Source organism: Hanstruepera flava, from assembly GCF_023634025.1.
Classification (GTDB): Bacteria; Bacteroidota; Bacteroidia; order Flavobacteriales; family Flavobacteriaceae; genus Hanstruepera; species Hanstruepera flava.
In genome coordinates, this window is sequence record NZ_JALJCW010000004.1 from 1 (window position 1) to 57,671 (window position 57,671).

General features: G+C 34.4%; 56 protein-coding genes (1 of these 56 running past the window's edge). 25 read left to right on the plus strand and 31 right to left on the minus strand.

What is annotated here, in order from left to right; all coding sequences use genetic code 11:
* Positions 1–218: 218 nt before the first annotated feature.
* The 4 genes from MTX13_RS12105 to MTX13_RS12120 form a co-directional block, all read right to left on the minus strand.
* Positions 219–767, minus strand: a complete 549-nt coding sequence (locus MTX13_RS12105; protein WP_250435752.1) for a hypothetical protein — start codon at positions 765–767, stop codon at positions 219–221.
* Between the two features lie 132 nt (positions 768–899).
* Positions 900–1,418: a GNAT family N-acetyltransferase gene (locus MTX13_RS12110; RefSeq protein WP_250435754.1), complete on the minus strand. Its 519-nt coding sequence runs from the start codon at positions 1,416–1,418 to the stop codon at positions 900–902.
* A gap of 160 nt (positions 1,419–1,578) precedes the next feature.
* Positions 1,579–2,172, minus strand: a complete 594-nt coding sequence (locus MTX13_RS12115) for a hypothetical protein (RefSeq protein WP_250435755.1) — start codon at positions 2,170–2,172, stop codon at positions 1,579–1,581.
* Between the two features lie 337 nt (positions 2,173–2,509).
* Positions 2,510–3,691: a tyrosine-type recombinase/integrase gene (locus tag MTX13_RS12120; RefSeq protein ID WP_250435757.1), complete on the minus strand. Its 1,182-nt coding sequence runs from the start codon at positions 3,689–3,691 to the stop codon at positions 2,510–2,512.
* A gap of 472 nt (positions 3,692–4,163) precedes the next feature.
* Here MTX13_RS12120 and MTX13_RS12125 point away from each other — a divergent pair, with 472 nt between their 5' ends.
* From MTX13_RS12125 to MTX13_RS12140, 4 genes are all read left to right on the plus strand, one after another.
* On the plus strand, positions 4,164–4,838 hold the full coding sequence (locus tag MTX13_RS12125) for a dioxygenase family protein (RefSeq protein ID WP_250435759.1): 675 nt from the start codon (positions 4,164–4,166) through the stop codon (positions 4,836–4,838).
* Positions 4,839–4,943: 105 nt separating this feature from the next.
* Positions 4,944–5,837, plus strand: coding sequence for a YitT family protein (locus MTX13_RS12130; RefSeq protein WP_250435761.1), 894 nt, complete (start codon positions 4,944–4,946; stop codon positions 5,835–5,837).
* A gap of 2 nt (positions 5,838–5,839) precedes the next feature.
* Positions 5,840–6,415 (plus strand): HD domain-containing protein, encoded by a 576-nt coding sequence (locus tag MTX13_RS12135; RefSeq protein WP_250435770.1) that lies wholly within the window; start codon positions 5,840–5,842, stop codon positions 6,413–6,415.
* Between the two features lie 11 nt (positions 6,416–6,426).
* A complete protein-coding gene (locus MTX13_RS12140; RefSeq protein ID WP_250435778.1) occupies positions 6,427–7,578 on the plus strand; it encodes an adenylate/guanylate cyclase domain-containing protein in 1,152 nt (383 codons plus the stop codon).
* Between the two features lie 59 nt (positions 7,579–7,637).
* Here the strand turns inward: MTX13_RS12140 and MTX13_RS12145 are convergent, their stop codons facing one another.
* The gene (locus MTX13_RS12145; protein WP_250435780.1) at positions 7,638–8,339 is read right to left on the minus strand and encodes a hypothetical protein; all 702 of its coding nucleotides are present in this window, start codon (positions 8,337–8,339) and stop codon (positions 7,638–7,640) included.
* 251 nt (positions 8,340–8,590) lie between these two features.
* Between MTX13_RS12145 and MTX13_RS12150 the strand changes: the two genes are divergently transcribed.
* Positions 8,591–9,655, plus strand: a complete 1,065-nt coding sequence (locus tag MTX13_RS12150; RefSeq protein WP_250435783.1) for a DUF3667 domain-containing protein — start codon at positions 8,591–8,593, stop codon at positions 9,653–9,655.
* Here MTX13_RS12150 and uvrA read toward each other — a convergent pair.
* Positions 9,652–12,438 (minus strand): excinuclease ABC subunit UvrA, encoded by a 2,787-nt coding sequence (gene uvrA, locus MTX13_RS12155; RefSeq protein WP_250435793.1) that lies wholly within the window; start codon positions 12,436–12,438, stop codon positions 9,652–9,654. The two genes, MTX13_RS12150 and uvrA, sit on opposite strands and share 4 nt — an antisense overlap.
* Before the next feature lie 233 nt (positions 12,439–12,671).
* Here uvrA and MTX13_RS12160 point away from each other — a divergent pair, with 233 nt between their 5' ends.
* Both MTX13_RS12160 and MTX13_RS12165 read left to right on the plus strand, forming a co-directional pair.
* Positions 12,672–13,256 (plus strand): RNA polymerase sigma factor, encoded by a 585-nt coding sequence (locus MTX13_RS12160; protein ID WP_250435795.1) that lies wholly within the window; start codon positions 12,672–12,674, stop codon positions 13,254–13,256.
* A 59-nt stretch (positions 13,257–13,315) separates the two neighbouring features.
* Positions 13,316–13,462 (plus strand): hypothetical protein, encoded by a 147-nt coding sequence (locus MTX13_RS12165; protein ID WP_223034315.1) that lies wholly within the window; start codon positions 13,316–13,318, stop codon positions 13,460–13,462.
* Between the two features lie 37 nt (positions 13,463–13,499).
* On the opposite strand, the gene MTX13_RS12170 is transcribed toward MTX13_RS12165, so the two are convergent.
* A complete protein-coding gene (locus MTX13_RS12170; protein ID WP_250435797.1) occupies positions 13,500–14,156 on the minus strand; it encodes an endonuclease III domain-containing protein in 657 nt (218 codons plus the stop codon).
* A gap of 36 nt (positions 14,157–14,192) precedes the next feature.
* Between MTX13_RS12170 and bcp the strand changes: the two genes are divergently transcribed.
* Both bcp and MTX13_RS12180 read left to right on the plus strand, forming a co-directional pair.
* A complete protein-coding gene (gene bcp, locus MTX13_RS12175; protein ID WP_250435807.1) occupies positions 14,193–14,648 on the plus strand; it encodes a thioredoxin-dependent thiol peroxidase in 456 nt (151 codons plus the stop codon).
* Positions 14,649–14,788: 140 nt separating this feature from the next.
* A complete protein-coding gene (locus tag MTX13_RS12180) occupies positions 14,789–15,205 on the plus strand; it encodes a hypothetical protein (protein WP_250435809.1) in 417 nt (138 codons plus the stop codon).
* Between the two features lie 63 nt (positions 15,206–15,268).
* Here MTX13_RS12180 and MTX13_RS12185 read toward each other — a convergent pair whose 3' ends face one another.
* Positions 15,269–16,717: a TonB-dependent receptor gene (locus MTX13_RS12185; RefSeq protein WP_250435811.1), complete on the minus strand. Its 1,449-nt coding sequence runs from the start codon at positions 16,715–16,717 to the stop codon at positions 15,269–15,271.
* A gap of 91 nt (positions 16,718–16,808) precedes the next feature.
* Between MTX13_RS12185 and MTX13_RS12190 the strand changes: the two genes are divergently transcribed.
* Complete coding sequence (locus tag MTX13_RS12190; protein ID WP_250435813.1) at positions 16,809–17,570, plus strand: MBL fold metallo-hydrolase; 762 nt, start codon at positions 16,809–16,811, stop codon at positions 17,568–17,570.
* Positions 17,570–18,073 (plus strand): hydrolase, encoded by a 504-nt coding sequence (locus MTX13_RS12195; protein WP_250435815.1) that lies wholly within the window; start codon positions 17,570–17,572, stop codon positions 18,071–18,073. Before MTX13_RS12190 ends, MTX13_RS12195 begins: the two co-directional genes overlap by 1 nt.
* Here the strand turns inward: MTX13_RS12195 and MTX13_RS12200 are convergent.
* The 5 genes from MTX13_RS12200 to MTX13_RS12220 form a co-directional block, all read right to left on the minus strand.
* The gene (locus MTX13_RS12200) at positions 18,070–18,711 is read right to left on the minus strand and encodes an alpha/beta hydrolase (RefSeq protein WP_250435816.1); all 642 of its coding nucleotides are present in this window, start codon (positions 18,709–18,711) and stop codon (positions 18,070–18,072) included. The two genes, MTX13_RS12195 and MTX13_RS12200, sit on opposite strands and share 4 nt — an antisense overlap.
* Before the next feature lie 5 nt (positions 18,712–18,716).
* The gene (locus tag MTX13_RS12205) at positions 18,717–19,046 is read right to left on the minus strand and encodes a DUF4870 domain-containing protein (RefSeq protein WP_250435818.1); all 330 of its coding nucleotides are present in this window, start codon (positions 19,044–19,046) and stop codon (positions 18,717–18,719) included.
* Positions 19,046–20,299, minus strand: a complete 1,254-nt coding sequence (locus tag MTX13_RS12210) for a dihydroorotase (protein WP_250435820.1) — start codon at positions 20,297–20,299, stop codon at positions 19,046–19,048. The genes MTX13_RS12205 and MTX13_RS12210 overlap by 1 nt, the downstream gene beginning before the upstream one ends.
* Complete coding sequence (locus tag MTX13_RS12215; RefSeq protein ID WP_250435823.1) at positions 20,296–22,221, minus strand: BatA domain-containing protein; 1,926 nt, start codon at positions 22,219–22,221, stop codon at positions 20,296–20,298. The genes MTX13_RS12210 and MTX13_RS12215 overlap by 4 nt, the downstream gene beginning before the upstream one ends.
* 68 nt (positions 22,222–22,289) lie before the next feature.
* The gene (locus MTX13_RS12220) at positions 22,290–23,321 is read right to left on the minus strand and encodes a glycosyltransferase family 2 protein (protein ID WP_250435825.1); all 1,032 of its coding nucleotides are present in this window, start codon (positions 23,319–23,321) and stop codon (positions 22,290–22,292) included.
* Between the two features lie 78 nt (positions 23,322–23,399).
* Between MTX13_RS12220 and MTX13_RS12225 the strand changes: the two genes are divergently transcribed.
* Positions 23,400–25,295, plus strand: coding sequence for a M61 family metallopeptidase (locus tag MTX13_RS12225; RefSeq protein ID WP_250435827.1), 1,896 nt, complete (start codon positions 23,400–23,402; stop codon positions 25,293–25,295).
* Between the two features lie 56 nt (positions 25,296–25,351).
* On the opposite strand, the gene MTX13_RS12230 is transcribed toward MTX13_RS12225, so the two are convergent.
* Positions 25,352–26,839 carry a S10 family peptidase gene (locus MTX13_RS12230; protein WP_250435829.1) on the minus strand — a complete coding sequence of 496 codons (1,488 nt, stop codon included), beginning with the start codon at positions 26,837–26,839 and terminating at the stop codon, positions 25,352–25,354.
* A 178-nt stretch (positions 26,840–27,017) separates the two neighbouring features.
* Between MTX13_RS12230 and MTX13_RS12235 the strand changes: the two genes are divergently transcribed.
* Positions 27,018–27,350 (plus strand): DUF3291 domain-containing protein, encoded by a 333-nt coding sequence (locus MTX13_RS12235; RefSeq protein ID WP_250435830.1) that lies wholly within the window; start codon positions 27,018–27,020, stop codon positions 27,348–27,350.
* 156 nt (positions 27,351–27,506) lie between these two features.
* Here the strand turns inward: MTX13_RS12235 and MTX13_RS12240 are convergent, their stop codons facing one another.
* The 5 genes from MTX13_RS12240 to MTX13_RS12260 all read right to left on the minus strand — a co-directional run bounded on the left by MTX13_RS12240 (position 27,507) and on the right by MTX13_RS12260 (position 33,600).
* Positions 27,507–28,271, minus strand: coding sequence for a TIGR02757 family protein (locus MTX13_RS12240; RefSeq protein ID WP_250435838.1), 765 nt, complete (start codon positions 28,269–28,271; stop codon positions 27,507–27,509).
* 10 nt (positions 28,272–28,281) lie between these two features.
* Entirely contained in the window at positions 28,282–28,671 is a 390-nt protein-coding gene (locus MTX13_RS12245; protein ID WP_250435840.1) for a hypothetical protein, read from the minus strand.
* Positions 28,672–28,733: 62 nt separating this feature from the next.
* Positions 28,734–30,434 (minus strand): LIC_10190 family membrane protein, encoded by a 1,701-nt coding sequence (locus MTX13_RS12250; RefSeq protein ID WP_250435841.1) that lies wholly within the window; start codon positions 30,432–30,434, stop codon positions 28,734–28,736.
* Between the two features lie 16 nt (positions 30,435–30,450).
* Positions 30,451–31,113 (minus strand): ABC transporter ATP-binding protein, encoded by a 663-nt coding sequence (locus MTX13_RS12255; RefSeq protein ID WP_250435843.1) that lies wholly within the window; start codon positions 31,111–31,113, stop codon positions 30,451–30,453.
* Between the two features lie 48 nt (positions 31,114–31,161).
* Complete coding sequence (locus MTX13_RS12260) at positions 31,162–33,600, minus strand: DUF5916 domain-containing protein (protein ID WP_250435845.1); 2,439 nt, start codon at positions 33,598–33,600, stop codon at positions 31,162–31,164.
* A gap of 220 nt (positions 33,601–33,820) precedes the next feature.
* Between MTX13_RS12260 and folE the strand changes: the two genes are divergently transcribed.
* The gene (gene folE, locus MTX13_RS12265; RefSeq protein ID WP_250435847.1) at positions 33,821–34,417 is read left to right on the plus strand and encodes a GTP cyclohydrolase I FolE; all 597 of its coding nucleotides are present in this window, start codon (positions 33,821–33,823) and stop codon (positions 34,415–34,417) included.
* Between the two features lie 54 nt (positions 34,418–34,471).
* Complete coding sequence (locus MTX13_RS12270; RefSeq protein ID WP_250435850.1) at positions 34,472–34,780, plus strand: hypothetical protein; 309 nt, start codon at positions 34,472–34,474, stop codon at positions 34,778–34,780.
* 33 nt (positions 34,781–34,813) lie between these two features.
* Here MTX13_RS12270 and MTX13_RS12275 read toward each other — a convergent pair whose 3' ends face one another.
* The 8 genes from MTX13_RS12275 to MTX13_RS12310 all read right to left on the minus strand — a co-directional run bounded on the left by MTX13_RS12275 (position 34,814) and on the right by MTX13_RS12310 (position 43,277).
* Entirely contained in the window at positions 34,814–35,398 is a 585-nt protein-coding gene (locus tag MTX13_RS12275) for a type 1 periplasmic binding fold superfamily protein (protein WP_250435860.1), read from the minus strand.
* Between the two features lie 20 nt (positions 35,399–35,418).
* Entirely contained in the window at positions 35,419–37,821 is a 2,403-nt protein-coding gene (locus MTX13_RS12280) for a TonB-dependent receptor (protein ID WP_250435862.1), read from the minus strand.
* A gap of 420 nt (positions 37,822–38,241) precedes the next feature.
* Entirely contained in the window at positions 38,242–38,736 is a 495-nt protein-coding gene (locus MTX13_RS12285; protein ID WP_250435864.1) for a DUF6787 family protein, read from the minus strand.
* A gap of 47 nt (positions 38,737–38,783) precedes the next feature.
* Positions 38,784–39,215, minus strand: a complete 432-nt coding sequence (locus tag MTX13_RS12290) for a DUF6146 family protein (RefSeq protein WP_250435866.1) — start codon at positions 39,213–39,215, stop codon at positions 38,784–38,786.
* 121 nt (positions 39,216–39,336) lie between these two features.
* Positions 39,337–39,972 (minus strand): DUF937 domain-containing protein, encoded by a 636-nt coding sequence (locus MTX13_RS12295; RefSeq protein ID WP_250435868.1) that lies wholly within the window; start codon positions 39,970–39,972, stop codon positions 39,337–39,339.
* A gap of 52 nt (positions 39,973–40,024) precedes the next feature.
* Positions 40,025–40,987 carry a D-2-hydroxyacid dehydrogenase gene (locus MTX13_RS12300; RefSeq protein WP_250435871.1) on the minus strand — a complete coding sequence of 321 codons (963 nt, stop codon included), beginning with the start codon at positions 40,985–40,987 and terminating at the stop codon, positions 40,025–40,027.
* Positions 40,988–41,083: 96 nt separating this feature from the next.
* Entirely contained in the window at positions 41,084–42,145 is a 1,062-nt protein-coding gene (serC, locus tag MTX13_RS12305; protein ID WP_250435873.1) for a 3-phosphoserine/phosphohydroxythreonine transaminase, read from the minus strand.
* Between the two features lie 73 nt (positions 42,146–42,218).
* Positions 42,219–43,277: an acyl-CoA reductase gene (locus tag MTX13_RS12310; RefSeq protein WP_250435875.1), complete on the minus strand. Its 1,059-nt coding sequence runs from the start codon at positions 43,275–43,277 to the stop codon at positions 42,219–42,221.
* Between the two features lie 205 nt (positions 43,278–43,482).
* On the opposite strand from MTX13_RS12310, the gene MTX13_RS12315 reads away from it, so the two are divergent.
* The 4 genes from MTX13_RS12315 to MTX13_RS12330 all read left to right on the plus strand — a co-directional run bounded on the left by MTX13_RS12315 (position 43,483) and on the right by MTX13_RS12330 (position 46,558).
* A complete protein-coding gene (locus MTX13_RS12315) occupies positions 43,483–43,836 on the plus strand; it encodes a 4Fe-4S dicluster domain-containing protein (protein WP_250435884.1) in 354 nt (117 codons plus the stop codon).
* Between the two features lie 148 nt (positions 43,837–43,984).
* Positions 43,985–44,710, plus strand: a complete 726-nt coding sequence (locus tag MTX13_RS12320) for a DUF6090 family protein (protein WP_250435886.1) — start codon at positions 43,985–43,987, stop codon at positions 44,708–44,710.
* A 7-nt stretch (positions 44,711–44,717) separates the two neighbouring features.
* Positions 44,718–45,812, plus strand: coding sequence for a DUF6090 family protein (locus MTX13_RS12325; protein WP_250435888.1), 1,095 nt, complete (start codon positions 44,718–44,720; stop codon positions 45,810–45,812).
* Positions 45,813–45,838: 26 nt separating this feature from the next.
* Positions 45,839–46,558 carry a DUF6090 family protein gene (locus MTX13_RS12330; protein ID WP_250435890.1) on the plus strand — a complete coding sequence of 240 codons (720 nt, stop codon included), beginning with the start codon at positions 45,839–45,841 and terminating at the stop codon, positions 46,556–46,558.
* A 150-nt stretch (positions 46,559–46,708) separates the two neighbouring features.
* Here the strand turns inward: MTX13_RS12330 and MTX13_RS12335 are convergent, their stop codons facing one another.
* The 3 genes from MTX13_RS12335 to MTX13_RS12345 all read right to left on the minus strand — a co-directional run bounded on the left by MTX13_RS12335 (position 46,709) and on the right by MTX13_RS12345 (position 48,016).
* The gene (locus tag MTX13_RS12335) at positions 46,709–47,197 is read right to left on the minus strand and encodes a hypothetical protein (RefSeq protein ID WP_250435893.1); all 489 of its coding nucleotides are present in this window, start codon (positions 47,195–47,197) and stop codon (positions 46,709–46,711) included.
* Between the two features lie 16 nt (positions 47,198–47,213).
* Positions 47,214–47,444 carry a hypothetical protein gene (locus MTX13_RS12340; RefSeq protein ID WP_250435894.1) on the minus strand — a complete coding sequence of 77 codons (231 nt, stop codon included), beginning with the start codon at positions 47,442–47,444 and terminating at the stop codon, positions 47,214–47,216.
* Between the two features lie 95 nt (positions 47,445–47,539).
* On the minus strand, positions 47,540–48,016 hold the full coding sequence (locus MTX13_RS12345) for an Hsp20/alpha crystallin family protein (protein WP_250435896.1): 477 nt from the start codon (positions 48,014–48,016) through the stop codon (positions 47,540–47,542).
* Positions 48,017–48,417: 401 nt separating this feature from the next.
* On the opposite strand from MTX13_RS12345, the gene MTX13_RS12350 reads away from it, so the two are divergent.
* The 5 genes from MTX13_RS12350 (at position 48,418) to MTX13_RS12370 (ending at position 55,776) form a co-directional block, all read left to right on the plus strand.
* On the plus strand, positions 48,418–48,909 hold the full coding sequence (locus MTX13_RS12350; RefSeq protein WP_250435898.1) for a Cif family virulence factor: 492 nt from the start codon (positions 48,418–48,420) through the stop codon (positions 48,907–48,909).
* Between the two features lie 616 nt (positions 48,910–49,525).
* On the plus strand, positions 49,526–50,620 hold the full coding sequence (ychF, locus tag MTX13_RS12355; protein WP_250435908.1) for a redox-regulated ATPase YchF: 1,095 nt from the start codon (positions 49,526–49,528) through the stop codon (positions 50,618–50,620).
* 139 nt (positions 50,621–50,759) lie between these two features.
* Entirely contained in the window at positions 50,760–52,616 is a 1,857-nt protein-coding gene (locus MTX13_RS12360) for a DNA topoisomerase IV subunit B (RefSeq protein WP_250435910.1), read from the plus strand.
* Complete coding sequence (locus MTX13_RS12365; protein WP_250435912.1) at positions 52,616–53,104, plus strand: hypothetical protein; 489 nt, start codon at positions 52,616–52,618, stop codon at positions 53,102–53,104. The genes MTX13_RS12360 and MTX13_RS12365 overlap by 1 nt, the downstream gene beginning before the upstream one ends.
* Positions 53,101–55,776, plus strand: a complete 2,676-nt coding sequence (locus MTX13_RS12370; RefSeq protein WP_250435914.1) for a DNA gyrase/topoisomerase IV subunit A — start codon at positions 53,101–53,103, stop codon at positions 55,774–55,776. Before MTX13_RS12365 ends, MTX13_RS12370 begins: the two co-directional genes overlap by 4 nt.
* Here MTX13_RS12370 and MTX13_RS12375 read toward each other — a convergent pair whose 3' ends face one another.
* Positions 55,777–57,273 carry a YfcC family protein gene (locus tag MTX13_RS12375; RefSeq protein WP_250435916.1) on the minus strand — a complete coding sequence of 499 codons (1,497 nt, stop codon included), beginning with the start codon at positions 57,271–57,273 and terminating at the stop codon, positions 55,777–55,779.
* A gap of 65 nt (positions 57,274–57,338) precedes the next feature.
* On the opposite strand from MTX13_RS12375, the gene MTX13_RS12380 reads away from it, so the two are divergent.
* Positions 57,339–57,671: the 5' end (the start) of a uracil-DNA glycosylase gene (locus MTX13_RS12380; RefSeq protein ID WP_250435918.1), read on the plus strand. It continues 333 nt past the right edge of the window; 333 of the gene's 666 nt are visible here — the first part of the coding sequence; the start codon lies at positions 57,339–57,341; the stop codon falls past the right edge of the window.

The window sequence follows — 57,671 nt, forward strand, 5'->3', positions numbered from 1 at the left end:
TCAATTCGTATTCCAAATTTATCTTCAACTGACATAAGTAATTCGACTGAATCTAATCCCATTTTCGGTTTGCGTTAAATGTTTTACAACGTTCTCGGCTATGAGTAGTTGCGTGGGTTAGCACTTAACTTCGCAAGTACAAACCAAACTGAAAATCCGCGAGGATTTTCAGAAGTAGACGAGAACAAGCAATTACTTATAGCCATTGTTGTACAACGTTATTTTATTTTCTCCAAAGCTTTTAAAATCCGCTTTTCCATTTTGTTGGTTTCGAGTGGACTATTGTTATATTGATATCTTTCAATCATTTTCCATTTTTTATTTTGATTGTCGATAATATATAGAATCATTACACCTCGATTTATATCTCCAAAATAACCATTAATAGAAATAAATATTGAATTCTTATTTTTATCAGAAACCAATTCATTCGGAACATTTTTTTCATTTAAAGATGCTCGTCCTTCAATTTTCGAGTTTATTGTTCTGTAATCGCCAAATAGAAATGGAATTTCAACATATTCAGCATTAGGGTATTGAGATTTCAAAAGGTCAACTGTGAATTTGGTCAATGCTTTTCGCTTGTCAGGATGATTAATAAATGACAAGTTCGACTTTTCTTTAATTTCTATGTATGGAGTGATAATACTGACATCATCTTTATCAATTTTGTAATTTCCAGTATCACTTATAGATTCAACTGTCGATTTTGATGACGAACAAGAAATCAAAATTAAAAATGTAAATATTGAGAGTGCTTTTTTCATAATGTTGTACAACGTGTTCGTGTATGGTTTGTTGCGTTATCACTAAGATAGCAAAAAGAGACAGATCCACTGTTCAGAAGCGAAGAAATTCCGATTAGGAATTTCCGAGCAATGAACTATACACGTTGTTGGCTAACGTTTTTTACTATATACTACATGATCCCATTTGATATTATGTGGCATTAGCAGTTTTTCGTATATATATAATTTTTTCATTCCAATTTTTTCTGCAACCCTTTGAGAAGGAATATTTTTAACATAAGTATGGATAAAGATTTCATTTAATTTTAAATTTTTAAAACCATACTCAAGACTTGCTTTAGCAGATTCAGTTGCATAACCTCTGTTCCAAAACTTTTTACTTATGTGATATCCTATTTCTGGGATTATTTTTCCATTGATGTTTTGCAAACTAATTCCACATTGTCCAATAAATTCACAATTTTCTTTAAGTAAAACAGCCCAAAGACCAAAACTATTTTCTGTATAACTTTTTATACTTTTTTTAATCCACCTTCTAACACCTGTCATATCATAAGTAGATGGATAATAGCTCATTGTTTCCTTGTCACTCAATATTTGAAATAATGAAGAAACATCTTCAGTATTTAATTCTCTAAGTGCTAATCGATTTGTTTCAATTATTTTCATTTAGTTCTGGAGAAATGTTTGCCAACGTGTTTGTGTATGATTAGTGGCGTGTTTTAAGCACGGAATTTAGCAAATAAAAACCGAATAGAAAATCCGTGAGGATTTTCGTAAGTAGGCGAGAACCAGCCATTAATTATACACGGTGTTGGCAAATCGTTTTTTATTTCCACTTGAAAGTTTTGTACAATTTTTCCGCATATTCAATTAAATTATTATCAGTTTCAAATTCATAAGACTTGTCAATATATTGAAATGAAACAGTAAACATATATGCTGTTTTATGTGATTCAGAATATGTAATTAAGTCATATCGGCTTTGATTAAGTCCTTTTGATGTTCGGTAAAATCGGGTGTTTAATAATATTGATTCGTTATTGTCTGATAATTCAAAAGTCTTTTCCGAATATTTATTTTCCTTTTCAAAAATTCTGTCAGGATTTTCAAAATATCCACTTATCGTACTTTCTTTAGCTTCTTTTAGGTTTTTAGCTTTATCAAGTTTAACAAGAAAAATAGATATTTTAATTGGTCCGCTATTGAAACTTATCGGAAGTCCTTTTCCGCTTGCTTCAAAAAACTGTTCGGGACCATTTTTCCCATTCATCATTTTTCCATAATTTCTCCAAGATGTAGGAACTTGAAATTCATATATTTCTGATGAAATAGTGTCTGTTTCTATCCACATTTCACTCAAAGTTTGAGAAAATCCGTTTAGACAAATTAAAATTCCAATTATTGTAATTATTCCTTTCATTTCGTTTTTTTCAAATGTTTGCCAACGACAGCGTTATGCGTAGTTACGTTTTGGATTTTAAAAATAGCGAATTTATTCGCTAATTTTTATAAATACAGAGTAAACGTAAACAAATTGCGTATAATGGCAGTTGGTTCACGTTTTCCCTCGATGGGCAGCGGAAGCTGTAATTAGTACAATCCCCAAGATTCCCGCGTCGTGCGCCATTTGGCATAACGCTGTCGTTGAATCACATATCCAAAGGGACGGGAGTGCGCAGCACGTAGTAACTTTGGTCAGCTTTAGCTGAATGTGATTCAACTCGTTATATGTGGATAAATATACTCTTTTTTGGGAATTACTCTCCGGATAATAGGAACTTTTGTTCCGCTTTATCAGTTTTTGATAATTGGTTTACTGCCATATCCAATGGGCTCGCTATATCCATTAAATCCTTTCGTGCTACATGTGTGTAAATCATGGTGGTTTCAGGCTTGGCATGGCCTAAAAGTTCCTGTATATGGCGCAGTCCAACACCATGTTCTAATAAGTGGGTTGCATAGCTGTGCCGTAAGGTATGGGGTGTTACGGTTTTACTTATGCCGGCAGCTTTACAAGATCGCGACAAAACTTTTCTAATACTACTTGCAGAATAAGGTTTGCCTTTTGCGCCTTCTACAAAATAGTAAACAGGTTCATAGGTGGTTATGTAATTTTGAAGTAAGGGTAAAAAACTTTCGGCTAGGGTAACATACCTGTCTTTTCGACCCTTGGCACGCTTTACATGTATTTGCTTTCTGGTTAAGTTAATGTCACTCAATTTTAAAGCTAATACTTCACCAATTCGTAATCCTGCAGAATAGAGTAGTGTTATAATGGCTCTATGTTTTAGGTTTCTTGTACATTGAATAATGGCAATAATCTCTTCAGGAGATAAAACCGTAGGAAGCTTTTTCGATTTTTTGGGCCGAGTAAGGGCTAGGTTGCTAATATGGGTATTAGGGTAAAAAATTATAAACTGCTTTACGGCACTAATAAATTGGCGTTGCGTACTTATTGAATAGTTACGTTTAATAAAAACAGATTCAACAAATAATTCTACATCTCTATTGGTAAGTGTATTTAATGTTTTATTGGTGTTAAACTCAATAAAATCGGCCATAAAAAAACTATAGGTTTCAACGGTACTTTTACTGTATCTTTTTCCTAGTAAATATTTGTAAAACCCATTAAGCAATTGTCGTTGCTCTGTATTTAAATGGCGCTCGCGTTTGGTAGGGAATACATGAACCTTGGTTGCAGGTTTATGGTTTAGTTGGCTACTATCTACAATAGCATGACCTTTAAAAACAGAAAATATGAGTTTTAGGTTTTCTGGACAATTTAAAATATACCAGCTTTTTAAAGTCTTGCTCCATTTGGCCTTGGGTAAATGTTTAACAACATCAATCAACACCCAGTCGTGTTTAAACCCAATTAATATTTGGTTAGCCTGTCTATGGTAGGCACGCGAGAGCGTTATTATAGGTAACGAGCTCATTTTTTTAATGAAATATAAGGAAAATACTAACCATAGGCAATAGCTAAACCGTTATTAAAATCTAAAACTAATTAAGATTGTCTTGCAATGCTTCGAGAATGGTTTTAAAAAATCCAAATTTTAAAACCTGGGAAGAACGATCCTCGATCAATACACAAACAAAACCCTTTTAAATCGCAAATTGGTGTCATTTTAGGATTAAGAAAAAGAGTTGTATAATGATATCAAGATTTATTTATTAACCTGTATAGCTATTTTAGGACGGGTCATGTGCAAATCTTAAGTATAGCTTAAGTATGGCTTAAGTATGGCTTAAGTATGGATAGTGTATGGATGACATCGATTTTTCCTACAAATTATAGAATCATAAAAAGCAGGTTTCTTCAACTCTTAAAAGACGTTAATTAACAATATTTTATTACGACTCAAAATGGCTTCTTTGTAACTTAATAACCAACTAAATTTCAAGGCTATGCGTTTTTCAACCATCCATTCAACTATCATGCTTGGCTTAAGCCTGTTGGTACTATCCTGCCAAGGGCAAACCAAACAACCAACAAATACCAAAACCTCATCACAAACAACCAAGGCCCTTGTCGGCGGCCCGTTTGAAAACCGTGACTTTATGTTTATCGGTATGCCCAAAAACCTAAAGCCAACAGACACCTGCCCGGCATGGCAACAAAAAGGACAGATGCTCCTTATTTCGGGAACCATCTACAAAAACGATGGCAAAACACCAGCTCCCAATGTTATTCTCTATTATTACCATACCGATATTTATGGTAACTATCCCAATGACGAAACTCTAGATAGCCGCGTGGCAAGGCATGGCTATATGCGTGGTTGGGTAAAAACCGATGCACAAGGGCAGTATGCTATTTATACTGTAAGGCCTGCCAGTTATCCCAATACACAAATAATGGCACATATTCATCCTGCGGTTAAAGAACCGCATATAGACGTACCCTATTATCTAGACGAATGGGTGTTTGATGATGACCCCTTTCTAACCGACAGACAACGAAACAATATGCGTAATAGAGGCGGAAGTGGCATTCTAAAAACGACTCAAGAAGGAGATTTACAGGTTGCCAAGCACGATATTATTCTGGGGTTGAACATTCCCAATTACCCTAATAAGTAAAAAAAGAAGAAAATTCCTTAAAATATTTTTATATTTTAGTGAGGTAGTTAATCCTGCCTCCAAGCTCTGCCGTTTGCTTTATTACGTCAATATTTTCTTGAAAGTATGAGTTCAAACACGTCCAGCAATGCCTTTCGTCCTAAAACAATAATTTCCCTCAAATCACTTTTTTTAACTGTAATTGGTGTCGTTTGTGCCGTTGTGGCTATTAAGGGTTTTATGATTCCCAATCATTTCCTCGATGGTGGTTTGCTAGGTATTTCAATCCTCATTCATGAGTTTTATAATATAGATGTCAGTATTCCACTGGTAGTGCTTAATATGCCCTTTGTATACATTGGCTATAAAAAAATTGGTAAAAACTTTGCCACGCATGCCTTTTTAGCTGTAATTCTTTTGGGCATTGTTATGAATCTGTTGCCAGTTCCAGCAATAACAAAAGACCATTTTCTTACGGCTGTTTTCGGTGGCGTCTTTGTAGGTTTGGGTATTGGTTTCGTAATTCGTGGTGGTGGTGTAATAGATGGTTTAGAGGTTATTGCCGAGTATTCCAATAAAAAATTTGGCCTCTCTACCAACGAAATCATTATGGCCATAAACACGACTATTTTTTTAATTATTGCCTTTTATTTAGGGCTCGAAAAAGCTATGTATTCCATTGTAACCTATTACACGGCTTTAAAAGTTTCAGATTATGTGGTCGATGGCTTTGAGAAATTGATATCGCTTACCATAATATCTCCCAATGCCGATTTAGTTAAGCAGCTCATAGTAAACAATTTCAATAAAGCCATAACCGTTTATAAAGGTGAACGTGGTAACTTGCCAGGTTCATTTCATGTAAAACACGATTGCGATATCATAGTAACCGTGGTATCCAGATTGGAAGTCCATAAAATTAAAAAAGCCATTCAGGAAGCAGACCCAGAAGCCTTTACCTATGTACAGAATATAGGTGAAATTACTGGCGGAATTGTAAGTAAACGAAAATCACATTAGTAATGACCCCATCCCAATTTCAGGAAATTTATAACGAAGCAATAGACCTATTGGCAGAAAACCTGCCCGAGCATTTGTATTACCATAGTCTTGAGCACACGCTTTACGTATTTGATAGAACCATACATATTGCCAAAAAAGAAGGGGTTTCTAAAGATAATCTCTTACTCTTAAAAATTGCAGCTTTGTATCATGACATGGGTTTTATTAACACCCAAGCTGAACATGAACGGGAGAGTTGTAAAATAGCCAAGGCAAATCTTAAAAAACACAAACTATCTAGTGCTGAAATAGACACCATTTGCGGTATGATTATGGCCACAAAAATACCCCAAAATCCGCAAAATCATTTAGAAGCTATTCTAGCCGATGCCGATTTGGAATATTTGGGCACAACACGTTTTAAAGAGGCAAGCAATAGACTTTATAAAGAATTGAAGCATACTAACCCAGCATTGTCCAAAAAAGAATGGAATGCTATACAGAAGACATTTTTAACCAACCACCATTACCATACAGATTTTTGTAAGCGCTATAAAACACACCGCAAACTTAAAAATATGGAAATGTTACAGTAAACCATAGCATCATGGAAAACCTTGAGCAAGACATCCTCAATACCTTTAACGAGTTTTGGCATATGTGGGCCAAACGTGCCAAAGGAGAGGCTACCATTCATGACTTAAAACAGTATTTTGATCCCGAAGTGAGTAGTATTGGAACTGGTGAGCATGAAATAGGAAAGGATTTAGAAACGGTCATTGAAAACTTTTCTTATGATTTAAAGGAATTACAAAAGCCTTTTAAATTGGATGTGTTTTATGAAAAAGCCAAAGTATTGTCACCAACTTCAGGTGTTGTAGAGGCTGAAGCAAATGTTGAAATAGATTTGGATGCAGACGAACCCCTAAAGCTACATATTAGGTTTTCAACGGTTTTTATATTGAAGGATGGTAACTGGCTAATAAAGCATAACCACGTGTCATTTCCATCTAAAGACCAAGGCGTAGGAGAGTCTTATCCGCTAGACGCCCTAACGGCCCAAAACAACAGACTTCAAGCATTGGTGGAACAACGCACGTACGAGTTGGAAGAAAAAACGACATTGTTGGAAAAAGAAAAGGATAAAACCGAAAAATTATTGTTTAATATTTTACCCAGGAAAATAGCCAGGGAATTGTTGGATAATGGCTATAGTGTTCCAGTACGTCATGAAAACGTAAGCGTTATTTTTACCGATTTTGTAGAATTTACCAAAATAGCCTCACAAATTACAGCACGCGAATTGGTTGAAGAATTGAATGATATCTTCTTCCATTTCGATAGCTTAATAAAAGAACAGGAACTAGAAAAAATAAAAACCATAGGAGATTCCTATATGGCAGTTTGTGGCTTACCCGAACCGCATAACGAGCACGCATTCCGTTGTATAGTAGTAGCTAGAAAAATGTTGAGCTTTATTGAAGACCGTAACAATAAGAGACCTATTAAATGGCAAATGCGTATTGGTATCCATTCGGGGCCAGTAGTTGCTGGTATTGTGGGTAATGATAAGTTTGCCTACGACCTGTGGGGCCGAACCGTTAATCTGGCAAGTAGGTTGGAAAGTGCAGGTATAGAAGGAAAAATTAATATTTCTGAAGACACCTATCATCTCATCAAAGAGTCAATTCCTTGTGAATATCGAGGTAAGCAACTAATTAAAGGAAACAAGGAAGTCGATATGTACTTTGTAAATTAAACGCCCAAATTACCAATTGATAATTTGAGCGTTTTAAGAAATAACTAAATAGGGTTAAGTTACTTTATCTTCTTTTGCTTTTTTACGGTACCGTTTTGTTTGTAATAGTAAAAGTCTTCATCGGTATTCCAATCGTGGTCCCAATCATCATCATAAGTATCATGATGGCCATTATGATTGGTTGTACAATTAAATACACCACAAACGCCACACATAGTACTAAACGGATTTACAAAACCAAATGTGCTAATTATTTCTCCAAAACGATTATACCTAACCGTCAAGCCACCAACACGTTTTAATAAACCGGTTCTATGGTTGTACTGCATGTACACAGATCCAGCACGTTTTATTTTACCAAATCGGTCATAATTAATAAATACGTTTCCAATACGTCTTACTTTACCATCACGGTCATGTTGAATAAGTACACCTCGATCTCTTGGTGTTGAAAAATGAACACGGCTTACGGTTCCTGGTGCACCAAAAGTTACATTTACCGATCCACGTCTTGTTACACTTGTGGAGCTTCTATAATAATTGTCATGGTACGGTACAGTATTAACCACATTGGTGTTAAAATCAAAACTACCATCTGGGAAAATCATAAATTCCACACCACGCTCTACAAACATTATAGGTTGTGCATAACGATAGCGTGTAATTAAATCTTCACCTTGAACTGTAGCATGTTTTGCTGTTGCTGTTACGGTTGTTAATCCTATTAACAACACTGTAATAAAAAGTACTTGTTTTTTCATAATACTAGGATTTTAGATTTTGCCTACTCATGAGCTTTTCGGCTTACGCTATTTGTTTAGCTAGTTTCAATTGTCATGCCAAAATTTCAAATCACTGATTTACAGAAATATATATAGTTTTGTGATATACTGAAATTAATGGTTGTAACATGTTTAGTAAGAAATCTTCTTATAAATAGAACTTATATAAGCTATTTAAAATACTATTGAATTAAAATTTTAGTAAATTTAAATCCTACTAACCATCAATTATGGAAACTAAACAGACCACGTGTAAAAATTGTGAAAAAGAGTTTCAGCAAGGTTTTGAGTTTTGTCCGCATTGTGGTCAAAAAGCAAAAGATGAATTAACGCTGGGTGTATTGTTCTATAACACCATAAGCAATTACTTTTCGTTTGACGCGCGCTTTTTTAAGAGTTTTATTCCGTTGATGGTCAGACCAGGTTATTTGGCAAAAAAATTTCTGGAAGGTAAACGACTGCTATATCTACATCCAGCGCAGATGTACTTATTTATTTCAGTTATTTTTTTCTTTTTGTTTTCGTTTGTTGCCAGGGAACAGGAAGAAAGTATTGATAGAGCATTAAAGCGTGATTTTGAAAAGGCCAAAAAAGTTGTGGATACGCTTTCTGAAAAGGGTTTAGATTCTGCACAAGTAGCCAAGCTAATGAAACCTTATGAAGACAACAAGGGTAAGTTAGGCTTAAATGAAGATGAACTCAAAGAATTAGATTCAGTTATTAAGGTGGGTGGAAACACTAAGCCTAACATGAATTTTGGGTTTGATGAAAACAAAATAGACTCCCTTATTGATAGTGGTGCTTCAGATAAGGTTATCTATAAGGAAATGGGAATGGATGATGATGCGGGCTATTTTACAAAACGATTTTATGCACAGATGCTTAAGTTTTATAAAACCAAAAGTGGTGGCTCGGTACTTAAGGCGTTTTATGATACCATACCAATTGCCATGTTCTTTTTGTTACCAATTTTTGCATTGATTCTCAAACTATTTTACTTTAGAAAAGGTCCTTACGCTTACCATCTGGTGTTCAGTTTTTACTTCTTTTCCTTTTTGTTTACGGTATTCAGTATCCTATTATTATTGAATTTTGCTTGGAAAGCTTTTCCAGGTTGGTTAATCACGCTGATAATTCTATCAACGTTCATTTATTTGTTTTTAGCCTTGAAACGGTTTTATGACCAAGGTTGGGTTTTAAGCTTTTTAAAAGGTGGTATGGTTACCTTTACCTTTTTTGTGTTTTTATTTCCAGCTTCTTTGGCAGTACTTTTTGTGGCGTTTTTGTCGTATTAGAGCTTGTCCTTTAAATACTTGCCAGTAATGGATTGTTTGTTTACTACTAATTCTTCAGGTGTGCCTTGGGCTACAAGATTTCCACCGTGTTTTCCACCTTCAGGACCTAAATCAACAATATAATCGGCACATTTAATCAATTCTAAATTGTGCTCAATAACAATAATAGAATGCCCTTTTCCAATTAAAGCCTGAAACGAAGTTAGTAGTTTTTGTATATCGTGAAAGTGTAGTCCGGTAGTGGGTTCATCAAAAATGAAAAGTGTATTTGTTCCTTTTGATCCTTTACCTAAAAACGAAGCTAGTTTAATACGTTGCGCCTCACCACCAGAAAGGGTAGAGGAGCTCTGCCCTAAAGTTACATAACCTAAACCAACATCTTGAAGAGGTTGTAGTTTACTCTGAATTTTAGTCTGATTATGGGCTGTAAAAAATGCAATGGCATCATCTATAGTAAGATTTAAAATGTCGTCAATTGTTTTATCTTCAAAAGTAACTTCCAAAACTTCTTTTTTAAAGCGTTTACCATTGCATGTCTCGCAAGTTAAATGCACATCGGCCATAAATTGCATTTCAATAGTCACTTCGCCTTCACCTTTACAGGTTTCACAGCGTCCACCATCTACATTAAACGAAAAATGCTTGGCTTGGTAATTACGAATCTTACTTAATTTTTGGTTGGCAAACAGCGCTCTAATATCATCATAAGCCTTAATGTAGGTCACAGGGTTGGAACGCGATGAGCGACCAATAGGGTTTTGATCAACAAATTCAATATGGCCAATATTGCTAAAATTGCCTTTTAACTCCGAAAACTGTCCAGCCTTATCACTAAAATCAGTTAGTTTCTTTTGAATAGCTGGATATACAATCTTCTTGATTAGAGTACTTTTACCACTTCCTGAAACACCGGTTATAACTGTTAGCATACCCAATGGCAAGGTAACATCAATATTTTTAAGGTTATTTTCTTTAGCACCAATAATTTCTATGGCATATTTAGACGTACGACGTTTTTTAGGAACTTCAATTTTAAGGGTTTCGTTCAAATATTGTGCAGTGAGCGAATCAGAACTTAAAATGGCATTGTAAGTACCGGTAGCCACAACCTGACCACCAAAAGTACCGGCTTCAGGACCTATATCTATAATTTCGTCTGCAGCTTGCATAATGTCTTCATCATGCTCCACAACTATAACGGTATTGCCTAAATCACGTAGGGCTTTTAAAACACCAATTAAGCGTTCGGTATCTTTAGGATGTAAACCAATACTTGGTTCATCTAAAATATACATGGAACCCACCAAACTACTGCCTAATGATGTTGCCAAATTTATACGCTGACTCTCACCGCCAGATAAGGTATTGGATTTTCGGTTTAAGGTTAAATAGTTTAAACCTACATTAGTAAGGTAGGAGAGGCGGTTATTAATTTCCTTTAGTAATCTGTTGGCTATATTTAAATCAGTATCAGACAGTTCCAATTGGTTAAAAAATAGACTCAATTCGTCTATGGGCATATCAACCAAATCGGTAATGGTTTTTCCTCCTACTTTCACGTAGTTGGCTTCTGGACGCAAACGCTTACCGTTACAAGTCTTACATTTGGTTTTACCACGATAACGCGATAACATCACACGATTCTGAATCTTATAAGCTTTAGATTCCAGTTCGGCAAAAAAGCCATTCAAGCCCTCAAAATAGGCATTACCTTCCCAAATAAGTTGTTTATGTTCCTCACTTAATTCAAAATAGGGTTTGTGAATAGGGAAATCAAATTTATGGGAGTTGTTTACCAATTGATCACGGTACCAACTCATACTTTCACCTCGCCAAGGAAAGATAGCATTTTCATAAATTGATAAGCCTGTGTTGGGTATTACCAAATCGTCATCTATACCTATAACATCGCCATAGCCTTCACATGTTGGACAAGCACCATATGGGTTGTTAAAACTGAATAGATGCACATTGGGCTCTAAAAATGTCATGCCATCCAGTTCAAAGGAATTACTAAATGCCTTTTGTGATGTGTTGGAAAGCTGTTCAATAATGCAATTGCCTTTGCCTTCAAAAAAAGCGGTTTGAATGGCGTCGGCCAAACGATTGTAAAAATCGTCGTCGTCTTTCTTAATAATGCGATCAACAACCAGGAACAAATTAGTTTCATCAATGGTATCTATTTCGACTTCATCAATGCGTATAACGCTTTCATTTACCTTTATTCTAGCATAACCTTGTTGGTTTAAAACCTTTAGTTTGTCTGAAAGATCGCGCCCTTCTTCCAAATGTATAGGCGAGAGCAAAAGAAGTTTTTCATTCTCTTCAAGTGTTTTAATAAAATTTAAGACATCGGTTACGGTATCTTTTTTTACTTCATCTCCAGACTTTGGTGAATAGGTTTTGCCAATTCGTGCATATAACAGCTTTAAATAATCATAAATTTCTGTTGTGGTTCCTACTGTTGAACGAGGATTAGTAGAATTTACTTTTTGCTCAATCGCTATGGCAGGTGCAATACCTTTTATAAAATCGACTTTGGGTTTGTTTAATCGTCCCAAAAACTGACGTGCATAACTCGAAAGGCTTTCTACATATCGCCTTTGGCCCTCTGCATATAAAGTGTCAAAAGCTAAACTAGACTTACCAGAACCTGATAAACCTGTGATGACCACTAATTTATTACGCGGAATAACAACATCAATATTTTTAAGGTTATGCAATTTTGCACCTTTAATAATAATATTGTGTTTGGGGTTTGCTTCCGAAATATGAGTAATCATAGGCTGTTTAATGGAATAATTTAGCAAAGATACTACAAGAAAATTGGCTTAAAAAATGGATTTTAATTCAATTTTTTATAAAAAAATTAAAAATATTTTTGCTTTTTAGGAATGATTGTTGTTATATTTGAGTTCTATTAACCTAAAAATCACATAAGTAGCCTATAAGCAGAACATTACTTTTTTAAAATTTAACCCCAACCCAGAATTATTTCTGGCAAAAAGTAATGACTATGCAACACGAACTTATCACAGATGCTACTTTAGTTTCAAATTATATAAAAGGAGACGAACGGGCTATCGAAATTCTAATTACTAGGCATAAACAACGCGTTTATAGCTTTATCTATTCAAAGGTATTTGATAGAGATGTAGCAGAAGACATTTTTCAAGACACCTTTATTAAGGTTATTCGAACACTTAAACATGGCAAATACAACGAAGAGGGTAAATTTTTACCTTGGGTTATGCGTATATCACATAACTTGGTAATTGATTACTTTAGAAAGAATAACCGTATGCCTAAATTTAGCAATACGGGCGATTTTAATATTTTTTCTGTTTTAAGCGATTCCTCGCTGGATGCAGAAAAAAGTATTATAAAAAGCCAAGTGGAAAAAGACGTACGTCGTGTAATTGAAGAACTACCAGAAGACCAAAAAGAAGTATTGGTTATGCGTGTTTACAATGAAATGAGTTTTAAGGAAATATCAGAAAAAACAGGTGTTAGCATCAATACGGCCTTGGGTCGAATGCGTTATGCTTTAATTAATATGCGAAAGATAATAGATAAACATAATATAGTTTTAACAAATTAATACAATAAACAAAAAAAATAGACGTTATAGTAGAGTAGAAAACCATAAAAACAATTTAAATGGCAAAACTTTACTCTCAAAAAAATCCTCAAAAACAACTTAATCTAAACCCAAAAGAAGAAACTGTAAAATTTCTTCTTGATTATTCGAAGGCTTTAAGTGTTATAAATTGTAATAAGATGAAGTTTGAAGCACTTCTCAACTAAACTTTGAAAAAGTCCTGATTAGTCTCGGGACTTTTTTTTATTTCTTTTTTGAATAATAATCTTTCAATACCGATTTTCTACCAATAGTTTTGGTTATCACATCTTTTTCCAAATCCCAACCTCTTGCAGGCGAATATTCACGACCATACCATATAATCTGTAAGTGTAAATTATTCCACAATTCTTTTGGGAACAAGCGTTTGGCATCTTTTTCGGTTTGAACCACATTCTTGCCATTTGTAAAACCCCAACGATACATCAATCTGTGAATATGGGTATCTACTGGAAAAGCAGGAATACCAAAAGCTTGAGATAAAACTACGGCAGCTGTTTTATGACCAACAGCAGGTAGGGCTTCCAATTCCTCATAGGTTTTGGGGACTTGCCCATTATGCTTATCAATTAATATGTGCGATAAACCATGAATACCTTTGCTTTTCATAGGTGAAAGGCCTACAGGTTTTATGATCTCTCTGATTTCTTCAACGGAAAGCTTAACCATATCATACGGATTGTCGGCTTTAGCAAATAAAAGTGGTGTTATTTGATTAACCCTAACATCGGTACTTTGGGCAGACATAAGAACAGCAATTAATAAGGTATACGGATCTTTATGGTTTAAGGGGATAGGTATGGTGGGATATAATGTGTTTAACGTTTTTATAACGAAATCTACCTTTTCTTGCTTGGTCATAAATTGTATTTTTGAAAAAAATCAAAGTTAAGAATTATGACACAATTAAAGCCAGGAGATAAGGCTCCAGATTTTACTGCAAAAGACGAACAAGGAAACGATATTTCATTATCTGATTACAGAGGAAAGAAACTGGTATTGTTTTTTTATCCAAAGGCGAGTACACCTGGCTGTACGGTAGAGGCTTGTAATTTAAGCGATAATTATGAGCAGTTTAAAACCAAAGGATATGATATTTTAGGTGTAAGTGCTGATAGCCAAAGAAGACAAACTAACTTTAAGAAAAAATACAACTTTCCTTATCCTTTATTGGCAGATGAAGATAAGGCCGTTATCCAAGCCTACGGTGTTTGGGGACCAAAAAAGTTTATGGGTAGAGAGTTTGATGGCATTCACCGAACAACTTTTGTAATTGATGAAAGAGGTATTATTGAAGATGTTATTTTAAAAGTAAAAACAAAAGAGCACACGAGTCAAATTCTAAAAAATTAGTACCCCCAAAAGTAGGAAATTCATTAATTGTTTTTGTATTACATCGGATTAAAATGACAGTTTATCGACATTAAATTTGTTAAGTCAATGATTTTCAACTATATTGTCGATTGAAATATTCATTTAAAACCCCAATCAAAATGAAAAACCTACTTAAAACCGCTACGGTTATGGCTTTGGCACTTATTGTGTATAGCTGTGATTCTGAATCTATTACTGAAAATAGTTTTGAAGAAAATGTAAATAACGAGTTTTCAGATCAAAACTTGTTTAATTGTGATGATGTTTCTTCCGTTATTAAATTTGTTAATCAGAGTAATATTCCAACAGATTTTGCTTTGTATAATGATGATGGAGAAATGATAACATTTGAATCGAGCATACAGCCTATGAATTCATCTGATCTAAAGTTATTTAATTCTGAATTATCTTTAGAAATTAATATTAGAAATGAAGAATTTTATGTTACAAGAAATGCTAAATTTGAAAGTTGTAGATTAATAACTATTGTTATTGACCAACAAAATCAGGTAGAGATTATAGAAGCACAATTTTAGAATAATCTTATAATAAAAAAGGTCTTTCGTTTTGAAAGACCTTTTTTATTAAAAATATAGGCATTAATTTCTTAAGACTTCTTCGGCTTCATAGCCAAACAAACATTTATCTTTAATTATTTTCGCAACACCTTCTGGTAGCATAGGTTCCCAACCATCTTCACCTTCGCTAATCATTTTTAAAACTGTTCTAGAGAAGATAGATAATGTGGATTCATCATAATCTGTAATATCAACAACTTTTCCGTTGTACTTAAAGAATTTATATAATTCTTTCATACGTGGATGGACTTTTAAATTTTCACTAGTAGTAAGCGTACCATCATCATTTTGCATAGGATATAAGTATACACGTAAATCTTTAAAGAATAACTTACCAAATGCTTCTAAAATACCACCACTTAAGTGTCGGTAATACTTTTCATCAAAAATGTCTACTAAATTGTTAACACCCATAGCTAATCCCATACGGCTCTTGGTGTATTGAGAAAAATACTCAACCAGTTTATAATATTCTTGGAAATTTGAAATTAAAACGGTTTGTCCCAAGGAACAGAGTAAACGCGCACGATCCATAAAATCTTGTTCATCTATTTCACCTTCAGCTCTTAAGTTAGAAAGAGTAATTTCAAAAACAACCTGTGTTTTGTCTTCATCTACCTTATTCTCTTTTATAAACATGTCGTATGATTTTTGGAACATATCCATGTTTACTTTGGTTACAGGTCTAAAACTACCACGTAAGGCTAAAATGTTTCTTTTATATAATACACGAGCAGGTAGTACATTATTACCGTCTGGAGAAAACATTACAGCATCTGTCATACCATTTTTAACTAACTGCAAACTCATTAAACGGTTATCAACGTCTTCAAAAACAGGTCCAGAGAAATTAATGGTATCTATTTCTAATTGATCCTTGTCTAAATGGTCATATAAATAGCGTAACAATTTTTTGGGCTCATTATACTTGTAAAATGCACCGTAAATTAGGTTTGTACCAAGAATACCTAATGTTTCTTGCTGTAAACGCGCATCGTTTTCCTTAAAACGAAGGTGCAGAATAATTTCGTTGTAGTCTTGATCAGCCTCAACCTGATAACGGATACCTACCCAACCATGGCCTTTGAATTTTTTTGCAAAGTCAATAGTAGTAACGGTATTGGCATATGAAAAGAATAATTTGTGTGGATGTTTTTCACGAATTAAACGTCTCTCAATTAAATCAATTTCGTGATCTAGCATTTTAAGAAGGCGCGCTTCTGTTACATAACGACCATCATCTTCAATTCCATAAATAGCATCACTAAAATCTTTGTCATAAGCAGACATCGCTTTTGCAATGGTACCCGATGCACCACCAGCACGAAAAAATTGGCGAACAGTTTCTTGACCTGCACCAATCTCGGCGAAGGTTCCATAAATGTTCTCATTAAGATTAATGCGTAATGCTTTGGTTTTCAGCGAGGGAATATCATCAAACTCTCTATCTCCTTTTAAGCTAATTTCCATTGTAAATTGGGATTGTTTCTTAAAGACAAAGGTATTAAATTACCATGTCAAACAAAAAAATAAGCTTATTTTTGTTTCAAACTTTGTAGTATTGAAAGTAACATTTTTAGGCACTGGCACATCGCAAGGAATTCCTGTAATTGGAAGCATGCACCCTGTTTGTTTAAGTTCTAATCCTAAAGATAAACGCTTACGGGTTTCTGTTTTAATTGAATGGGATAATTATGCTTATGTAATTGATTGTGGACCAGATTTCAGGCAGCAAATGTTACGTGCTGAATGCCATAAAATTGATGGTATAATTTTTACTCATGAGCATGCCGATCACACAGCTGGTATAGATGACATTAGACCCTACTTTTTTAGGCAAGGGGATATTCCCATCTATGCACACAAACGTGTTTTGGGCGAATTAGAACGACGCTTTGACTATATTTTTGAAACCGAGAATAAATATCCAGGAGCACCAGGAGTTATTAAAAATGAAGTAAAGAATGAATCTTTCAAGTTAGGAAACCTATCTGTGATGCCCATTAGTGGTATGCACTATAAGCTTCAGGTTTTTGGTTATAGATTTGGCGACTTTGCCTATTTAACCGACATGAAGACAATTGAAGAGCATGAACTTAACAAATTACAGAACCTACAAGTTTTAGTTTTAAATGCGCTTCGTGAAGGAGAGCATATTTCACATTTTAACCTTAATGAGGCTTTAGAGATAATAGACTGGCTACAGCCAAAGAGAGCATATTTAACCCATATTAGTCATTTATTGGGATTTCATGATGAGGTGCAACAAAAGCTTCCGGATAACGTTTATTTAGCCTACGATAACTTACAAATTACATTATAATGAAGAGTAGAATTTTTATGTACCTATTTATTTTTTCAGTGTTATTAGTCATATTTCAATATGTAAACTCGAAAAATATATTAGATAGTTACGAAACTAAAATTGAAAAAAAAGAAGCTAAAATGCAAAAATATGCCGATACCATAAGTAATTTGCGCGATCAGGTATTAACGCTATCAGAATTTTCAATTAGTGAAAGCGAATCTGCTATGAGTTATTTTGAAGCTCGTGGTTATCGTGTTGCTGAATTAATTCCATTTATTACCGACGAGTTATACGAGCTCAATATGTTGAAAGGCGAGGAACACCCTTTAATTCCGTATGCATCTATGACAGGAGGGAAGATGCTTATTAATTCGGTTCGGGTTTTAAACCACAAATGGATTATTGCTAACTTCTCTGATGGTAAATATTGGGGTGAAATATTTTTAAAGTATGAATTAACCGATGACGAACAGCTAAAGTTTAATTTAGTAGAGTCGTTTTTGTACCCAATTAATTAAATTTTATCAATTAACCATTCTCTAAACTCATAAAAATTTTGAGGTGCAACACCGTGCCCAACAGGGAATTCTGAATAGACATAATTTATTTTTAAAGCCTTTAGGAATTGAGTAGCTTTCCTAGCCCAATCTACAGGTAGAACTTGATCTACACTACCATGAGAGCAATAAAAATGCAGTTTAGAATAATCGTATTCAGTAGGATTATCTGGTATAATACTTGGATTGATATAGCCGCTTAAAGCAACAACATTATTTACTTTTCCTGGATAGGTTAGTGCTACGGCATAACTTAATATGGTACCTTGGCTAAAGCCCAAAAGGTTAACATTGTTTTTATCTACAGGATAGGTTTTACAGGCATAATCAATAAATTCAGCTATTTTATCACGAGATTCAATAGCTTGATTATCATCACTCCATTTCCCTTGATTGGCATCAAAATTTATAGCATACCATGCATTTCCAAAGGGTTGCATGGGATATGGTGCCCTTACCGAAATAATGTATAGTTCTTCTGGCAATTCTGAAGCAAACGAAAACAAGTCGTTTTCGTCACTGCCATAGCCGTGTAACATGATTAGTAGCGGTGCGTTTTCTTCTAAAGTAGAAGGTCTTGTTATATAGTGTAAATCCAATAGTGTTAATTAATGTTTTTAAACCATTCTTGAAATTTTTCTCCTAAAACGGGAATGGGTTTGGCTTCAGAATTTATAGCATGATATATGCCAAATAACCAAGAAACAAAGGTTATAACCCAAAAAACGGTTCCAAGCCAAGAATTGACATACTTTTCAACTAGATTAGAAAAAATAAGCATGATTATCAATCCAAGCATTTGCCTAATGTGAAATGCAGTAAAAGGATTCTTTTTTTCAAGATTCATGATAATGGCAATTATTGCGCCTACAAATGTTATATAGGCCACAATGGCCATGGTTTTTCCTTCTTGTATGGTTTGCTCTGTCATCATTATGCTAACACGACTTTATTATTTGCAATAATCCCATGGGCTTTTCCTTTTAAGTTAAAGCCTTTAAAAATGGAATTTTTAGATGTTGATATTATATTTTGGTTTGAAAATGCATAGCTGCTATTTGGATTGAATAGCGTTAGATTAGCTTTGTTTCCAATAGAAATAGATGATGCTTCAATTCCAAAACGTTCTTTACCTTTTGTAAGTAAATCAACAGTTTTTTTAGTAGAAAATATGGTGTTAAGGGCTCCAAAAGCCGACTCTAGACCAATGGTGCCATATTTAGCAAAATCAAATTCTATTTTTTTATGCTCAATATCAATAGGATTATGGTCAGAAGTTACCATGTCTATAGTGCCATCTTTTAAACCAGATATTAGTGATTCTATATCTTCAGAAGTACGGAGTGGTGGATTAACTTTATAACGTGTGTCAAACCCATCTAAAACAGCATCAGAGAAAATTAAATTATGTATAGCTACACTACACGTAACATCAAGCTTTTTCTTTTTGGCCTCTCGAATTAGCGCTACAGATTTTGCTGTAGAAATTGTTGGAATATGAAGTTTTCCTCCTGTATATTCTAATAAGTATAAATCTCTAGTTACCTGTAATTCTTCGGCTAGTGCAGGATTTCCTTTTAAACCAAGTGAAGTACTCATAACGTTTTCATTCATCACACCAGAACCTGCAATTTTTGGTTCCTGTGGAAACGAACATATTAAACCATCAAAATTGGCAGCATACTGCAGTGCAATCTTCATCAGGTTTGGGTTTTCAATTGGGTTTTTATAATCGTAGAAACCAATGGCTCCTGCAATGTGCATGTCATATAATTCAGCTAAATGTTCGCCTTTGGATTGCTCTGTTACTGCACCATAAGGATGAGCAGAAACAGCATGATTTTGAGATTTAGAATGTATGAACAAAATATCTGCCTGCGAATCGATTACTGGGTTGGTATTGGTATTAATACAAACGTTTGTAAAACCAGAGCATGCAGCTGTTTTTAAACCGTTTTTAAGTGTTTCACGTTCTTCGTAGCCAGGCTCCCCAAAACTTACACTACTGTCAAACCAACCTTGTGAAACGTGAAGATTATCGCTTGAAATTTCTTTGTAATTATTGGTGTTACTTAAACGTTTTGAAATCTTGGTGATAACGCCCTTTTCAATTAAAATATCTACGGTCTGATTATGAAAATCGCTTTTAGAATCAATTATTGTGGCAGATTTTATAAGTACGTTCATTTAAAATATTTTAAGATGAGCAGTTCAATAATTAAAAAAGCTAGTGCAAAAATAATAAACCATTTCCATAGCTCATTAATTTTCGACTCACTTTTTATAGTTGTAAATGTTTCGGCAACCGAATCACTTATTGAAGCCTGATTAAAGTTTGAAATATCCTGATATACCAAATGGCTTTCCTCTCGGTTGTAATTATAGCTCACATTTTCAATTACCACAGCTTTATCGGCAATATTATAAACCCCAGCTTCAGCAGGTACCTCTTGGGTAAAAACAGACACTTTATTGTTAAAATATTGTTGCTGCGGTATAAGGTTTAAATCACCTTTTCTCAAGGTCAACACCTCATCTTGCTGTAGGATGGTAGCTATGTCAAACCTGTTGGGATTTCCAATTGTATAATATAGTTTAGGCATTTGTAAGCTCTGCTGAGCTATATTATAAAAAGTCGGAACTATAAGAGGTGATTGCTTAAAGTTTGAATTTTCTGAATTTAAAGCAGCAGAAAACACAAATACACGTTGTGCTTGTAATAAAAAGGCTCTGTTATCTTCAAATGAAAGTGGTTGGTTGCTTGAGGTAGCGTTAATTATATAATAACTATTAACCTTTGGATATTGAAAATTAGAGACTTGTTTATCAAAAACATTATCAAAAATAGGATGTGAAAAGTTTATTTTGGTAACATGTTTTTCAGAATTTAATACAGGCATAAAATTAATGCCATAATGATTTAAAAATGAAGCATAAGATTCCACATCTGCATCTTGAGGAGGAATAACAATAACAATTCCGCCTTTTTCCTCAAATACTTTTAACGCGTTAGATAATGAATTGGGAATATTATCTAACTCGTTTAGTAATATAAGATTTTGCTTGTCAATATCACTATAATTCAATTGATTTAAAGTTGTTTCGGTATATTCAAATTCTTGCTTGTTATAAATTCTATTTAAAAATGAAGCATCTTCTTGAGATATAACAAGTGTATTGATTTTTGACGGTTTGTTGATATTAAAATAAAACGCGTTGTCAAATTGCAGGCCATTGTCTTCAATACTAATCAATCCGTTAGGCAGCACAGGATTGGTTATAGTGAATTCCGCAATTGCAGTACCATCAATAATGTCTACAGAAGTTTTTGCCAATAGGTTCTCGCCATCATAAAGCGAAACCGGAATGTTGTTGCTGTTGGAATTATTACTGCTTATAATGGCTTTTAAAACAGTGTTTTCATTTGTATAATTCGCCATAAAAATACTGTCAATACTAATGTTGGCCGTGTTAACAGGTTTTAAAAGCGTTAGTTTCATGCTAAATAAACTATCATTATCGATAGGGAAATCATTGTTTTTTTGTTGAAAATCTGAAATAAAAACAAAGTTTTTCAGTCTACTGTCATCTTTACTAAATAGTTTGCTGCCTTTTAATATGGCGGCTTCATAAGGCAATTGATTAGATGAATAGGATAATTGCAACAAGGTATTTTGTACAGCCTTAAGATTTGTATTTTTAAATGTTTTATCGTTGGTAAATAAAGTAAATTCTTCAGCTTCGTCGAGATTTTCTATTATTTCCTGGATGGCACGATTCAATAAAGCGCCTTGTTCACCTTTAGCTTGCATACTAAAGGAATTGTCCAAATAAATTACAGTTTCAGGTTTGGTATTCTGTACATTTTTTTTCGAAAAATACGGTTGAGCAAACGCTATAACAATACAGGTCAATAACAATAACCTGGCAAGTAGTGTTAACCATTTTTTTATTTGCGAACTTTTTCGGGTTTGTAGTGTAACCTTTTTTAAAAAAGCAACATTAGTAAAGGCTTGTTTTCTAAATCGTCTTAACTGAAATAAATGAATTATAATAGGAATAACTAGGATGAAAAGGGCATAAAGAATTTCGGGATGTTTATATTGCATTCCTAGTTTATTTAATACAAAAATAGTGTTTACTCTGAAATAGAAAATCTTTTAACAACAAATTAAAATTAGCAAAAGAAAAAATAATCTTGCATAGGCAACATGCTTTGAGTATCAAAGTATGCTTTTATTTCATTTTGTGCTTTAGAATTGGCTACAGTTACAATACTTTGAGGTCTCTTTAATTCATTTAAAAATTCAAAGGATTTAAGGGTTTGGTCATATATGTCTTTGCCTATTTTTTTAGGATTGTCGCAAATCCAATGAAAGGGAATGTTACTTTCAACCAATTTTTTTGCAATGGTTTTCCCTTTAAATCCGGCTCCCCAAACTGTAAGCGGCCTACTGTCATCAAAATCTAACTTTAAAAAATAATGTAGCTTAATATCTAAAAAGTAATTCTGGGCATAGTGCTCATGTGTTCTGGACGTTCGTGAGCTGTAATCGCGCCAATGGTGCAATACTGCATCACAGGGTATACATTTTAAGTTATGTTGATAAAACCTAAAAGTTAAATCGTAATCTTCAGGATATCGATTAGGGTTAAAGGCATCACAGGCTATTAAGTCTGTTCTGTGAACCATCCAACACGGTGAAGGAATAACACACTCTTTATATATTTCGGAGTAATTTTTGCCTTGGCTAGTTAATGTATTGAGCCACTTTTCATACTTAAAATAGCCATTACTAATGCCTTGCTCGCTAAAATATTTTACTAACCCTACCGCAACATGTTTTTTACCATGACTAACTAAACTATTAATGAGTGTTTCCAATTTATTGGGAGTCATAATATCATCACTATCCATACGTGTAATATAGTTGCCATTACTCTTGCTAAAAGCGAATTGTAATGCATCAATTATACCATGTCCAGAATTTCTGTAGAGCTTTATTCTATTATCTAATTTCGAATACGTGTTAACAATGTCAAAACTATTGTCTGTTGAGCCATCATCAATTATAAGTAATTCCCAATTTTTATAGGATTGGTTTTGAATAGATTCAATACATGCTGGCAAAAAATCTGCTGTGTTTTTAAAAGGGGTTAGTATGGTAATAAGATGGCTTTGCACACGGCGAATATAGCAAATACTCATTTTAACAAAAAGTTAAGGTTTTAAATTGTAACACATTGTACATTTGGGCGTCAACTTAAAAGACATAAATTAATTAACATGAAAAAAATATTTACCATTTTTGGTTTGAGCCTGCTTTTAGTGGCTTGTGGTTCTTCCAACAAATCGGCTACATCTAATGATTTAGCTACTAGTACTGCCATTGAAACATCAATAGATTTAACTAAAGTTACTGACGACAAAGCACCAGTAACAATTAATCCTGGTCGTTTTACTGTTGAAACTGTTACCTATAGGTTGCCCAAAGTTGTGCAAGGTACTTACTCGGTGAGTGACTTTGGAAAGTATGTAGATGATTTTAAGGCGTTTGATTACAGTGGAAACGAATTATCTGTTACAAAAGAAGATACGAACACTTGGACTATAAGCAATGCTAAAGAATTAGACTATATTACGTATTACGTTAATGATACTTTTGATATTGAATCTACAGGTGGCATAGGAGGTGAGCAACCTTTCTCTCCTGCAGGAACTAATATTGAGCCAGATAATTACGTGTTGAACCTACATGGGTTTATTGGTTATTTCGATTCATTAAAGAACAGCCAATACAAATTAGATGTGACTGCCGATGCTACTTTTAAGCGTACTTCGGCTTTAGAAACGGTTAAGTCTACTACGAGTGCAGATGGTAAGTCTATCACTACAAGTTACTTTGCGCCACGCTATTTTGACATTACCGATAATCCGATGATGTATGGAAATTTAGACGTCGAGGAATTTCAAGTTGGTGATATTAAAATTGTGTTGAGTGTATATTCTCCCAACGGAACACATTCAGCTACATCTATGCGAAATGCCATGGAAACTATGATGCAGGCGCAAAAAACATATTTAGGGGACATTAACAGTACACCTCGTTACGATATATACGTGTATTTATCTGAAGGTACTGCGGAATCACCAAAAGGATTTGGAGCTTTAGAGCACCATACCTCAACAGTGGTTGTAATGCCAGAGGCCATACCTGCAGCAGCATTGGATAAAAGCATGGTCGATGTGGTTTCTCATGAGTTTTTCCATATTGTAACACCATTAAGTGTCCATTCTGAAGATGTTCATTATTTCGATTATAATGCGCCAACATTTTCAAAACATTTATGGATGTACGAAGGTGTAACCGAATATTTCGCTACCTTATTCCAAGTGGACCAGGGTTTGGTAACAGAAGAAGAGTTTTATAACACCATTATGGGTAAAATAGGAACTGCAAATGGCATGAATGACTCCATGAGTTTTACTGAAATGAGTGAAAATGTTTTAGATGAGCCATACGCTAGTCAATATTACAATGTTTACCAAAAAGGTGCATTAATTGGAATGTGCATTGATATTTTAATTAGAGAGGGTAGTAATGGAAATCGCGGTATTCTATCATTAATGAAAGAATTATCTATGAAATATGGTAAGAATAAGCCGTTTGATGATGATAAGATAATTGACGAAATAGTAGCCATGACCTATCCGTCTTTAAGAGGTTTTTTTGATACCCATGTTATAGGTGATACACCAATTGATTATAATGAATTTTTTAATAAAGTAGGTCTTGAAATTTCAGAAGGAAGAGTTACAACAAATTATATTCAAGCTGGTGGAGGTTTAATTGTTGCTCCAGATCAAGGTAGAGGTGTTATTTATTTTAATAATGCGGTAACCGATAATAGTTTTTGGAATGAGCAAGGTGTAAAACCTAACGATGTTATCAAATCTATTGATGGCACAAAAGTAACGATGCAAACTGCAAACGAGATATTTCAAAAAGTTTTCATGTGGAAACCAGGAACCGATGTTGAAGTGGTTTTAGATAGAGATGGTGAAGAAATTGTAATTAAAACAACACTTACACAAGCTTATACTACAGGAAAAGGCTTAATGCCAAAAGCTGATGCGACTCCAGAACAAAAAGCTTTACGTGAAGCTTGGCTAAAAGGATAAATCCATCCGTTTACTATATTAAGTTTAAAGCCTGACGTTTTTGTCAGGCTTTTTTATTAATACTTTGCAGAATTTCCGTTAGGTAAAGACTTTTTAATAAATTCTCTTAAGTCCTCATTGGCTTGAATTAAATCTGCTTTACGCAAGTACATCATATGTCCACTTCTATAGCCTTTAAAAGACATGCGTCCTTTCATTTTGCCGCTTGGGTCTATTTGTGATAAAGAATATTTAGCCGCAAAATAGGTTGTAGCACCATCATAATATCCAGATTGGGTCATAATATGCAAATACGGGTTTTCAGCCATGGCTTGACGTAGATCCTCTCGTACCGTATTGTTTTGCCTGTTCCACGGATGAACATCTCCAAACATATTGTATTTAATATCGGTTTTAAAATTAAGATGTTCACGTATATAATAGTTGATGGCTGGTGTAAATGAATGAAGCCAAGAACTTAATTCGGCATTATAATCCGTACTCGATCCAGCTTCAATTTTGTCAATTCCTAGGTAGCGTGAGTCCAATCTACCAATAGTTTGACCCGTTTTGTCGCGTAATAGTTCTTTCCAAAAATATGATGTAGGGACATTTAAGTTATGTTGTAGAATAACTTTTTTTGATATACCAGAATACGTAGCCATCTGCTCGGCTACTTGTTCTCGTTCACTTTGAGTAATTGAGCTTCCTTTTGCAAGAGCTGGCATTAACGTATTGATGGCAAAGTTTTCAGCACTTGGTAAAATATCATTTAAATCTTGGCTCTGTAAGTTGGCATCCAACATATGGTGATACCAAGCTGCCGCAGTAAAATAAGGCAGGTTTAGGGCTGAATAGATAGGTTGCCCTGTACTATAAATATTATAATCAGCAGGTGAAACCATAATAACACCATTTAAGTACATCCATTGGTTGCCTTGTAACGCTTTTGCAAGTCCCATTACACGAGTTCCTCCATAGCTTTCACCAATAATATACTTTGGTGATTCCCAACGGTTATGCCGACTAACAAAAGTATTCATCCAATCAGCCAAATAGCGGATGTCTTCGTTAATTCCAAAAAACTGTTTTCTATCGGGATATTCGCCATCTTTATTTTTTACCATTCTAGAATATCCTGTATTTACTGGATTAATAAAAACAATGTCGGATACATCAATAATGGAGTGGTCATTCTGTTTAACACCATACGGTTGAACTGGGTAACCTTCATCATCAATATTCAATACCTGTGGTCCTGTATAGGCTATATGCATCCATACCGATGCCGAACCTGGACCGCCATTAAATGAAAAAATAATGGGTCTGTTTTTTCTGTCTTTTACATTATCACGGGTGTAATAAGTATAAAATAGGGTTGCCATAGGATTGCCATCTACATCCCAAACAGGTTGTGTGCCTGTTTCAGCAGTATACGAAAAACTGACACCTTTAACTGTGGTGTTATGTTTAGTAATGACTGTGGTGTCTAACGGGATTTGTATGTTTTGCCCAAAGAAGGAAATTGATATTAAGGAAACTGAAAGAAATAGAAATCGTTTCATATAGTAAGTTGTTTAGATTTTAAAATTACAGAACTTTTTTAGAACTTTTCGAATACGCTTAAACCAAATAATATAAAATCATACTTTTAAAATAAAATCTGTTAGATTTGCAGCAGTATATATTTAATGAAAATAGTATCACAATTGATGTTATCCATACTTTGGCAACTATTAGAAAATGAAAGCAACAATAACCTCTATAGAATTAAAAGGGCCTTTAAAATTTTTTGCCTTGTCCATACAGGCACTCAAAATTTCAAGACAGTTAAAGTCCACAAATTGCCAAAAATTTAAGAAAAGAGGAATTTGGACTAAACACTATACGATGACACTATGGAGAAATGAAACGGAACTTAAAGATTTTGCACATAGTGGTGCACATTTAGAGGCCATGAAAATTAGTAGCAAAATTGCCAGAGAAATTAGAACAATAACCATAGATACTGATTCGCTTCCTAATTGGACAGAAGCAAAGAAACTGTTAAAAAAAGGAAACGTCTATAAATATTAAAACAGTTGCCAACAAACCTATACGCAACACCCTCCAATTTACACCGACTAACATTGGAGAGTATGAATTAAAATTTAAATCACGTCCATCTGAATTTATTACGGTTAACATAACGGTTAACTAAAAGATGAGTTACTTGTAAAAAGTATGTAGATTCTAAAACCTTTCAAAAACGCCTAGTCCGAAAAGCGCAAAATCATATTTTACAGGATCATTTGAATCCATAGATCTTAAACTATCGTCTAGTTCTTGTAGGGCTTTGGCATCATTTTGTTTCCGATTTAGTAAACCTAGTTTTCTGGCCACATTACCAGAATGGACATCTAAAGGGCAGGAGAGTTGAGAGGGTTTAATATTTTTCCATATACCAAAGTCAACACCTGTGGTGTTGGGTCTTGCCATCCATCGCAAAAACATATTGATGCGTTTGGCTGCAGAATTTTTTAAGGGGTCTGAAATATGTTTTTGGGTTCTGGGCAGGTGCTCTATTTCAAAGAACACCTTTTTATATTCGTGAATAGCATTCTGAAGACTGGTTTCTTCAGCATGTTTTTCAAAAACAGACTCTAATCCTCTATGGTTCTTATAAACATGTTGCAAACCTGATATAAACGTTATAAGGTCAGTGCCATTAAAGGTACGGTGTACAAAGCTTTCTATTTTTTGCAAGTCGGTTTCCTTATGGCTTATAACAAAGTCATAAGGAGCATTATCCAGCAAATCCATCATTTTTTTGGAGTTGTTGATAATACTCTTACGGTTTCCCCACGCAATAGTAGCTGTAAGAAAACCAGATATTTCAATATCTTCTTTTTTAGAGAATTGATGCGGAATTTGAATGGGATCTGATTCTATAAATTTCGGGTTGTTGTACTGAATAACTTTAGAGTCGAGAAATTCTTTGAGTTCAGATTTTGTCATTTAACGTAAATTATAAATACTTTTCTTTGATTATTGTTTTAATAATTACGGTTGTACTGTTAAAATGAAACACAGCTATACTTAAACCAAGAAATGCAATGCGTATGGCTAGCATAACGTAATCAAGAGTTTCGTCTGCTACAAACCATTTAATAAAAGATCCAATAAGTGCTATTGACGATCCTACTATGGTGATAATAGCAAAAGCATAAATAGCTAATTTAGCGTGTTTACTTTTATTGATTATGAGTAGTAACACGAAGAATTGACAAATAGCTCTAACAATAGCAGGAACTGAATCTGAGAATATAAATGTGTAAATATTCCAAAGTACAAGTAGACTTAAAAATACAATTAAACATATTTTAAATAATGGGTTTTTAAAAAACGTTTCTTTCATTTTGTACTAGTTTTGACTGTCAATAGTAATTAAATCTATGGTACTTTCCAAACTTCACTTCTTTAATCAGAATTGATATGTTTTGAATAAAAACCATCTTTCAGATTTTCAGAAAATTGTTGCGGAATAACATTAAAATTGGTTTTAAAATATTCAAGTTGTTCTTTATTAATTGCTGGTAAAGGAATATCGCCAGTTCCCCAAAAGAAATCCATTTGCGTTGGTGAGTTGAATTTTAAGTTGCCTTCTTCTATAACATTATAACCGGAAAGGTATTTACTCAAACCAAAAGGTTGGACTAAATAGTCTGTGGAAAACTGACTGGGGGCACCATGATATTTATTCTTTATAAACTGTTTATTAATAGAAAATAGGATTGGCACTGTAGCTAATATGGTGCAAACAACTAATATCACACGAATAGTATTTTTATGAAAAACAAGGAGGGCTGATGCTAATAAGCTAAATAGCATGATAAAAGGAAAAAAGAAACGGTACTGTGGCGAAATGGCTAACAACATTAGCATGCTAAATACTGTGAGACCATAAATAAGCCAATACGCTTTTTTATTATAAAACCGCTTTAAAACAAAAGGGGCAACAACTAAAATAACAACTATGGCTTTATTAAACAGACCATGCAAACCAGAAGCCAGTATCCAGTGTTTAAAACGACTTGCCCACGAGGCTTGTTCAAAATTTTCTGGCAACATATTATAAGCGCTAGCTTTGCCGTATAATGAAAAGTAGGATTGTATACTTTCAGGAAGACTCCAAGTCACTTGAAACACATCAAGACTTTTTATCGGGAATAACGGATTTCCAGTTATAATTATATTTTTTATCAGTATTAAAACTATAGTCAACGTTGTTAGGCCTAAAGTTTGAAGTCTTATACCTCTGGTGAATACATAATACCGTTTAAAAAGTATTATAGGTAGCAAACAAAACGGTAACGCTGTAAGTTTAATAAAAACCATAAACAACACTAAAGACAAAATAATCATAAATGTAGAGCGATTATATTCATTAAAACACAAAATGAATTGGTGAAACACTATAAGCGATAATACATAAATGGCTATATCTGGTGAAGGTGTACTAATAAATTGAAATAAAAATATATTGAAAGCAGGAAATAAACCTACAGCTAAATTAATTTTTGAATTATCTGTTTTCTCTGTGTATAGATTTAATTGATTAATCGCATAAAAATTTCCTAAAAGTAAGGCTAGACCACTTATATCGTTAAATCTGTCATATAAAAAACTAAAATTAAAAGCACTTTGTAGTATATGCCAGCCAGATGTTTGTCCTAAAAACAAATGTAAATTTACTAGTCCCTTTACATAGCCATATTCATTAAGCCATTTTATGGTTTGAATGTAGTACGATTCATTATCAATTATAAAAGGAGGTGAAGCACATTGTGCCAAAATTATAACAGAAATACTGGCAAAAAGTATTTTATTAAAAGTATTTAATGATTGAACTTTTTGTTTTAATAAATATACATAACTTACTATTAATGATTTATTTATAAAAAATAAAATTAGAGTTAAAGCTGCTAGTGCAACTTGAAAAGTAGCGTCAATAGGAAACCAAATAGCATAACAACCAGTTAGAAGTGAGATACTAAAAAAACCTAGAAAAATGGTTATTGCAGGATGTTGTTTATGGATTTTAAATAGGCGATTAAAACTTACGCCAATTACACTTGAAATGGTTAGAATATATATCCATGATAGCAAAATAAATAGCATGTACTAAAAGTACTATTTAATTTATAATCTTGCCATCAACCATAGTTAATTTTCTGTCAGCCATATTAGCTAGTTCCTCATTGTGGGTAACAATAACAAATGTTTGTCCAAATTCATCACGTAGCTGAAAGAATAGTTTATGAAGATTTTCAGCAGATTCTGCATCTAGATTACCAGATGGCTCATCGGCAAAAATAATTTTCGGATTGTTTATTAGGGCTCTTGCAACCGCAACACGTTGTTGTTCGCCTCCAGATAATTCATTTGGTTTATGGTCGTAGCGATGCGATAATCCAAGAAAGTCTAATAATTCTTTAGCACGTTTTTCAGCCTCCTGTTTATTGGTCTTTTTTATAAAAGCAGGTATGCAAACGTTTTCAAGTGCTGTAAACTCTGGTAATAGCTGATGAAACTGAAAGATAAAACCTATTTGCTCATTACGGAACTTCGCTAGTGCTTTTTCGTTAAGCACATTAATGTTGGTATTGTTTAATTGGAATTCTGTATCTGAAGTAATTTCAGGCTTGTCCAGTGTACCTAATATTTGAAGTAAAGTTGTTTTGCCAGCACCAGAGGCGCCTACAATTGAAACTATTTCACCATGTTTAATATCTAAATCTACACCTTTTAAAACATGTAAATTACCGTAGTACTTATGTATATCTTTAGCTGTTATCATCTTGAGTTATTGCTGTAGCAAGGTAATACAATAAAAGCTGCTGTACAATTAGGCATCTGTTTTCTTACGGAAGATTTTTTTAACATTGTTATAATCAATAAAATATTGAATACGCAACGAAAACGTATTTTGAATGGGTTGCTTAAACAATGTATTTAAGCTTTCTGAATACCCAACATCAGATTCGCTATCGTAATTGAACAATTGATTTCTATACAAAGCTGTTAAGAAACTCCCTGGGGCAAATTGCCAAGAGTAACTTAAATCTAAATTCCAAGTACTAAAGTTAATATTCGGATTTGGTAAGCCTACATCTTCAAACGAACTGTCAACTTTGTTCAAACTGCCATCATCTTGTAGGACATATATATTATCTTCATAATCAACGGTACTCCAGTAATTTCTGAATGTCAACCCAATGGTGTGAAAAGGATTAAAACTATAACTTCCAGACAAACTGTTAACAATGGTGCGTCTATCGCGTTGTCCAAAAATAACAGAATCTCCCAGAGTGTTGGCATAACCACGATCTTTATATGTTGTATCTGAACTTAAATTATAAACAATCAGTAATTTGTCATTGAAACGGACTCTAGGGCTAAACCCAAACCAAATGGATGTGGTTTCACGACCACTTTCAAAAAATGTTGCACCACCAATATTGGCATCTAAAGCAAATTTCCTATTGTAATTAGAGGATAACCAAATATTACCGTTCAATCTATTTTCATAAACAAAATAGCTGCCCTCTTGTCGTGGTTCAAAATAGTCATATTGTTTACCAGGCTGAAAATTAATGTTGCCCCCAAATCCATCAAGACTTTTTAATTGACCAAAAAAACCAACACCAAAATTACTACCCGTATATGTGCTTGGGTTTGCTAATCGATTGTAATTATACCATGCATTAACTCTATAGCTGTTAAATTTTCCTTTTGGCTCAAAAATTCTATAGCTGGCATCAGCTCCAAATCTGTTAAAGTTGTTCCTAAACTGTAGGCCTAAATCGTTAATGTCGTAAACATCATCTGCGTAAGTATGGTCAATACTATACTGCCAGTTGCCAAATACTTTACCCAAACCAAGTCCATAGCTATAGCCCGTTTGCATGTCACCATTTTCCCTTACATTACTCATTTTAACTTCAGCCTCTAAATTATAAGTGTTAGCTTTCGTTGTTAAATCAGCAAGAAGTCCTGTAACATTGGCATCCCTAAAGCTACCCTCTCGCATTACATTTGTATTTATAATGCTTACAGAAGAGTTTTGATTAAATTGTTGGTCAACCACCAAAATGTTATAGTTTGCAAAGGGTTCAACTAATTCTTTTCGTCGTTCCCCTGTTTGGGTGTTTTCTATAGTTGCATAAGTTTTTTCAGTAATAGAATTAAAAATACCTGCTCCTAGGCCTTTTTTGGTTCGCCCAGAAACTTTGATGGCATTTAAAACTTTTACGGCGTCTGGATAGTCAACCAATTCTTCATTTGTATTTAAGTTAACATCACCCGTCGGACTATTTCCAACACGTCTAGAGAAAAATAAATTACCTTTGGTAAACAAATCGACACCTTCGGTAAAAAATTGGCGTTGTTCCGAAAAAGTCTGTTCAAAAGGACCTAAATTCAATACTACATTATCAAAACCAGCTTGGCTAAAATCTGGGATTAAGGTAGCATCCAATGTAAAGTTTTCAGTTATTCCATATTTAACATCCATACCAGCATTGAACTGGGTTTCAGTTTCACCATCATACGAATCTACAATTCCTGAAACAAAAGGGTAAAATGTTAGCCGAGTAGGAGGGTCTATATTCGCAATACCTTTTATTTCACCATTATAAATACCAATATTACCTTTGGTGACATCTACAGGGTTCCAAGTGTACTGTGAGCGGTCACGCCTAAAATGTCTATGGATTTGCATGCCCCATGTTTGTACTTCCTGATTAGAAAAACGCAATGTTCTATAGGGTAACTTCATTTCTACAATCCAACCGTCATCAACAATTTTTACCGCACTATCCCAAACCGCATTCCAGCCAAAATCCTCACCAATACTTGGGGATTCTAAAGCATCGGCTTGAGTGCCAGAGCTAAAAACAAAAAATTCAGTGTTGTTTTGTCCATCATTGTTTGGGTTTAGTATAAAGCCAAAAAAATCAGACTGACCAAAATTATCACGGCTAGTAAACTGTCGCATTATTTTCGATGGGTCATCGTATAAGTAAGCGCCAACATAAATAGCGTCATCATCATAAGTTATTTTAACTACTGTTCGCGTTTCTGGAGTTTCTTTTATGCCCATTTCTGGCCTAAACTGAACAAAATCTGTAGCGGCTTCTTCAGTATTAATCCAAACGGCATCATCTAAAATACCATCTATTTTTGGTGGAGTAGAAGTCTTGGAGATATTTAAGACTTTTTTTTCTTGAGCTAATGTTGATAAGATAGACAGCAAGAATAATACAATAAATAAGTAACGGTTCATTTAAGTTAGGTTGATTCCTATATTTTTGATTGATGTTATATAAGGACAATTAAAAAAATAGAATGTTACAGTATAGGCAACAAATCTAATAGGCTACAAGTTTTGAAATTCATAACTAAAAGTTAAATACATGTGGATTATGTTAATCTTTTGGTAAGGTTTTATTAAAATTTAAGACCTAATAGTTTTTCACTACATTTATAATTAATTATTTACAACTATGCCCTACAAGAATTTTGAAGAATACAATATTCAGGTTACAGATGATGTGAAAGCCCGTTATAAAAAAATCATTGAAGATTTAGGTGAAGACACAAACAGAGATGGTTTGCAAAAAACACCCGAACGCGCTTCAAAGGCTATGCAATTTTTGACTCAAGGTTATAATCAAGATGCTGCAGCAATCCTTAAAAGTGCCATGTTCAAGGAATCGTATAACGAAATGGTAATTGTAAAGGATATTGAATTGTATTCTTTGTGTGAGCATCATATTTTGCCCTTTTTCGGAAAGGCTCACATAGCTTACATTCCAAATGGTCATATTGTTGGTTTAAGTAAAATACCTAGAATTGTTGATGTTTTCGCAAGACGCTTGCAAGTTCAAGAACGGTTAACCGAACAGATATTGGATTGCATAAATGATACCTTAAAACCTCAAGGTGTTGCTGTAGTTATTGAAGCTTCCCATATGTGTATGATGATGCGCGGCGTGCAAAAGCAAAACTCGGTGACCACCACATCTGGTTTTCGTGGGCAGTTTGAAAAAATTGAGACCCGAAATGAGTTTTTAAAATTAATTAGTGAGAAATTGTCATAATCAACATTTTGGAACGTTATTTGTTTGTTAATGAATAGTTTATAATAGTTTTATATGTCATTACAAAATAGTTCAAAATCAAAAAAACTCGTTCTGGGGATTATTTTTGATTTGTTAGGTTATGTTTCCATTATATTTCCACCTTTTGATATTGTTTGGGCACCGCTATCGGCTTATCTTATGATAAAGATGTACGAGGGCACACCTGGTAAAGTGGCTGGTGTTATTTCCTTTGTGGAGGAGGCTTTGCCGTTTGTTGATTTTATCCCGTCATTTTCGCTCATGTGGTTATACACATTTGTTTTTACACGAAAAGAAACCAATTCTGAAAATTTAATTGAAAAAAAAGACGACCCGCAATAGGTCGTCTTTTTTTATTGACTTACTTTTATTTAATTACTCTACTGTAACAGGTGTAAACGTTTCTTCTATATCTGTTTCACCACCTGCGTTGGTAATATCACCATCACTAACACCTGCTGCATCTTTGTTAGGCTCATGTCTCAAGGTTACTGTTATGTCACCATCAACCGCAGTTCCAGTGTCTATGGTTTGAAATGTAATGTCTAAACCAATTGGGTTGCCATCAGTATCCATATCATTATAAGTTACAGTACCCAAGCTATTTGTTACAGTAAAAAATACTTGGTGTTCTAAACCTTCTGCCTGTACCTCTTCAGTAATGTCTTCAGCAGGATCTTCCAATTCATTTAAAAACTCAACTGCACCTGTGTATGTTGTATTACTTGCAAAAGGTCCAGAAATGGTTACTACTGGTGGATTTGGCCCATCACCATCTAAATCTTGTGTTTTTAATTCTACCGCTGTACCTCCTCCTGCAGGAGTAAAAGTAATTGTCATAGTTGTAATAACTTCTTCTTCATTTACAGGAGGAGGTGGCGTATTATCATCATCGTTTGAACACGATACAATAAGATTTGTGATTAATAATAATGTCAATAATTTTAAAAATGATTTCATAATTTCTTTTTGTTTTTTATTTAATAATTAAGTTGTAATTGTATAGTTATATTCCTTCCGGTATCATCAGCAAAATACCTTAACCTGTTTAAATACTCTCTATACGATGTATTAAAAATATTATCTACTCGCGCTAAAACATTAAGTTTACTTTTCTTAAATACATTAAACGTCATGTCTGCCTGAAAATTAAATAGGTTGTAAGCAGGAGGAGGTGTGCTTATATCGACTAATTCATACGAATCTGTAGTGGGAATATAGGTTTCGAAATTATAATCGGGATACCTATTTTGTTCCGCAACAAAAACATAATTTAAGCTTGCATTAAATGCGTTCCACTCCTTTTTACTGTAAGACACTGCAGTATCTAACCTAAATGAAGGCATATCTATTAGCGGTAAATCTTCATCAAGATTTTGCCCATAGATGTAAGATGTTTTAACGTTAAATGAAATAGCTTTGTTGAGATAATAATCTATGTTAGCATCCAACCCAATGAGATTGGCGTCTGTTTTCGTGTATTCCCATACTGGGAAGGCACCTCTGTTGGTTTCTTCTGTTCCAATAGGCTTTAAAAAAATAAAATCATTAACCCTATTGAAATATGAATCTAAAGTTATGTTGAATTTGTTGTTGTTAAAAAGATAACTCAACCCAAATCTGTTAGACGTTTCCTTACCTAATCTTAAATCACCAAGTTCTATTCTTGCAGCAGAGTGGTGTAAGCCGTCACTGAATAATTCAGATGGGTTTGGAGGTCTTGAAGACAGACTGTAATTAAATTTAATGTCGTGGTTTTCATTAATGTCAAAAAGCAAACCTGTTGAAACGGCAAAATTATTATATGTGAAAACGGGATTGGTTAAATACTGAATTCCAACTTCATCTATAATTATATCTGAAAAATCGTCATCATAACCACGTTCTTCCCATCTGCTTATATAATAGTATTTGTAGGCATCAATATGGTTTAAGTCGTAACGTACTCCAAAATCACCAATAAACTGTTCTGAAATATTGGCCTTTAAAATAAAATAGGCACCCAAATCATATTTGGTATAATCGGGAATAAGGCGTCTAACACCAGTATCTGGGTTGGCAAAATTATCTTGAAAACGTCCTGATAATCCAAAGTTTATTAGGTATCTACCTAGTTTGTCAACTTTTACATCGCCTTTAACGCTATGGGTTTGTAACCTTAAGTCAACTGCAGCTTTATCTCTGTCATTACCCACACGCTTGTCAAACTCATACCTATGGTTGTTTTGGTAATCATATTGAAAAGTTACCTTACCAAACGATTTAAAACGCATGTAACCTCTAGCTTTAGCTAATAAATGACTAACATCTTGTTTTGGTGCATTTATGTCATAACTGAACGGTTCGTTAATTAAAGGTTCATCACTGTTTATGGCATTTACCAAGTCGGCTGTGTTGCCTATATGAGAACTACTTAAAATACCTAACTCGCTATCAATATAACTAAAATAGACTTCAAAGCCTTTCTCAAAACTTTTATAGCCACTTTGAAAACTACCTGATAGATTTTGGGCACCTGTATTATTCAAGTAATAATCAGGAGCCTTTAAATCACCATTTTGCTTGTATCCTAAATTTCCGTTTAAATACCAGCCCGAATCAAAGTTTTTAGCCAACGAACTATTAACATTAAACCCTCTACCGTTACTTTGATATCCCATAATTGTTTTGCCAAAAAGGGTGTCAATAATGGCTATATTCTTGGGTTCTAATATAATTGTGCCACCTATGGCATCACTACTATAGGCCAGCGCGCTAGATCCTTTGATTACTGAAATAGAATTTGCCGAATTGATGTCAATATTGGGTGCATGCTCTATTCCCCATTCTTGGTTTTCCAACCTTACACCATTGTTTAGAATGACAATTCTACTGCTGTGTAACCCATTAATCACAGGTTTAACAATCTCGTTACCAGTGTTTATAGAGCTAACACCAGATACCTGCTTAATAACATCACCAAGACTAGCCGAACTGTTATTATCAATGTAGTCCTTTCTAATAATAGTTTCTTGGCCAGTATCTGTTTCTTTAGATACTGAAGCGCCTTCTACATTTACGGTTTCCAGCTCTTCAACATGATGTTCCAGATACACAACTTTATACAAGTCATCCTGCAAGTCTATTTCAACAACCTTTGTTTCACAGGAAATATGCGAAATTGAAAGTTGATAAATACCTTTACATAGATCATTGATATTAAAATTACCTTCTAAATCAGATGTTGTATACGAATCTGTTGTCTTATTGTATATGGTAGCATTAACTATTGGTTCACCATTATGAAAATCTTGTATTTTACCAGATAAATTCAGTTTACAGGTTTGACCAATTGCACTAAAACCAAAAATAAACACAGCTATTGTAGCAATGCAGTGCTTCATGTTTTAATTTATTAGTTTTTAAATTTAATTTTAGTGTACGTTTTTCGGAGATATGTCATTCATAAAACGTCACATAACTTTATTAAACTAATATTTGAGGAGGAGCTCTTAAGGAAAAGTATAAATGCTGATGATTATATTTGAAGTTATATAACCCAAAATTTTCTATAGAAGAGTAAAAATCTATGATAGGGATTTTATACTGAAAGTCAGGAATTAGTAAAGAATTACTAATATTAAACTTATAAAACTCACACTCTAAATCTAGCGTATGTAGGTGAGTGGTAGAGCTATCAACACATACTTCATGCTTATGGTCTTCAAAGGCATGGCCTAACTTAACAACAGAAGGTGCTAATAAAGTTAGCACAATACTTATTGTAAGGCATTTAAAAATTATATGTTGTAATAGGTTCTGCATTAATCTATAAACCGCTTAAAACCAAATCTACGAAGCATCTTTTTTTCAAACGTCCAGAAAAACTGAAATTGTCCAAATAGCCATCCAAAAAACACCAATAGAATTTGGTAGAAAATGAGCCCAATAATAATGAATAATATCCAATAAACAATGGGGTTTAAGTTTTCTTTAGTTATACCAAGTAGTTTAATTATCGGCCTTCCAACAAAAAGGGAAGACGTTCCTGTAATGGCAAAGACAATAAAAATACGTATCATTTCCCATTTGTAATCTACAACCCATTTGTTTTCAAGCTTTTTAAACAGGAACAATGTTATTTTCAGAAAAACAAAATAGAGTACCAGTGTAGCTAAAATAGTAAAGGCAATATGGTAATCTGAAGTGAATTTATAGGCCAATTTAAACGAACTATAAAGAAGGCCCACTATGCCTAGAAAAGGAAACAATAATTGCCAATTCTCTTGTATTTCCCAACGCTCTTTAAATTGTTTCATGCTTTAAATTTGGGTGCAAAGATAATTCAAAATCTAGGAATGGCGAACTAAAATCGTGGATTGTGTGTGGTTAATTTTTGATTGTATTTTTCTTCAAAAAACACAAAGTAGTGGTATAGTGTATAATTAACGTCAAAACCATAATCAACCCCTTGCGTGTAATTTATTTGCATGTCATACAAACTCGTATTATACCCAGATGTTACAACGCGTCTATTCCATTCGGTGACATATTGAATATTTCTGGCTTCTAAAAACGATTGCGTATAATACGATTTTGGTCTAGCACGACGTAGCATCCAAGAATCAAATCCAGAGTCAATAATGATAACTTCGTATTCAAGCTCATCATTTGCAATACGAATGGTATCTTGGGTTTCTTCTCGGTCAACCTCATTACTCGATGACACACCTGCATTATTTGTTTTGCAGCTGGCAAATAACAAAGCAATAATCAATATGGAGAGCAACGCTTTCATTTGGCAATTTTTATTAAAAATACAAATAATTACTGGTTTTATAAAAATGCATAAGCTCTTAAACAAAAAAAAGCCAGGCTTGTACAAGTCTGGCTTTTAATTATAAATTTTAAAAAAAGAATTACTTTCCGAACAGTCCACCTAGTAAGCCTCCAAGGCCACCTTTCTTTTTGTTTCCACCCAGTACCATTCCAGCTACATCATCAACAACACTACCATCACCATCAGCATCTAAAATAGATTCCAAAAAGCTTTGTTCTTGTTGAGGCGAGTTTCCTGTAAGTAATCCACCTAAAAGACTTTCTAATCCAGAAGGGCTGTTAACTTGTTTTTCGCGAGTTTGTTTTCCAAGCATGCCTAATAACAATGGAGCTGCTATTTTTAATATTTGAGCAACCGAGTTTGAATCCACGCCTGCTTTTGCTCCAATAGCATTTTGTACGTTGGTTTGTTTTTGGCCTAAAACATGGCCTAAAATTTTACTGCCATCATCCAAAACATTTTGGTCAACACCACCTCCAAACAAACCATCTAGATTATCTAGAATGCTGCCATCATGCTTACTATTTAATGCTCCCATAAGACCTTCAGCACCTTGAGGAGTTGAAGCATTGCGTTTCATGGCAGCCATTAAAACAGGCAAAGCCATAGTTAAAACATCATTGGTTTTATTCTCTGATTCGTTGGTTTGGCCAGCAACACCGCTAACTATGCTTTTGCCAATATCACTGTTTAATAAATCTAAAATTCCAGACATGCGTATTTAATTTGATTAATAGAGCCTCAAGATACTAAATATCAATTAATTGTTAGTTGTCTTTTACTTTTAATAAACTAATAATTTGAGATGCCAATTCTGTTCCAATTCTGTCTTGGGCTTCATTGGTTGCAGCACCAATGTGTGGGGTTAATGAAATACGACGGTCCATTAAAACTTTAATAGCTGGTTTTGGTTCCTCTTCAAAGGTATCCAAGCCTGCAAAGGCCACTTTTCCAGATTCTAAAGCTTCAATTAACGCTACTTCATCAATTACACCACCTCGTGCAGCATTAATAATACCAACACCATCTTTCATGATTTCAAAATGACTCTTCCCAATTACATAATCGTCTTGGGCTGGTACATGCAAGGTCACAAAATCAGAATGCTTTAAAACCTCTTTCATCGGTTCAGTTTCTATTTCAACATTTATATACTGTCCGTTATAGAATTCAACCTTAATATCTGCTTTGCCAACAAACTTATCACTGGCAATAACTTTCATGCCAATACCCAGGGCTATTTTGGCAACTTCACGGCCAATACGCCCAAAACCAATAATTCCTAATGTCTTTCCACGTAATTCAGTTCCGTTGGCGTAATTTTTCTTTAACGACTTAAATTGGGTATCACCATCCAATGGCATATTTCTATTGGAATCGTGTAAAAAACGTGCACCGCCAAACAAGTGGGCAAATACCAATTCGGCTACAGATTGAGAAGATGCTGCTGGTGTATTAATAACATGAATACCCTTATTACGTGCATATTCAACATCAATATTATCCATACCAACACCACCACGGCCAATGATTTTTAAAGAGGGGCAGCTATCTATTAAATCTTTTCTAACTTTAGTAGCACTACGTACTAAAAGTACAGCAATTTGGTTGTCGTTAATATAATTAGCTAATTGCTCTTGGGCTACTGTAGTTGTTAACACTTCAAACCCACCAGCTTCTAATGCTTCAATACCGCTTTTTGAAATGCCATCGTTTGCTAATACTTTCATAATTATTTCCTGTCTTTCGACACTGCTCAAGATAAACTCCAGCAGGATTTTTTTTAATTAAACTTATATTTAAAAGTTCCCATGGTTATGGAAACACTATGCTTTACGCTCTAATTCACTCATTACATCAACCAAAATACCAACGCTGTCTAAAGGCAAGGCGTTGTACATAGAGGCACGATAACCACCAACACTTCGGTGTCCGTTTAGTCCATTTATACCTTCTTCTTTTAGCATGGTTTCAAAGGTTTCCTTTAAATCCTCGTTGGTAAGGTTAAAGGTGGCGTTCATGATTGAGCGATCTTCTTTTGTAGAAAACCCTTTAAATAGTGGGTTTAAATCAATTTCTGAATAAATTAATTGCGCTTTCTTTTCGTTTTCTTTTTCAATGGCTTCAATACCACCTAAATTCTTCAACCATTCCAATGTCAACATAGACACATAAACTGCAAATACAGGAGGTGTGTTAAACATGCTGCTTTTGCTAATATGCACCTTGTAATCCATCATTGATGGTATTTTACGTGATACTTTCCCTAGAATATCTTCACGAACTACTACCAGTGTGGTTCCTGCTGGACCCATGTTTTTTTGTGCGCCTGCATATATTAAATCAAATTGTGTAAAATCTAACTGACGTGAAAAAATATCACTACTCATATCGCATACCATAGGTATATCGCAATCTGGAAACGCTTTCATTTGTGTTCCAAAAATAGTGTTGTTTGAGGTGCAGTGAAAATAATCGTAATCTGTTGGAATATCGTAACCCTTTGGAATGTAGTTGTAGTTCGCATCTTTAGATGAAGCCACTTCGTAAATATCATCAAAAATACGGGCTTCTTTTATGGCTTTGTCACTCCAGGTTCCTGTATTTAAGTAGCCTGCTCGTTTTTCCAATAAGTTAAGGGCAACCATTAAAAATTGTGTGCTGGCACCACCTTGTAGGAAAAGTGCTTTATAGCCCTTGCCTTCAAGACCTAACAATTCTAAAACCAAAGCACGCGCTTTTTCCATAACATCTACAAAAGGTTTACTCCTGTGCGATATTTCTAGTAATGATAAGCCGTTATCGAAATCTAAAATAGCTTCAGATGCTTTAAGCATAACTGCCTTTGGTAAAATGCATGGACCTGCACTAAAATTGTGTCGTTTCATGGTGAGTTTTTTAATAAGCACAAAGGTGCTAAATTCTTATAAGAATGCCGTTAATAAATTGATAATTTATCAACTATATTTTTAACAAAAATGCAATGGTATCCACATTATCAGCATAGTCCCAAAGCTGCGGATTTTGTGTTTGCCCAAAATCAACAGATTGCGCTACAACGTCTTTTGATACCACACATTGTATCTTGTCAGATTCTGTTATCAGTCTGTCCTGTAACTGCTCTAAACTGTCATAATGCTCGTAAAAAACCGTAGCAATAGGTGAGGCGTAGCTTTCGTCTTCCTTTATCATTAAAAAGCCATTTTCCAGCATATCAAATTCGCTCATTAAATATACAGCCTTGTTGTAATCGTAGTTATTGGCGTATTTGGTTTGCTCAATTATAGGATGCCATTTATACATGCCTTGAAAAAAACCATCAAAATTATAATCTTTAGGCACAAATAGTTTCGATACGTTTCGGCAACCCAACCCGTAATATCTAAAAATATCTTCCGATAGGTTTTCAAAATCTTCATCCGTTTCATCGCCCGTTAAAACAGCAACCGAGTTTCGGTTCTTTCTAATTATAGATGGTTTCCCTCTAAAGTAATATTCAAAATAGCGTGCGGTGTTATCGCTACCCGTGGCAATAACCGCATCAAAGTCGTTTAGTTTGTCTTCGGTAAAGCTAATATTGCCTTTAAATTCAGGTTCCACATATTCCAGATACTTGCTTAAATAGGGTAGCAGATGCTTATCGTTAGACGACTGCTTAACCAAAACCTGATGGCCCGAAATCAACACTGCCAAAAAATCGTGAAACCCAACCAAGGGAATATTCCCAGCCATAATAATGGCCACTTGTTTGGGTATAAGATTATTAAAGTTATACTTCGAAAACCAAGTTGTAAAGTTGCTTTTAGTCAGTGCATTAGACCAATTGTTAAAAGCATAAGCTATATTCTCAATAGTAAACCAGCCGTTGTGCTCTTCGGCGAGTTTTATTTGGTGTTTAAAGCCCTCAAAAAAGAGATCGTTATGTAGCACAGCTTCATTTTTGGTAAAATTAGGCGTACTAAATTGCTCTAGAAATTTACCCAATTCTACAAACGCATTAATTCTTTTTTCTAAATCCATAGTTCATTTGGTTATGAATGGTTTTGGCTTTATTTTTGCACTCGCAAAAGTACATGATTTTTTTAAGTTGTAAATTTCATGAGTAAACTAAAATAAAATCATGTACTAACGAAGTGATTCCTTCAACAAAAAGTATTTTTATAATTTTTAAATAAAAATATTTTTCTCTTGAAGAAAAGTACGCAAACTTAAACGAAAAATTACTATGGCAATTATAATAACAGACGAGTGTATTAACTGTGGCGCATGTGAGCCAGAATGCCCAAACACGGCTATTTATGAAGGAGCGGATGATTGGCGTTATAACGATGGTACCAGTCTGTCTGGCGATATTGTGCTGCCTGACGGAAAAGCTGTAAATGCCGACGAAGCCCAAGAGCCTATTAGTGACGAGATTTACTACATTGTCCCAGATAAGTGCACGGAGTGTAAAGGTTTCCACGAGGAGCCACAATGTGCGGCCGTATGCCCTGTGGACTGCTGTATACCAGACGACGACCATGTAGAAAGCGAAGAAACCTTATTAGGTAAACAACGTTTTATGCATCCTGATTCTTAATGAACAAGTAATAATGAATAATTAACAATGACCCAAGCAAATAGCTTGGGTTTTTTTGTTTACAGGCTCTAATAAAATCTTTTTCCTAAATTAGACAACAAACTCATTATAAACAAATCCACATCATCAACAGATAATCAACCAACCCATGATTAAATTCTTCCGTAAAATCCGTCAAAACTTACTTATGGAAAACAAAACCAGTAAATATTTTAAATATGCCATTGGCGAAATTTTTCTTGTTGTTATAGGGATTTTGATAGCCTTACAAGTTAGTAACTGGAACAAACAGAGAATAGATACCCATTCTGAACAAGAGGTTTTAATTGATTTAAATACGGAGATAAAATCTAACATTAAGGAATTGGAAATTATAATAGAGGAGCATAAAAAATCTTTGGATGCAGGAAATGAGATTATGTCTATGATAATGGATTCCAGCAAACTAAAAAGTATATCAAACGATAGTTTAAATTCCATTTTAATAATCATGAACTATAATTATACCTATGACCCGAAATTAGGTATTTTGAATTCTGTAATAAATTCAGGAAGAATCAATCTCATTCAGAATAAGGAAATAAGATATAAGTTGTCATCAATCAATGAATCCATCATTGATGCTAATGAATCTACACAGGTAATAGAAAAAATTAGAGCTGAATATTATTGGCCAATGATAGCTTCAAAAAGAGCCATTATTTATAACAAAAAAATCTCTTCAGATACTAAAGAATCATTTCAAAATCCTGAATTTATTTGGTGGGTAAACTTCATTACAGCTGTAAGGCAAGAAGGTTTAGATGAAGAGAATGAATTGTTGAAATTTCTTAACAACATTAATGATCTAATAGAATCGGAAATAAAAAACTAACCACACCATGATAAAATTCTTTAGGCGAATACGCCAAAATTTGATTTCAGAAAACAAAACAGGCAAATACCTAAAATATGCCATTGGCGAAATTATACTTGTAGTTATCGGTATTCTAATTGCCTTACAAATTAACAACTGGAATGAAAAACGTAAAGAGTCCAGACTTGGTTACCAGTATTTAACTGAAATGCGCTATGAATTACAAGCCGATGTCTCAATGATTAATGGTTATATATCCCGATTGGAAAAAAATATAGAAAATAACGAAGCAGCTTTAAAAACTAAAGACATTAACTCCTTATCATTAGACAGCCTTACTATGCTTATATCACCTCAAAATTTAGATTTTAAGGTAAGCGAATTGACATATAATAAAATGAATAATTTGGGTATTACTAAATTGTCTAACAACCACCAGCTGAATACAATGATTACCAATTACTATAACAAACGAGTAGTTGGCCAAAAATTATCACTGGCTTATTTGTTTGAATCTTTTAAAAAGTATAATGACTATTTTACATACCAACAGGACTATTTTGACGTATATTCTTTTGATAAATATCCATCACTTATAAATGAAACCCAAGAAGAACATGATAGCTTAAACAGGTTAGGACTTATAAAATTTATTACTTCAATTAGAGGAAGAAACCTTATAATAGAAGATTTAGGAAATAAAAAGTACGCATTAAGTGGTTTACAAGGCTTTCAAGCCGCTACAGTTGGCTTATTAAGTTCTGTTTACAATGAGCTAAAACAGCAAAATTCTACTATTGACCCATTACCAGAATTACCAGAAGGGTATAACTTTAAAGTTATAGAGTTACCCGAGGATGTCCTAAAACAATACCTTGGAAGGTACGAGTTAACTCAAGATGCTTATATTTTGATAGAATTTGAAAACAAAAAACTCTTATTAACTTATCATAATGAAGATGGTGATAACTTTCGCAAACTTGATATCTCACCTTTTGAAGAAGACAAATTTTTCATTCATGAGTTTTTGCAGCAAGTATATTTCAAGAGAGACAATGGCGAAGTAAAAAGTGCTGCCTTTAATCAAAACGGAGAAAGGGAGTATAAAAAAATCAACTAAAGCTCGACCTGACAAACACTGTTAATATGATAAAATTCTTCCGTAAAATTCGCCAACAGTTACTATCAGAAGGCAAAACAGGCAAGTATCTAAAATACGCCATCGGCGAAATTATACTTGTAGTTATAGGGATTTTAATTGCGCTACAAATTAATAATTGGAATGATGTACGAAAAGACCGTCAGCGAGAGCGTATCATTTTAAAGCAATTGCATAGCGGCTTTTTAGAAAACAAACGCCTTTTTGATTATGGAATAGACCTTTATAAAAATAAGCTTGAAGGATGCGATAAAGCCATAAGCTTTTTTAACCTCCCTGAAAATGAACAGGCCGATTCTTTATCAAAGAGAGAAAATCTTCAAAAAATATTTGAGAGCTATTCCTATAATCCATCAAGTGGGTTAATAGAATCATTATTAAACTCCTCCTCAATTGAAGTCATTCAAAGTGACTCATTAAAACAGCTCTTGGTCTCCTGGAAAGATGTGTTATCGGATTACCGAGAAGAAGAAGAGCAACTAAATAAAGATATAAGTGATCTAGGGACTTTTATTAATAAGAACCTAGATTTTTTAGCAATAAACAACCCAGAAAACGAATTAAATATTGCTACATTTAACTCCGTTGAATTTCAGAACTATGTAATAAAAATTAGATTTTCCACAAATCAACTTTTAAATGCCGTTGATGAAGAAGAAATTTATAATCATCTCGAAGAAATTATTAGATTGTCCGATGTAAAATAACAATGCTTTTTTCCTTAAAATTAAATAGTAAAAACCCAATAGCAATAACCAAATCACCTGTCTCGCTCAATCCCCACAGACATCGTCGGGTTCGTTAGTGTCTGGAAATGGGAATTTAAAAACCTTGTGCTAAAAAAAGACGAAAACTATTTAGTTCTCGTCTTCAGGTTTAATGAATTCCGATTGATATTTTTCCAAAAACCGCATTTGTCTTTCAAGCAGTTGCTGTCTCATTTTATCAATATCCATAAAATCTTTTCCAAAACGACTTCCAAAAAAATCGTCATTAAAAAAACGACTACTAAATAGCGAATCTTGAGAAAAAATAGTATCAAACCCGTCGTTTTCAAAATCTGAAAAGCCTGAAAAGAAGCGTGATTTATAAGATTGTATCAAACTGTCTCTAGCAATTGATGAAAAATTGTCAAAGTGGTCATAGGAAGACCAAGAATAAATACTGTCATAACGTATTAAATTGCCATTTTCATCATACTCCTTATCAACTTTCCAGCTTCCTTTGGGTTCTGTAGCAACAGCTTCTTCATCATTGTCCAACGTGTCTTTTTTGGCCTTATCCGCTTGGGCATTGCAACCAAAACTCAACAAGGCCATTGTAAATAATAAAATATACTTTTTCATCGCTCTAAATTTTTAATTAAGCTTTGTATATACCACCTGTTTCAATCAATTTAATTAATCTATTTTGGTGAAGTAGTACTGAATTTCTTTCTCCGTTCTTATACCAAATACATTCCAAATAATTATCACTATTTACCAAACCAGTAATTGAATCTTTCTTTGGAACGTACTTTAAAACTTCCATTTTAGGAGCAAAACTTTTTCCTTTAAGTTTTACCCAATCTCCAGATTTAAACTTTCTTGCCATGACTCAATTGAATTAAAAATTAAACAGTATAGTAGAGAAGAGGCTGAAAAACCAGCCTCATTCCCAACAGCTTTCAATAAAATTCAACAATACAGTTAAGAAATCTCTATGGTTTTTGGAGGTTTACGTCTAGCCTCCTCTTTTTTAGGCAATAGAATGCTTAAAATCCCATCGTTGTAATGAGCATCAATCTTTTCTTCATCTACACTTTCGGGCAAATTAAAGGTTCTTTTAAATGAAGAATAACCAAACTCCCTACGCGTATAGTTCGCTGTTTCATGCTCATTTTCTTCTTTTACTTCAGAAGAAATAGACAGCACTTGATTGTCCAAGTCAATATGAAAATCAGATTTTTTCAATCCTGGCACAGCCATGTGCACCATAAATGCATCTGCCGTCTCTTTAATGTTTACTTTGGGTAAAGTAATACCGTTGTTAAAATTTGAAGTAAAAACAAACGGTAGGTCTCTGTTAAAAATGTCATCTAACCAGTTAGACCAATTTGGGAAGTTTAAGTTTGAATTAGTGTTTGTTAAACTTCCGTTTTTAGGAACATTAATTAAATTGCTCATAATTTAAAAGTTTTAATTAAACATTATTTCAAATTGAAATCTTTAAGACTTCAGTTATCATATTACAAAAAAAATGCCATTCATAAACAAGCATATATTTCCTTTAAATTCAGCATATTGTTCAATGAAATTTTGTCATATTTATGAAAATTTGACATTTCTAAAATCCATTTTTTTCAAATGAATTTTTAGGGTCATATAAAAATTCCACAACCTTGTCATCCTGAACTTGATTCAGGATCTATAAATCCTATAGCTTATATACTTTCTTAACCTTATTTCCCAATTAATCACCAAACCAGACTGGTTTCCAATATTTTAACTATTTTTAGAGGAATAAGCACCATGATGTTTATTCAATTGTTGGCAGTACTTATAAACAACCATTAATACCACAAACAATGAAAAATGTATTATTTCTTTTACTAACAGTATTCCTCATTTCTTGCAACCAGAAAAACAATCAACCAGAGGCCAAACCTATAGATGAGAATAAAATAGACATTCAGGCAGAATTAGCCTCAATTGAGGAAACTCGTGCAGGATTTCAATTGGCAATAAAAGAAAAACGCTACGCCGATCTAAAACAATATGGCACCCAAGACATTATCTCACTAACACCCATTTGCGGAACTTGGGAAGAATACAAGCGTTTACGCAATGAACCTATTGGTTCCTTTAGTTACGACAGCTTGGTAATGAAACCCCAAGAAACCATAATAGTAAGTGACAGTGTCGCTTATGACTTTGGAACAAGCTCTGTATATTATACCAACGAACAAGGAGAGCCCGTAGAAATTGAAGATACATTCTTGGCTATACTTAAAAAGGACAAAAATGATGGGAAATGGAAATTGCATAGGGAAGTAGCCACAACAAATATGTTGAAATAAAAACTTGTTGCAAACTACCAACAAACCCCCATTCACCCACCAAAAACGCACTTAATCGTAAAAAAATAACACTTTATCGATAAAAAGTCTTGCATATATCAAAAACCTTTTCTATATTCGGTTCGTTTTAAGGCAGTTATAAGCCAAAAAACGCGTCAGTTCGAGTGTTCCGACCCAAGTGTCGGAATGTATCGAGAACCGAGTGTTCCACCTAATAGCAATGGAATACATCGAGAACCAATAATAAACCCGTTCCGTTTAATAGCACCGGAACAATTAAAATCCCGACCGATAGCGTCGGGAAAAAATTCTCTCCCTATAAAATCCCGACCGATAGCGTCGGGGAGAACAATAGTTAATAGTAATCCAGACATAATAATGTCCTGACCACTAGCGTCAGGGCCGTAAGCGTCTGGACTAAAAAACTAATACCTAAAAACTAAACTTTTTGTTTCCACTAACGTTAACTATAATTATATTTGCACCCTGTTAAACGCATGATGTAGTCGTTTACTTGTCACCTTGAGCGGTAGTCGAAAGGTCTCTAAAAATTCCCGTTATTTATCGGGAAATGATGTTTAATTAAAAAAGATTCCCGTTTTCACGGGAAATAGATATGAAAGCAGGTATTGTCGGGTTACCAAACGTGGGAAAGTCCACATTGTTCAATTGTTTAAGCAATGCCAAAGCGCAAAGTGCCAACTTTCCGTTTTGTACCATTGAGCCCAATATTGGTGTGGTAAACGTACCAGACCCCAGACTTCAAAAGCTGGAAGGACTGGTAAAACCAGAGCGTGTAATCCCTGCAACCGTAGAGATTGTTGATATTGCCGGTTTGGTAAAAGGTGCCAGTAAAGGCGAGGGGCTGGGCAACCAGTTCTTGGCAAACATCCGCGAAACCGATGCCATTCTACACGTGTTGCGCTGCTTTGATAACGACAATATTGTGCATGTAGATGGTAGCGTAAACCCCATACGCGACAAGGAAACCATTGATATGGAATTGCAGTTAAAGGATTTGGAAACTGTAGACAAGAAACTCGATAAAGTAAAACGTGCTGCCAAAACAGGCAATAAAGATGCCCAAAAGGAAGAAGCTGTGTTGTTACAGATAAAAGCTGGTTTAGAAGAAGGGAAGTCAGTAAGAGCATTGGAGTTTTCTGAAGATGATGATAGAGATTTTGTAAAACCAGCACAGTTCATTACTGATAAACCTGTTATGTACGTGTGTAACGTAGACGAAGGTTCGGCTGTATCTGGCAACAGCTATGTAGAAACCGTTCGCGAAGCCGTTAAGGACGAGCAAGCCGAAGTATTGGTGTTGGCCGTTGGTACCGAAGCCGATATTAATGAATTGGACGACTACGAAGAGCGCCAGATGTTTTTATCAGATATAGGACTAGATGAACCCGGATCAGCCAAACTAATTCGTTCAGCTTACAAATTGCTCAACCAACAAACCTATTTTACAGCAGGCGTAAAAGAAGTCCGTGCCTGGACCGTAGATATTGGAGCTACTGCACCACAGGCAGCAGGTGTAATCCACACCGATTTTGAAAAAGGCTTTATTCGTGCAGAAGTAATTGCCTATAATGATTATGTGCAATATGGTAGTGAGAGTAAAGTAAAAGAAGCTGGTAAAATGCGCGTAGAAGGAAAAAATTACATTGTAAAAGATGGCGATGTGATGCATTTTCTCTTTAACGTGTAGTAATCAAAAAAATACGACACAAAAAGCCAATGTTCTCAACAATATTGGCTTTTTTTTGTTAATTACTTTACGATTTTGCGGTTTCATTTTTTAAAGTGAAAATGTATATTAGCAAGGTCTCAAAAAATGCACCCACATAATGGCTAAAGAAACCAATTATACCGAAGATAATATACGCTCACTCGATTGGAAAGAACACATCCGCATGCGTCCCGGTATGTATATCGGGAAACTGGGTGATGGCTCTTCTGCAGACGATGGTATTTATATCTTGATTAAGGAGGTTTTAGACAACTCTATTGACGAGTACGTCATGGGAGCTGGTAAAACCATTGAAATATCTGTTCATGGCAACAAGGTAACCGTTCGCGATTACGGTCGTGGAATTCCATTGGGAAAAGTGGTTGATGTGGTGTCTAAAATGAACACGGGAGGAAAGTACGACAGTAAAGCGTTTAAGAAGTCTGTTGGCCTTAACGGTGTAGGTACCAAAGCGGTAAATGCCTTGTCAACCTATTTTAGAGTGGAATCAACGCGTGATAACAAATCGGCTTCAGCAGAGTTCGAACTCGGTAATTTAACCAATGAAGAACTTTTAGAGGAAACCACACGTAGAAAAGGTACTAAAGTATCTTTTGTGCCTGATGAAAGCATTTTTAAAAACTACAAGTTCCGTAGTGAGTATATCGTAAAAATGCTCAAAAACTATGTCTATCTCAATCCAGGATTGACTATAGTTTTTAATGGTGAAAAATACTACAGCGAAAATGGCCTTAAGGATTTATTAAGTGAAAATATTAAGGAAACCGATTTGCTGTATCCTATCATTCACTTAAAAGGTGATGATATTGAAGTAGCCCTAACACACAGTAAAACCCAATATTCCGAAGAGTATCATTCCTTTGTAAACGGTCAGAACACCACACAAGGGGGAACGCATTTAGCAGCCTTCCGTGAAGCCTTGGTAAAAACCCTTCGAGAATTTTACGGAAAGAATTACGATGCATCTGACGTTCGTAAATCGGTTGTAGCAGCTGTCTCCATTAAGGTAATGGAACCTGTATTTGAGAGTCAGACCAAAACAAAATTGGGTTCAACAGACATGGGTGGCGATTTGCCAACGGTGAGAACCTATATCAACGATTTTGTAAAAACACATCTCGATAATTACTTGCATAAAAATCCGGATGCTGCTGAAAAGATTCAGCGTAAAATCATGCAGGCCGAGCGTGAGCGTAAAGAATTATCAGGCATTAGAAAACTCGCAAAGGAACGTGCTAAAAAAGCCAGTTTGCACAATAAAAAATTACGGGACTGTCGGGTTCATTTTGGGGATACCAAAAACGAACGTAATCTAGAAACGACACTCTTTATTACAGAGGGTGATTCGGCTTCTGGAAGTATAACCAAGTCACGTGATGTGAATACGCAAGCCGTTTTTAGTTTAAAAGGAAAGCCTTTAAACTGTTACGGGTTGAGCAAGAAAATTGTGTATGAAAATGAAGAATTCAATTTATTACAGGCCGCATTAAATATTGAAGAATCTTTGGAAGACTTACGTTACAACAACGTAGTTATTGCTACCGACGCCGATGTAGATGGTATGCATATTCGTTTATTGCTAATTACGTTTTTTCTTCAATTTTTCCCAGAATTAATTAAAGAAGGGCATTTGTACATATTGCAAACACCTTTGTTTAGGGTTCGCAACAAAAAGAAAACTATTTACTGCTATTCCGAAGAAGAGCGCTTAAATGCCATAGAAGAATTAAAACCCAAGCCAGAGATTACCCGATTTAAAGGTTTAGGTGAAATTTCACCTGATGAATTCAAACATTTTATAGGTGAAGATATTCGCCTAGACCCTGTAATGCTCGACGACAATATGTCAATTGATGAATTGCTACAGTTTTACATGGGGAAAAACACACCGGACCGTCAAGAGTTTATAATTAACAACTTAAAAGTGGAGTTAGATTTAGTTGAGGATAATTAATGAGGACGAACAACGCTAAAGTTAAAAATGTAATTATATCGGTATATTTTATACTGATTGTCTTGGCCATACTTTTAGTTACGGTTTTTAGTGCATTTAAGGATTTAACCGATAATCCGCTAATGGCATTTTTAATAATATTGCTAATATTGGCGGCCTTATTTTTTATTATCCATTGGATAGCCAAGTATTTCGAATATGATAGCGATGGTTTAAAAGTTGTGATAACTAATAAAGGTTTATTGTTGTCAGATTATTTTAACTACCGCGAACATACCGTTGAATTTGAAAAAGATAGGTTGTCTGGATTTAAAATCTACAATTATTTAATCTACAAAGAATTAGTTTTATACATTAAGAACAAAAATCACGACCATGTTAAAAAAGAGCGCTTTAACGTGACTTTGGTTGCCAGAAAAAAGCGCAAATACATGAAACAGTCTCTGAGTAAAATGGTAAAACACAATAGAAAAGCCCGAAATTCATGAGTGAAGAGAACGACGATTTGATGAATGAACAAGAAGAATCTAACGAAACCATTACCAGGGTTACTGGTATGTACAAAGACTGGTTTTTAGATTATGCCTCTTATGTTATTCTAGAACGTGCTGTACCAGCTATAGAAGATGGCTTTAAACCGGTTCAACGACGTATTATGCATTCCATGAAAGACTTGGATGATGGTCGTTATAACAAAGTTGCCAATATTGTTGGTCATACCATGCAATATCATCCGCATGGCGATGCCAGTATTGCCGATGCCATGGTACAGATTGGTCAGAAAGATTTACTTATTGATACCCAAGGAAACTGGGGGAATATATTAACTGGTGATAGTGCGGCAGCGTCGCGTTATATTGAAGCGCGCTTATCAAAATTTGCGCTAGACGTTGTTTACAACCCTAAAATTACCGAGTGGTCTGCAAGTTATGATGGCAGACGAAAAGAACCAGTGAACTTACCAGTTAAGTTTCCATTATTATTGGCACAAGGTGGAGAAGGTATTGCAGTAGGTTTATCAACTAAAATTCTACCTCACAATTTTATAGAGTTAATAGAAGCTTCCATAAAACATTTACAAGGTAAGCGGTTTAAGTTGGTTCCCGATTTCCCTACAGCTGGAATTGCTGATTTTACGGATTATAAAGATGGACTTCGAGGTGGTAAGGTACGTATACGTGCTAAAATTTCACAGGTTGACAAAAACACGCTCGTTATTACAGAAATACCTTTTGGAACCAATACATCGTCTTTAATTGATTCTATATTAAAGGCCAATGATAAAGGCAAAATCAAGATAAAAAAGATTGAAGACAACACAGCGGCAGATGTCGAAATTCTAGTGCATTTACCTTCTGGAATATCACCTGATAAAACCATAGATGCACTTTATGCATTTACAAACTGCGAAACATCTATTTCGCCTTTAGGCTGTGTAATTGAAGATAACAAGCCTTTGTTTATTGGGGTTTCTGAAATGCTTCGTCGTTCAACAGATCATACAGTTCAATTGCTTAAAAATGAATTGGAGATAAAGTTGGGCGAGTTTGAAGAGCAATGGCACTTTGCGTCTTTAGAGCGTATTTTTATTGAAAATAGAATTTACCGTGATATAGAAGAAGAAGAAACTTGGGAAGGTGTTATTTCGGCTATCGACAAAGGTTTGCAGCCACATATTAAGCATTTAAAGCGAAAAGTTACAGAAGAAGATATTGTGCGCTTAACCGAAATTAGAATTAAACGTATTTCGAAATTTGATATTGACAAGGCACAGCAAAAAATTGAAGCCCTTGAAGAACAAATAGCCGAAGTAAAGCATCATTTGGCAAACTTAATTGATTATGCTATTTCTTATTTTGAGCGTCTTAAAAAAGATTATGGTGAAGGTAAGGAGCGCAAAACTGAAATTCGCACCTTTGCTGATGTAGATGCAACAAAGGTTGTCATAAGAAACACAAAGCTGTATGTTAATAGGGCAGAAGGTTTTATTGGCACATCATTGCGTAGAGACGAGTATGTGTGTGATTGCAGTGATATTGATGATATTATTGTCTTTACCAAAGAGGGTAATATGATGGTAACTAAAGTAGACTCTAAAACTTTTATTGGTAAGGACATTATTCATGTTGCCGTCTTTAAGAAAAAAGACAAGCGTACCATTTATAATATGATGTATCGCGATGGGAAAGGTGGTCCAACCTATGTCAAGCGTTTTGCGGTAACATCAGTAACAAGAGATCGAGAATACGATTTAACCAACGGTAATAAAAGTTCTGTAGTTTGGTATTTCTCTGCTAATCCAAATGGCGAAGCTGAAGTAGTTACCGTTAATTTGCGTCAAGTAGGAAGCATCAAAAAGTTAAAATGGGATCTTGATTTTGCGGATATTCTCATAAAAGGTCGCGCATCCAAGGGGAATCTTGTAACCAAATATGCGGTTAAGAAAATTGAGCTTAAAGAAAAAGGGGTTTCTACCTTAAAGCCACGTAAAATTTGGTTTGATGACACCGTTCAGCGTTTAAATGTTGATGGTCGCGGTGATTTGGTAGGTGAGTTTAGAGGTGAAGACCGTATTTTAATTATCCGTCAATCAGGCTTAATTAAAACTATTATTCCTGAAGTAACCACACATTTTGATGACGATATGATTGTCATGGAAAAATGGGTTCCTAAAAAACCTATTTCCGCAATATATTTTGATGGTGAAAAAGAACGCTATTACGTAAAGCGATTTTTAGTAGAAAACGAAGCTAAAGAGGAAAGCTTTATTTCCGAACATCCAAAATCGCAATTGGAAATCGTTTCGACAGATTGGCGTCCAATGGCCGAGATTGAGTTTACTAAAGAACGTGGTAAAGATCGCAAGGACAATGTGCAAGTGAATTTGGAAGAGTTTATAGCTATTAAGGGAATTGGAGCACTTGGAAATCAATTAACCAAAGAGAAAATCAATCAGGTAAGTTTATTGGAACCATTACCCTACGAAGCACCAGAAGAAATCCATGCTGAAGATATTGAAGTTGTAGATGAAACCGAAGTTTCCGAAGACGCAACTGTAGATAGCGAATCCACTACAACAAGTGAAAAGTCTAGTGAAGTGTCAAATAACGAAGATACTTCAGACAAACATGACGACCAAGGACAAATTACATTGTTTTAACTACATTAGATAAGCAGATGTAGTCATTACAATTAGAGTAAAAATCACTAGGATAATAAAAAGTGGCATGATAAATTTCAACCATTTGTCATAGCCTACTTTTGCAATAGCCAACGATGGTAAAATAAGTCCTGTAGGACTAATTAAATACAATAATCCCATTCCGTATTGATAAGCATTGACAACAAGCTCTCGACCAACTCCAACGGTATCGGCTAAAGGCGCCATAATTGGCATAGTTAAAACGGCCATGCCTGAAGAACTAGGAATAAAAAATGATAGTCCCGAATAAGTTAACGTCATGACGCTTGCAAATAAACCTTTGTTCATTCCTGAAGTAACATCGCTAGCGTAATATAACATGGTGTCACTAATTAAACCGTCAGACATAATAACGGTAACACCACGTGCAATACCTATGATTAATGCAACACCCAATAGATCACCAGCGCCTTTAACAAACACTTCAATAAAAACACCTTCCTTTATTTTGGTAATAATGCCTATTACTATAGCACCAACTAAAAATGTAGTGGTCATTTCTAAAAACCACCAATCTAGTCGTGATACACCAATAATCATAACAATGAAACAAGCTGTAAAAACAAAAAGAGCGATACGCAATCGCCAATTAAAAGAAGATACTTTAACATCACCTTGGTGAAAAAGAGCTTCAATTTGAGCTTTTTGATTATAAATAATAGATTTAGATGGGTCCTTTTTTACACGGTTAGCATAACGCATTATAAAGATTATTGTAATAAGTAATGTCATGCCCAACATAAATACACGACCTTGCCAACCGGTTGTCCAGTTAATACCCGCAGCATCGGATGCTATTATAGTACTGAACGGATTTATGGTAGAGCACATTGTGCCAATGGATGAACCCAAAAATATACAGGCGATGGCCACTAGCGCATCATATTTTGCAGCCAAAAACACAGGAATAAGTATGGGAAAAAAAGCGATGGTTTCTTCTGCAAAACCAAAAGTTGTTCCACCGGCAGCAACCAAAGTAGTAACCAAAACAATAAGGATATACTCATGTCCATGTAAAGTTTTTGCCAGCCAAGCTATACCGGCATCAAAAGCACCTGTATGATTCATAATACCAATTAAGCCACCAATGATTAAAACCAAGAAGATAATATCTGCCGCATCAATAATTCCTTTAATAGGCGACTTTAAAAAGGCAACTAGCCCTTGAGGTTGAGCATCTAGTTTTTTATAAGTATGTGGAATATTAATAGCCTTATAAATATCACCATTGGTAAATTTTTCCAAAGGAATTATAATATTCAAGGATTCTAATGTGGCTTGAGTTGCAGGAAGTGCTTCAGTGTTTTCTTCACTCGTTCTTATAAACGCATTAGAACCACTATCATAGGCAAGTGTATCATACTTTCCTGCAGGTACAAAAAAAGTTAAAAGGGCAACTAATCCAGCAATAATTAATAAGATGGTTTGGGCCGAAGGGAATTTAAGTTTTTTCAAGGTTATTGGTTTTAATAAACTAAAGATAATATTAATTTAGAAGTCTCTTAAAAAAGTTTAATAAAATGACCGTAAACATTCATGATAGCTGGAAGCCCTATTTAAAGACAGAGTTTGAAAGCCCTTATTTTAATGATTTAGTAAATTTTGTAAAAAACGAATATCGTAATTATACTTGTTATCCACCTGGAAAACAAATCTTCAATGCTTTTGAACATTGCCATTTTAACAATTTAAAAGTCGTCATAATAGGTCAAGACCCTTATCATGGACCCAAACAAGCAAACGGATTATGCTTTAGTGTTCACGATGGTATTCAACATCCACCTTCTTTAATCAATATTTTTAAGGAAATAGAGCAAGATTTAGGAGTTCCTTATCCCGAGAGTGGAAATTTA

Coding starts and splice junctions, on each gene's coding strand:
- MTX13_RS12105 (WP_250435752.1), bottom strand. CDS start 767: ATGAAAAAAGCACTCTCAATATTTACATTTTTAATTTTGATTTCTTGT.
- MTX13_RS12110 (WP_250435754.1), bottom strand. CDS start 1,418: ATGAAAATAATTGAAACAAATCGATTAGCACTTAGAGAATTAAATACT.
- MTX13_RS12115 (WP_250435755.1), bottom strand. CDS start 2,172: ATGAAAGGAATAATTACAATAATTGGAATTTTAATTTGTCTAAACGGA.
- MTX13_RS12120 (WP_250435757.1), bottom strand. CDS start 3,691: ATGAGCTCGTTACCTATAATAACGCTCTCGCGTGCCTACCATAGACAG.
- MTX13_RS12125 (WP_250435759.1), top strand. CDS start 4,164: ATGCGTTTTTCAACCATCCATTCAACTATCATGCTTGGCTTAAGCCTG.
- MTX13_RS12130 (WP_250435761.1), top strand. CDS start 4,944: ATGAGTTCAAACACGTCCAGCAATGCCTTTCGTCCTAAAACAATAATT.
- MTX13_RS12135 (WP_250435770.1), top strand. CDS start 5,840: ATGACCCCATCCCAATTTCAGGAAATTTATAACGAAGCAATAGACCTA.
- MTX13_RS12140 (WP_250435778.1), top strand. CDS start 6,427: ATGGAAAACCTTGAGCAAGACATCCTCAATACCTTTAACGAGTTTTGG.
- MTX13_RS12145 (WP_250435780.1), bottom strand. CDS start 8,339: ATGAAAAAACAAGTACTTTTTATTACAGTGTTGTTAATAGGATTAACA.
- MTX13_RS12150 (WP_250435783.1), top strand. CDS start 8,591: ATGGAAACTAAACAGACCACGTGTAAAAATTGTGAAAAAGAGTTTCAG.
- uvrA (WP_250435793.1), bottom strand. CDS start 12,438: ATGATTACTCATATTTCGGAAGCAAACCCCAAACACAATATTATTATT.
- MTX13_RS12160 (WP_250435795.1), top strand. CDS start 12,672: ATGCAACACGAACTTATCACAGATGCTACTTTAGTTTCAAATTATATA.
- MTX13_RS12165 (WP_223034315.1), top strand. CDS start 13,316: ATGGCAAAACTTTACTCTCAAAAAAATCCTCAAAAACAACTTAATCTA.
- MTX13_RS12170 (WP_250435797.1), bottom strand. CDS start 14,156: ATGACCAAGCAAGAAAAGGTAGATTTCGTTATAAAAACGTTAAACACA.
- bcp (WP_250435807.1), top strand. CDS start 14,193: ATGACACAATTAAAGCCAGGAGATAAGGCTCCAGATTTTACTGCAAAA.
- MTX13_RS12180 (WP_250435809.1), top strand. CDS start 14,789: ATGAAAAACCTACTTAAAACCGCTACGGTTATGGCTTTGGCACTTATT.
- MTX13_RS12185 (WP_250435811.1), bottom strand. CDS start 16,717: ATGGAAATTAGCTTAAAAGGAGATAGAGAGTTTGATGATATTCCCTCG.
- MTX13_RS12195 (WP_250435815.1), top strand. CDS start 17,570: ATGAAGAGTAGAATTTTTATGTACCTATTTATTTTTTCAGTGTTATTA.
- MTX13_RS12205 (WP_250435818.1), bottom strand. CDS start 19,046: ATGATGACAGAGCAAACCATACAAGAAGGAAAAACCATGGCCATTGTG.
- MTX13_RS12210 (WP_250435820.1), bottom strand. CDS start 20,299: ATGAACGTACTTATAAAATCTGCCACAATAATTGATTCTAAAAGCGAT.
- MTX13_RS12215 (WP_250435823.1), bottom strand. CDS start 22,221: ATGCAATATAAACATCCCGAAATTCTTTATGCCCTTTTCATCCTAGTT.
- MTX13_RS12220 (WP_250435825.1), bottom strand. CDS start 23,321: ATGAGTATTTGCTATATTCGCCGTGTGCAAAGCCATCTTATTACCATA.
- MTX13_RS12225 (WP_250435827.1), top strand. CDS start 23,400: ATGAAAAAAATATTTACCATTTTTGGTTTGAGCCTGCTTTTAGTGGCT.
- MTX13_RS12230 (WP_250435829.1), bottom strand. CDS start 26,839: ATGAAACGATTTCTATTTCTTTCAGTTTCCTTAATATCAATTTCCTTC.
- MTX13_RS12235 (WP_250435830.1), top strand. CDS start 27,018: ATGAAAGCAACAATAACCTCTATAGAATTAAAAGGGCCTTTAAAATTT.
- MTX13_RS12240 (WP_250435838.1), bottom strand. CDS start 28,271: ATGACAAAATCTGAACTCAAAGAATTTCTCGACTCTAAAGTTATTCAG.
- MTX13_RS12245 (WP_250435840.1), bottom strand. CDS start 28,671: ATGAAAGAAACGTTTTTTAAAAACCCATTATTTAAAATATGTTTAATT.
- MTX13_RS12250 (WP_250435841.1), bottom strand. CDS start 30,434: ATGCTATTTATTTTGCTATCATGGATATATATTCTAACCATTTCAAGT.
- MTX13_RS12255 (WP_250435843.1), bottom strand. CDS start 31,113: ATGATAACAGCTAAAGATATACATAAGTACTACGGTAATTTACATGTT.
- MTX13_RS12260 (WP_250435845.1), bottom strand. CDS start 33,600: ATGAACCGTTACTTATTTATTGTATTATTCTTGCTGTCTATCTTATCA.
- folE (WP_250435847.1), top strand. CDS start 33,821: ATGCCCTACAAGAATTTTGAAGAATACAATATTCAGGTTACAGATGAT.
- MTX13_RS12270 (WP_250435850.1), top strand. CDS start 34,472: ATGTCATTACAAAATAGTTCAAAATCAAAAAAACTCGTTCTGGGGATT.
- MTX13_RS12275 (WP_250435860.1), bottom strand. CDS start 35,398: ATGAAATCATTTTTAAAATTATTGACATTATTATTAATCACAAATCTT.
- MTX13_RS12280 (WP_250435862.1), bottom strand. CDS start 37,821: ATGAAGCACTGCATTGCTACAATAGCTGTGTTTATTTTTGGTTTTAGT.
- MTX13_RS12285 (WP_250435864.1), bottom strand. CDS start 38,736: ATGAAACAATTTAAAGAGCGTTGGGAAATACAAGAGAATTGGCAATTA.
- MTX13_RS12290 (WP_250435866.1), bottom strand. CDS start 39,215: ATGAAAGCGTTGCTCTCCATATTGATTATTGCTTTGTTATTTGCCAGC.
- MTX13_RS12295 (WP_250435868.1), bottom strand. CDS start 39,972: ATGTCTGGAATTTTAGATTTATTAAACAGTGATATTGGCAAAAGCATA.
- MTX13_RS12300 (WP_250435871.1), bottom strand. CDS start 40,987: ATGAAAGTATTAGCAAACGATGGCATTTCAAAAAGCGGTATTGAAGCA.
- serC (WP_250435873.1), bottom strand. CDS start 42,145: ATGAAACGACACAATTTTAGTGCAGGTCCATGCATTTTACCAAAGGCA.
- MTX13_RS12310 (WP_250435875.1), bottom strand. CDS start 43,277: ATGGATTTAGAAAAAAGAATTAATGCGTTTGTAGAATTGGGTAAATTT.
- MTX13_RS12315 (WP_250435884.1), top strand. CDS start 43,483: ATGGCAATTATAATAACAGACGAGTGTATTAACTGTGGCGCATGTGAG.
- MTX13_RS12320 (WP_250435886.1), top strand. CDS start 43,985: ATGATTAAATTCTTCCGTAAAATCCGTCAAAACTTACTTATGGAAAAC.
- MTX13_RS12325 (WP_250435888.1), top strand. CDS start 44,718: ATGATAAAATTCTTTAGGCGAATACGCCAAAATTTGATTTCAGAAAAC.
- MTX13_RS12330 (WP_250435890.1), top strand. CDS start 45,839: ATGATAAAATTCTTCCGTAAAATTCGCCAACAGTTACTATCAGAAGGC.
- MTX13_RS12335 (WP_250435893.1), bottom strand. CDS start 47,197: ATGAAAAAGTATATTTTATTATTTACAATGGCCTTGTTGAGTTTTGGT.
- MTX13_RS12340 (WP_250435894.1), bottom strand. CDS start 47,444: ATGGCAAGAAAGTTTAAATCTGGAGATTGGGTAAAACTTAAAGGAAAA.
- MTX13_RS12345 (WP_250435896.1), bottom strand. CDS start 48,016: ATGAGCAATTTAATTAATGTTCCTAAAAACGGAAGTTTAACAAACACT.
- MTX13_RS12350 (WP_250435898.1), top strand. CDS start 48,418: ATGAAAAATGTATTATTTCTTTTACTAACAGTATTCCTCATTTCTTGC.
- ychF (WP_250435908.1), top strand. CDS start 49,526: ATGAAAGCAGGTATTGTCGGGTTACCAAACGTGGGAAAGTCCACATTG.
- MTX13_RS12360 (WP_250435910.1), top strand. CDS start 50,760: ATGGCTAAAGAAACCAATTATACCGAAGATAATATACGCTCACTCGAT.
- MTX13_RS12365 (WP_250435912.1), top strand. CDS start 52,616: ATGAGGACGAACAACGCTAAAGTTAAAAATGTAATTATATCGGTATAT.
- MTX13_RS12370 (WP_250435914.1), top strand. CDS start 53,101: ATGAGTGAAGAGAACGACGATTTGATGAATGAACAAGAAGAATCTAAC.